This window comes from Porphyrobacter sp. TH134, assembly GCF_002855495.1.
Taxonomy (GTDB): domain Bacteria; phylum Pseudomonadota; class Alphaproteobacteria; order Sphingomonadales; family Sphingomonadaceae; genus Erythrobacter.
The window spans coordinates 1-46,722 of record NZ_PKRO01000024.1 but is presented as its reverse complement, the minus strand read 5'-3'; the positions used below and the strand labels follow the sequence as shown (position 1 = coordinate 46,722).

General features: G+C 64.0%; 43 protein-coding genes, 2 tRNA genes, 1 other RNA gene and 1 pseudogene. 18 read left to right on the top strand and 29 right to left on the bottom strand.

What is annotated here, in order from left to right:
• Positions 1-198 precede the first annotated feature (198 nt).
• The gene (locus C0V72_RS11085; RefSeq protein ID WP_233999906.1) at positions 199-858 is read left to right on the top strand and encodes a DUF6933 domain-containing protein; all 660 of its coding nucleotides are present in this window, start codon (positions 199-201) and stop codon (positions 856-858) included.
• Between the two features lie 65 nt (positions 859-923).
• Here C0V72_RS11085 and C0V72_RS11080 read toward each other — a convergent pair whose 3' ends face one another.
• Genes C0V72_RS11080 through C0V72_RS11065 form a run of 4 tightly spaced genes read right to left on the bottom strand, consistent with a single transcriptional unit; the run spans position 924 to position 7,333 of the window.
• Positions 924-1,658 (bottom strand): RES family NAD+ phosphorylase, encoded by a 735-nt coding sequence (locus C0V72_RS11080; protein ID WP_101794196.1) that lies wholly within the window; start codon positions 1,656-1,658, stop codon positions 924-926.
• A complete protein-coding gene (locus C0V72_RS11075; RefSeq protein ID WP_101794195.1) occupies positions 1,655-2,068 on the bottom strand; it encodes an MbcA/ParS/Xre antitoxin family protein in 414 nt (137 codons plus the stop codon). Before C0V72_RS11075 ends, C0V72_RS11080 begins: the two co-directional genes overlap by 4 nt.
• A gap of 53 nt (positions 2,069-2,121) precedes the next feature.
• Positions 2,122-6,363: a strawberry notch family protein gene (locus tag C0V72_RS11070; RefSeq protein ID WP_101794194.1), complete on the bottom strand. Its 4,242-nt coding sequence runs from the start codon at positions 6,361-6,363 to the stop codon at positions 2,122-2,124.
• Positions 6,364-6,403: 40 nt separating this feature from the next.
• The gene (locus C0V72_RS11065; protein WP_101794193.1) at positions 6,404-7,333 is read right to left on the bottom strand and encodes a DUF7146 domain-containing protein; all 930 of its coding nucleotides are present in this window, start codon (positions 7,331-7,333) and stop codon (positions 6,404-6,406) included.
• 172 nt (positions 7,334-7,505) lie between these two features.
• Between C0V72_RS11065 and C0V72_RS11060 the strand changes: the two genes are divergently transcribed.
• A complete protein-coding gene (locus tag C0V72_RS11060; protein WP_442792584.1) occupies positions 7,506-8,114 on the top strand; it encodes a lytic transglycosylase domain-containing protein in 609 nt (202 codons plus the stop codon).
• Positions 8,115-8,353: 239 nt separating this feature from the next.
• Here the strand turns inward: C0V72_RS11060 and C0V72_RS11055 are convergent, their stop codons facing one another.
• Together C0V72_RS11055 and C0V72_RS11050 are read right to left on the bottom strand one after the other, a co-directional pair.
• Positions 8,354-9,565: a tyrosine-type recombinase/integrase gene (locus tag C0V72_RS11055; RefSeq protein ID WP_101794191.1), complete on the bottom strand. Its 1,212-nt coding sequence runs from the start codon at positions 9,563-9,565 to the stop codon at positions 8,354-8,356.
• Positions 9,566-9,762: 197 nt separating this feature from the next.
• Positions 9,763-9,848: transfer RNA gene (locus tag C0V72_RS11050), tRNA-Tyr, on the bottom strand.
• 154 nt (positions 9,849-10,002) lie between these two features.
• Here C0V72_RS11050 and C0V72_RS11045 point away from each other — a divergent pair.
• Together C0V72_RS11045 and C0V72_RS11040 are read left to right on the top strand one after the other, a co-directional pair.
• On the top strand, positions 10,003-10,794 hold the full coding sequence (locus tag C0V72_RS11045) for a TrmH family RNA methyltransferase (protein ID WP_101794202.1): 792 nt from the start codon (positions 10,003-10,005) through the stop codon (positions 10,792-10,794).
• Between the two features lie 53 nt (positions 10,795-10,847).
• A complete protein-coding gene (locus C0V72_RS11040; RefSeq protein ID WP_101794190.1) occupies positions 10,848-11,747 on the top strand; it encodes a hypothetical protein in 900 nt (299 codons plus the stop codon).
• 83 nt (positions 11,748-11,830) lie between these two features.
• Here the strand turns inward: C0V72_RS11040 and C0V72_RS11035 are convergent, their stop codons facing one another.
• The 8 genes from C0V72_RS11035 to C0V72_RS11000 form a co-directional block, all read right to left on the bottom strand.
• Positions 11,831-12,103 (bottom strand): HU family DNA-binding protein, encoded by a 273-nt coding sequence (locus tag C0V72_RS11035; RefSeq protein ID WP_101794189.1) that lies wholly within the window; start codon positions 12,101-12,103, stop codon positions 11,831-11,833.
• Positions 12,104-12,346: 243 nt separating this feature from the next.
• Positions 12,347-14,755, bottom strand: a complete 2,409-nt coding sequence (lon, locus tag C0V72_RS11030; RefSeq protein ID WP_101794188.1) for an endopeptidase La — start codon at positions 14,753-14,755, stop codon at positions 12,347-12,349.
• 107 nt (positions 14,756-14,862) lie between these two features.
• The gene (locus tag C0V72_RS11025) at positions 14,863-15,204 is read right to left on the bottom strand and encodes a YbaB/EbfC family nucleoid-associated protein (protein ID WP_101794187.1); all 342 of its coding nucleotides are present in this window, start codon (positions 15,202-15,204) and stop codon (positions 14,863-14,865) included.
• Positions 15,205-15,217: 13 nt separating this feature from the next.
• Complete coding sequence (locus C0V72_RS11020) at positions 15,218-17,032, bottom strand: DNA polymerase III subunit gamma/tau (protein ID WP_101794186.1); 1,815 nt, start codon at positions 17,030-17,032, stop codon at positions 15,218-15,220.
• Between the two features lie 48 nt (positions 17,033-17,080).
• An RNA gene (gene ffs, locus C0V72_RS11015) (signal recognition particle sRNA small type) lies at positions 17,081-17,175 on the bottom strand.
• Between the two features lie 34 nt (positions 17,176-17,209).
• On the bottom strand, positions 17,210-17,488 hold the full coding sequence (locus C0V72_RS11010) for an ETC complex I subunit (RefSeq protein WP_101794185.1): 279 nt from the start codon (positions 17,486-17,488) through the stop codon (positions 17,210-17,212).
• A 15-nt stretch (positions 17,489-17,503) separates the two neighbouring features.
• Positions 17,504-19,975 carry an ATP-dependent helicase HrpB gene (gene hrpB / locus C0V72_RS11005; RefSeq protein ID WP_101794184.1) on the bottom strand — a complete coding sequence of 824 codons (2,472 nt, stop codon included), beginning with the start codon at positions 19,973-19,975 and terminating at the stop codon, positions 17,504-17,506.
• Between the two features lie 73 nt (positions 19,976-20,048).
• On the bottom strand, positions 20,049-21,059 hold the full coding sequence (locus tag C0V72_RS11000) for a polyprenyl synthetase family protein (protein WP_101794183.1): 1,011 nt from the start codon (positions 21,057-21,059) through the stop codon (positions 20,049-20,051).
• 69 nt (positions 21,060-21,128) lie between these two features.
• Between C0V72_RS11000 and C0V72_RS10995 the strand changes: the two genes are divergently transcribed.
• On the top strand, positions 21,129-21,437 hold the full coding sequence (locus tag C0V72_RS10995; RefSeq protein WP_101794182.1) for a chorismate mutase: 309 nt from the start codon (positions 21,129-21,131) through the stop codon (positions 21,435-21,437).
• On the opposite strand, the gene C0V72_RS10990 is transcribed toward C0V72_RS10995, so the two are convergent.
• The 7 genes from C0V72_RS10990 to C0V72_RS10960 all read right to left on the bottom strand — a co-directional run bounded on the left by C0V72_RS10990 (position 21,434) and on the right by C0V72_RS10960 (position 26,907).
• On the bottom strand, positions 21,434-21,808 hold the full coding sequence (locus C0V72_RS10990; protein ID WP_101794181.1) for a hypothetical protein: 375 nt from the start codon (positions 21,806-21,808) through the stop codon (positions 21,434-21,436). The genes C0V72_RS10995 and C0V72_RS10990 overlap by 4 nt on opposite strands.
• A gap of 87 nt (positions 21,809-21,895) precedes the next feature.
• Positions 21,896-22,825 carry a hypothetical protein gene (locus tag C0V72_RS10985; RefSeq protein ID WP_101794180.1) on the bottom strand — a complete coding sequence of 310 codons (930 nt, stop codon included), beginning with the start codon at positions 22,823-22,825 and terminating at the stop codon, positions 21,896-21,898.
• Entirely contained in the window at positions 22,822-23,439 is a 618-nt protein-coding gene (locus tag C0V72_RS10980; RefSeq protein ID WP_101794179.1) for a sigma-70 family RNA polymerase sigma factor, read from the bottom strand. Before C0V72_RS10980 ends, C0V72_RS10985 begins: the two co-directional genes overlap by 4 nt.
• A 90-nt stretch (positions 23,440-23,529) precedes the next feature.
• Positions 23,530-24,948 (bottom strand): sensor histidine kinase, encoded by a 1,419-nt coding sequence (locus C0V72_RS10975; protein WP_101794178.1) that lies wholly within the window; start codon positions 24,946-24,948, stop codon positions 23,530-23,532.
• 58 nt (positions 24,949-25,006) lie between these two features.
• The gene (locus C0V72_RS10970) at positions 25,007-25,684 is read right to left on the bottom strand and encodes a response regulator transcription factor (RefSeq protein ID WP_101794177.1); all 678 of its coding nucleotides are present in this window, start codon (positions 25,682-25,684) and stop codon (positions 25,007-25,009) included.
• A 122-nt stretch (positions 25,685-25,806) separates the two neighbouring features.
• Entirely contained in the window at positions 25,807-26,115 is a 309-nt protein-coding gene (locus tag C0V72_RS10965) for a PepSY domain-containing protein (protein WP_101794176.1), read from the bottom strand.
• A 48-nt stretch (positions 26,116-26,163) separates the two neighbouring features.
• Positions 26,164-26,907 carry an SIMPL domain-containing protein gene (locus tag C0V72_RS10960; RefSeq protein ID WP_101794201.1) on the bottom strand — a complete coding sequence of 248 codons (744 nt, stop codon included), beginning with the start codon at positions 26,905-26,907 and terminating at the stop codon, positions 26,164-26,166.
• A gap of 115 nt (positions 26,908-27,022) precedes the next feature.
• Here C0V72_RS10960 and C0V72_RS10955 point away from each other — a divergent pair, with 115 nt between their 5' ends.
• Positions 27,023-28,855 carry an ABC-F family ATP-binding cassette domain-containing protein gene (locus C0V72_RS10955; RefSeq protein ID WP_101794175.1) on the top strand — a complete coding sequence of 611 codons (1,833 nt, stop codon included), beginning with the start codon at positions 27,023-27,025 and terminating at the stop codon, positions 28,853-28,855.
• A 32-nt stretch (positions 28,856-28,887) separates the two neighbouring features.
• Here the strand turns inward: C0V72_RS10955 and C0V72_RS10950 are convergent, their stop codons facing one another.
• Positions 28,888-29,367 carry a DUF6456 domain-containing protein gene (locus C0V72_RS10950; RefSeq protein ID WP_101794174.1) on the bottom strand — a complete coding sequence of 160 codons (480 nt, stop codon included), beginning with the start codon at positions 29,365-29,367 and terminating at the stop codon, positions 28,888-28,890.
• A gap of 128 nt (positions 29,368-29,495) precedes the next feature.
• Here C0V72_RS10950 and C0V72_RS10945 point away from each other — a divergent pair, with 128 nt between their 5' ends.
• Complete coding sequence (locus C0V72_RS10945) at positions 29,496-30,074, top strand: helix-turn-helix transcriptional regulator (RefSeq protein WP_101794173.1); 579 nt, start codon at positions 29,496-29,498, stop codon at positions 30,072-30,074.
• A 25-nt stretch (positions 30,075-30,099) separates the two neighbouring features.
• Complete coding sequence (locus C0V72_RS10940; protein ID WP_101794172.1) at positions 30,100-31,278, top strand: glycosyltransferase; 1,179 nt, start codon at positions 30,100-30,102, stop codon at positions 31,276-31,278.
• 30 nt (positions 31,279-31,308) lie between these two features.
• Here C0V72_RS10940 and secF read toward each other — a convergent pair whose 3' ends face one another.
• From secF to yajC, 3 genes are all read right to left on the bottom strand, one after another.
• Complete coding sequence (secF, locus tag C0V72_RS10935) at positions 31,309-32,286, bottom strand: protein translocase subunit SecF (RefSeq protein ID WP_101794171.1); 978 nt, start codon at positions 32,284-32,286, stop codon at positions 31,309-31,311.
• Positions 32,287-32,300: 14 nt separating this feature from the next.
• Positions 32,301-33,899 (bottom strand): protein translocase subunit SecD, encoded by a 1,599-nt coding sequence (secD, locus tag C0V72_RS10930; RefSeq protein WP_101794170.1) that lies wholly within the window; start codon positions 33,897-33,899, stop codon positions 32,301-32,303.
• A gap of 69 nt (positions 33,900-33,968) precedes the next feature.
• Entirely contained in the window at positions 33,969-34,298 is a 330-nt protein-coding gene (gene yajC / locus C0V72_RS10925) for a preprotein translocase subunit YajC (RefSeq protein ID WP_101794169.1), read from the bottom strand.
• A 201-nt stretch (positions 34,299-34,499) separates the two neighbouring features.
• Here yajC and C0V72_RS10920 point away from each other — a divergent pair.
• Both C0V72_RS10920 and C0V72_RS10915 read left to right on the top strand, forming a co-directional pair.
• A tRNA-Pro gene (locus C0V72_RS10920) sits at positions 34,500-34,576 on the top strand.
• A gap of 107 nt (positions 34,577-34,683) precedes the next feature.
• Positions 34,684-35,688 (top strand): XdhC family protein, encoded by a 1,005-nt coding sequence (locus tag C0V72_RS10915; protein ID WP_101794168.1) that lies wholly within the window; start codon positions 34,684-34,686, stop codon positions 35,686-35,688.
• Positions 35,689-35,711: 23 nt separating this feature from the next.
• On the opposite strand, the pseudogene C0V72_RS16620 reads toward C0V72_RS10915, so the two are convergent.
• The 3 genes and pseudogenes from C0V72_RS16620 to C0V72_RS10900 all read right to left on the bottom strand — a co-directional run.
• A pseudogene (locus tag C0V72_RS16620) lies at positions 35,712-36,263 on the bottom strand (nucleotidyltransferase family protein); the annotation flags it as partial.
• Positions 36,196-38,463 carry a xanthine dehydrogenase family protein molybdopterin-binding subunit gene (locus C0V72_RS10905; RefSeq protein ID WP_101794200.1) on the bottom strand — a complete coding sequence of 756 codons (2,268 nt, stop codon included), beginning with the start codon at positions 38,461-38,463 and terminating at the stop codon, positions 36,196-36,198. The pseudogene C0V72_RS16620 and the gene C0V72_RS10905, both read right to left, overlap by 68 nt.
• Positions 38,463-38,975 (bottom strand): (2Fe-2S)-binding protein, encoded by a 513-nt coding sequence (locus C0V72_RS10900; protein ID WP_172438998.1) that lies wholly within the window; start codon positions 38,973-38,975, stop codon positions 38,463-38,465. The genes C0V72_RS10905 and C0V72_RS10900 overlap by 1 nt, the downstream gene beginning before the upstream one ends.
• A 132-nt stretch (positions 38,976-39,107) precedes the next feature.
• Here C0V72_RS10900 and C0V72_RS10895 point away from each other — a divergent pair, with 132 nt between their 5' ends.
• Both C0V72_RS10895 and C0V72_RS10890 read left to right on the top strand, forming a co-directional pair.
• The gene (locus C0V72_RS10895) at positions 39,108-40,025 is read left to right on the top strand and encodes an HpcH/HpaI aldolase/citrate lyase family protein (RefSeq protein ID WP_233999905.1); all 918 of its coding nucleotides are present in this window, start codon (positions 39,108-39,110) and stop codon (positions 40,023-40,025) included.
• Between the two features lie 69 nt (positions 40,026-40,094).
• Positions 40,095-40,508 (top strand): holin family protein, encoded by a 414-nt coding sequence (locus tag C0V72_RS10890; protein WP_101794166.1) that lies wholly within the window; start codon positions 40,095-40,097, stop codon positions 40,506-40,508.
• A gap of 371 nt (positions 40,509-40,879) precedes the next feature.
• Here the strand turns inward: C0V72_RS10890 and C0V72_RS16245 are convergent, their stop codons facing one another.
• Entirely contained in the window at positions 40,880-41,860 is a 981-nt protein-coding gene (locus C0V72_RS16245; protein ID WP_143704575.1) for a hypothetical protein, read from the bottom strand.
• A gap of 437 nt (positions 41,861-42,297) precedes the next feature.
• On the opposite strand from C0V72_RS16245, the gene C0V72_RS10875 reads away from it, so the two are divergent.
• From C0V72_RS10875 to copC, 6 genes are read left to right on the top strand one after another with little or no spacing between them, the layout of a single operon-like run.
• Positions 42,298-42,555, top strand: a complete 258-nt coding sequence (locus tag C0V72_RS10875) for a hypothetical protein (RefSeq protein ID WP_101794163.1) — start codon at positions 42,298-42,300, stop codon at positions 42,553-42,555.
• Positions 42,552-42,989 carry a periplasmic heavy metal sensor gene (locus tag C0V72_RS10870; protein WP_101794162.1) on the top strand — a complete coding sequence of 146 codons (438 nt, stop codon included), beginning with the start codon at positions 42,552-42,554 and terminating at the stop codon, positions 42,987-42,989. Before C0V72_RS10875 ends, C0V72_RS10870 begins: the two co-directional genes overlap by 4 nt.
• Positions 42,986-43,558, top strand: coding sequence for an RNA polymerase sigma factor (locus tag C0V72_RS10865; protein ID WP_101794161.1), 573 nt, complete (start codon positions 42,986-42,988; stop codon positions 43,556-43,558). The genes C0V72_RS10870 and C0V72_RS10865 overlap by 4 nt, the downstream gene beginning before the upstream one ends.
• 5 nt (positions 43,559-43,563) lie before the next feature.
• The gene (locus C0V72_RS10860; protein WP_101794160.1) at positions 43,564-45,282 is read left to right on the top strand and encodes a copper resistance system multicopper oxidase; all 1,719 of its coding nucleotides are present in this window, start codon (positions 43,564-43,566) and stop codon (positions 45,280-45,282) included.
• Positions 45,279-46,154: a copper resistance protein B gene (locus C0V72_RS10855; RefSeq protein ID WP_233999904.1), complete on the top strand. Its 876-nt coding sequence runs from the start codon at positions 45,279-45,281 to the stop codon at positions 46,152-46,154. Before C0V72_RS10860 ends, C0V72_RS10855 begins: the two co-directional genes overlap by 4 nt.
• A 23-nt stretch (positions 46,155-46,177) precedes the next feature.
• Positions 46,178-46,558 (top strand): copper homeostasis periplasmic binding protein CopC, encoded by a 381-nt coding sequence (gene copC, locus C0V72_RS10850; protein WP_101794159.1) that lies wholly within the window; start codon positions 46,178-46,180, stop codon positions 46,556-46,558.
• The last annotated feature ends 164 nt before the right edge of the window (positions 46,559-46,722 follow it).

Here is a 46,722-nt window from a genome sequence, read left to right as displayed (position 1 = left end):
CCGCTCGGGCTACGCCCTCCCAGCGCTCGCCAAGGCGCGGATCAAGTGGCCTGATTTTGCGCCGCCCAATGGCCGACTTTTACTCCGCCGTTGACAGCTGTTCTTTCCAGCACTTCGACGAGATGGCTGAAAGGCAGGTTTTACGCTCGGGTCTTGGTCGACTGGACGACCGAGATTGGGGCGCAAGAGCCAGCCGTGATGGCGACCGGAATGGCCGTTACGGCAACAGCCGACGTTCGCATCAACTACGCAGAGTGTCTTGAGCTGGTCGGCCCCTTCCATTCCAGCGGTCTGGCCGGTATCGTCAGTGGACGCGCTCGACAGCGAGCACTATCCCTCGCCACCATGTTCCACCTCCATTGCACTAAGAAGCTCCTTGATCGGATCAACCCCGAGATCTCTGTACCCGGGCAAAGCGACACCGTGCTGGGCAACTGGTACGCCACCGTCCTATTCTGGAAGCCGCAAGTCGCGTTACTGGTTTCGGAGCGCACGCTGCTTCCCGTCCTGATCCCGCTCGCCCCAGCGGACACCCTGGCTCGAAGATTTCCCGCACAATTGGCGCTGGTTCTGCAGGAGCACGGCGTTCCATCAGAGTTCATCGCTCAGGAAGTCTGGCGGATGGGCCAGGCCCAGTACGCAAAGACTGCGAACCGAAGCGTGGTGGGAATCCTCAATGAGTTTGTTCGACAGACCGAGTTCTGGCTGGCCGCCTATGCCTATGAAAAGGGCGATGATGACGACCTCTTGGCGATTTCGGTCAAGCTAGCAGAGACGCCATGTAGCCCGCTGTACAAGGGCCCGGTCTCGCCGGACAAAGCCCTTCATGAACTCGTGAAAGCTGGTACGAAGGCATGAGCCTTCTAGCCGTCACCTACGACCGGAGATCCTGCAGCACTCGGCTGGAAGCCCAGCCTAGGCGGTCAGACAGGATCGATGGGCAAGTCGACGACACGGAAAACAGCCCCGGATCCGGCATCGCGGACAAGGTCAACGCGCGCGCCATCCCAGTGGTAGTCGAGGTGTCGCCCCTGCAGGGGATTTGACGCGCAGTCCGGGTAGAAGAGCGCAACGCATTCCCCACCTGGATGCCGGACGCTCGGGTAGGCAATCCCGTTCGATCCCGCGCCCCTTAGGTGCCGTGCGAATGCTCGAGATGCGGCATAGCTGTCGGGATCGAGCTCCGGAGCCGGCTCCCCCGCGAGAGTTCGGAGATCATGCAGATCTGCATCGACTGACATGACGATTTCCCGGAACTGCGAGGTCCATCCCGGCGCTTCCCGGGTTCGCGCCATGAAACGGGTATGATGGTGGATTGTCTCGAACAGTGCTGTTTCGAACCGATCCCCGACGTAGAGAACGCCGTAGCTGCCATCGGTAAAGCGGCTTGGCCTGTCGGTGCTGACGTGGGTGAATGGCGCCATCAGGTAGGATGCGCCGCTGCCGCCGACGCGCCGGGCGACCGGGACCAGGTCGAGATTGCCAATCGTCGCCATGATGCGAGGATTGGTCTTCTGCTCTGCCGAAATCAGCAGCGGCCAGTCAGCTGGATCAGCGATATCTTCGAACAGGTCGATTGGCGGAAAGGCACTGCGGATGATCCGAACAGCGCCCTTCCACTCAACTCGGGAAACGGGGATATCCGCCGCTTCGCTCACCAGCCACCGCGCTCGGCGTCGAGGTAGCGACGCACCCGCATAATGTCGGTTAGCTCGCCTCCCAGCATCACGTCGAGCGCACTGGCTCCGCCGAACGCATCGTTGGCAGCTCTGATCCAAGAATACCCGCGGGTGGCCTCCGAGAAGATGATCCGAAGCGCCTTGTGAATGCCCATGAGGTTGGACAGACGCGCACGACCGTCACGCGAAACGCGTCCCGGCCCTTCCGCCTTCCAGCGGCGATAGGAGCGAACCGGCATGTCGAGCAGGGTTGCAGCCTGCTCGTCGGTCAGATCCCACTTGCTGAACAGATTGAGGACTGCCCGGAACATGGCAGCCGCCTCGTCCTGGGTAATCGGATCGGGACGGAAGGCGGTAACGGCAGTATCAACGGGTTGCAGGGCCAGCATGGCATTCCTCCATATGGCAGTATATGCGCGCAATAATGCCATTTGGCAAGTATCTATACCAATGATGCCAATTTGGCGATCACGCTCGCTGCGCCCTCGATCGGCACGAAAAGCCGGGTTTGGTAGCGGATGATCTCGGTAAAGCAGCCTTGCGCTTTGTACCAGTCGAGCCGAGCAGCACTCCATCCCGTGAGTTCAAGTCGCTGTGAGCCATTGACCAGGCTGCGTTTCACCATGAGCGTCTCGCGGCCCGCGAATTCCATGGCTCTGCCCGTAGCGAGGACGGACTGGATAACATCATCAGCAGAGAGCGTTTGATCGCGTTCCAGACCGAGCGCTCGGCACAGTTCGGTCACGCAGTGGACGGGAACCTCCCGGCCGAGGAGCGAGCGGCCATCCGCCGCCGAGATGCGACTGACCCTCACGAAATCCGATGGCAGCTTGTCCCAGACCGGAAGCAGGAGGCCCGTCGCAAGATACAGACGCTCGCGCTTGTGGCTGGTCCGCGCTTCCTCGACCTCGGCCGCCCAGACTTCGCGGAAAGCGTCAACGGCAATGTCCTCCCAGCTGCTCTCAGCCAGCTGATCCTCGGTTATGTGGCTGCGCGTCAAGGGCCGCAGCAATTCGAAGCGGGCAATCCGCGTTCCGTCATCGGCAAGAATACCGCGTGCTGGCACAAGCAGCGCGACCCGACCCGAGCGGGCGTTCCGAACGGGCCGCTGCCGCAGCCCCGTGAGGCCGTGGATCTCCTCGAGCCGCTTCAGCGTGAGCGGCTTCAGCGCTCTGGCGATTTCCAGTTCGAGCAGATGGGTGGTCGCGCCCGAGGCCGGATCGGTGCGCAGCAGCGTGTCCGACAAGACCGCGAAGTCCTCGACCGCAATGGTCTCAAGGCCGAGGTCGAGCGTGCCAGCCCGCCGGGCGGCATCGATGCGCGCCTCAACCAGCCCAATGAACTCGTCGAAGATCGCGTTCTGCAGGGCGATAGGCAGCGCGAGGATACGATTGAGCCACCGCTGGATGGAGGGCAGGTCATCGACCATTGACCCATCGGGCGCTTCGATCCTGAGGCCCGTCAGGTCCTGAAAGCGTTCGAGGTTGACCGCCTCAAGCTTGCCGCTGAACAACAGGCCGAACCACCGATGGAGCGCTTCTTTGGCGTAGATGCTCTCCAAATTGTCGGCCGGATCGAACAGGTTCTGCCCGCCGGTCTGGCGCTGTCCGCGCGTCAGAGCGCCAAGACTGTCGAGCCGCCGCGCGATGGTCGAGATGAACCGGCGTTCGCCGCGCACATCGGTGGTCACCGGTCTGAACAGCGGCGCAGAGGCCTGATTGGTGCGATTGGTCCGGCCAAGCCCCTGGATTGCGGCATCAGCCCGCCAGCCCGGCTCGAGCAGGAAATGAACGCGGCGGGCCTGGTTCTTGGATGCGAGATCGGCATGGTAGCTGCGCCCCGTTCCTCCGGCATCGGAGAACACGAGGATGCGCTTGGAGCCGTCCATGAATGCCTGGGTTTCAGCGACGTTGGCGCGTGGCGAACGGGATTGCAGCTTCTGGCGACCATCCCGGCCGTCGATAAGCCGTCGCGTACGGCCAGTCACCTCTGCAACCTGGTCAACGCCGAAGCGCTCAATGATAGCATCGAGCGCGGTAGCAATCGGCGGCAAGGCGCAGAGCTGTTCGATCATCCGGTCGCGCGCGGCGAGTGCCGATCGGCACAGTACTGGCGCGCCGAGCTCGTCGCTCATCGGCTCGGAGCGAGGATTGCCGTTTTCGTCGGTGAACACCGCCATCAGCCGGACAGGAAAGCTCTTGGTGAGATAGTCAATCACATATTCCCGCGGGGACAGGTCGATCTCCAGCGCTTCGCGCTCCTCGTCAGACAGGTCGGCAAGCCGGCGGTTGAGCATGGCTTCTGCCGTCGAGACCAGCTGGACGACCACAGCGTAACCATCGGAAATAGCCGTATCGATCGCAGGCAGCAGGCTGGGGAGCTTCATCGACAGAAGGAGCTGCGCGAAGAAGCGCTGCTTGGTTCCCTCGAAGATCGAAAGCGCTGCAGACTTGGCACCGGAGTTGAGCGTCCCGCCGGTTTCGCTGTCGACGATCCGCGTGGCTTCCAGCGCTTCGCGCAGGTTGGCGTGAATGATCGCCCAGGCTTCGGCATAGGCATCATAGACTGCGATCTGATCCTTGGTCAGGCAATGCTCGAGGATCTCATATTCGACACCGGCGAACGAAAGCGCACGCGCGGTGTAGAGGCCGAGCGATTTGAGATCCCGAGCCACCAGCTCCATGGCTGCGATGCCGCCGTCACGAATGTCGGCAACGAAGGCATCGCGATTGGCGAAGGCGGTCTCCGGACCCCAGAGCCCTAGGCGCGTCGCATAGGCCAGATTGTTGATGTCGGACGCACCGGTTGCCGAGGCATAGAGCACGCGCGCCCGGGGCAGGAGGTTCTGCAGGCGGACGCCAGCGACACCCTGTTCCGACCCCTTGACCTTGCCCCGCGACCCTTCGCCACCAGCAGCGTTAGCCATGGCGTGCGCTTCGTCGAACACGATCACGCCGTCGAAATCCTCACCAGCCCAGGCGATGATCTGGTCGAGCCGGGTTGCGTCGCTCCGACCCGAACGCAGCGTCGGATAGGTCACGAAAAGGATCCCGTCGCGCATCGCGATGGGGGTGCCGAGTTTCCAGGACGCCTGCGGCTGGATGTCGATTGGGAGACCGCCAAGGGCGGCCCAGTCGCGTCGGGCATCTTCGAGCAACGCCTCGTTCTTCGAAATCCAGATATGGCGGCGCTCACCACGCACCCATCGATCAAGGATGACGCTCGCAACCTGTCGGCCTTTCCCGGCACCCGTTCCGTCCCCGAGGAAATAGCCCAGCCGGTAGGTGTGGCCTTCTGCCGAGGCCTTGAGCGAACAGCCCTTGTCCTCGGGTTCGAACCGGCCGGGAAGGTCGCGCGCATGGGCACTTGCAGCATAGATCAGGGTCTCCGCCTGAGCAGCCGACAGCAGTCCCTTGGCAATCAGCCCGTCGGGAAGCTGCGGCACTGCGTCAGGCATCGGAGCAGCGATCGACCCCATGGCGACGGACTCTACAAGTGGCGTCGGATGCCCGGCCGCGCCATCGATTATGATCCTGCTCGGGCGATAGGGCAGATAGTGGCCGACCTGAGGGGCGACCGGCGCAGAGGTTTCGAGCGACTGGTAGGTGAGCGACCCGATGGCGGAGGCTGAAGGTGTGATCCTGGCTGGTGTAGGCAGCGGCCTGCGCGGCGCGGCCACCAGGCGGAACGGCGCACGAAGCGGGAGGCGCGATTGCTCGGGAACAGCCTCCAGGCTGGCGCGAGGCGGGAAAGCATCGACAAGATCGGTCAGCTGACGAAAGTCGTTTGTGCGGATCGCGACAGGCTCGTCGGAGCTTTCCACCTTATCGAGTACCAGCAGCCGCGTGGTGATCCCGGTGCCATTCTTGATGAAGGCACGTTCGACCGCGGCATTGAGCCGCAACGATACTGGCCCATTCACGCCGGCTAGAAACCTCCCGCAGTCGAACCATTCGGGCATGATCGCGACAAGTCGACCACCAGGGGCAAGCCGGTTCCACGCGGAGCGCAGATGCCTTGCCCCTGTGCGACCATCGTGGCCCCGCTCGATTCCTTGAGAATAGGGCGGGTTCATCAGCACGACGTTCGGGATGACGGCTACATCGAGCAGCTCATCGATCAATTCGGCGTCGTGTCCGGTCACACGGGCAGCCGAGAACTGGGCACTCAGGCAATCGCGACGCAGCGGCGAAATCTCGTTGAGGGCAAGGCGTGTGCCGGCTTTGGCAGCCCAGACCGCAAGCATCCCCGTCCCGGCCGACGGTTCCAGCACGAGCTCGCCGGTTGCCAGCGCGCAGGCGCGGGCAGCTAGCCAGGCAAAGTGCGGCGGCGTTGCGAACTGCTGCCATTCGATCTGCTCGTCGCTACGGTTGGTCTGGGTCGGAAGTCGTGCATCGAGGGAGCAGAAGAACTGTTCCGCCTCGTCGATCGGGGTTGAGAGCTGGATTTGATCGAACGCTTGCAGGTATTGAACCTGTGCGAGCTCAAGTGCTGCGTGAGCGTCACGAACGGACCAACGCCCGAGAGCATCGCTGCCCCCGAAGTGATCAGTCATGATACGCGTTACGTCGCTGCGTGACAGCGCGCGGCCTGCAGCAAGCTCAGAAGCCATGGCTTGAGCCGCCATCACAACGACGGGCGGTGATGGTTCATCGAATGCAAAGGCGAGGGAAGAATTTGACATGGGAACCTCCTGACGAGGTCCTGCGGCGGGCAGGCCTCAATCAGTCGAAGGCCCCCTCCCCTCTGCCCGATGGATCAGGTTTTCGGGCAAGCCGGGACTTAAGCTCATCGTTCCAGTCAAAACCGGGTGAGGCTGGCGCTCGTGAATGGATGACACGATTGGGCGCAGCGTAGGCCTTCAGCGCTCGCTGCTCCGCAAGAGCGCCCCCGGCGTCATTGTCGATAAACAAGTAGAGCTCGCGCACGCTCTCCGGGATCGCAACAAGACCGAACCGCTCGTTCCCAAGCGTTGCCCAGCAAGGGATCCCAAACAGCTGCATTGCGGAAAGTGCGCTCTCGATACCTTCGGCGAGCCCCAGACGCCCCTGCACTGGAGTCGCAATCCTGACAGCACCACAGCCAAGGCTGCCCAGCGCGCGCTTGGGCCGCTCGAAACCGGCCAGCTTGCCGTTCGGCAGGTCGAGAAATGTCCTGTGTATTGCGATAATGCCAATGTCAGTCGTGACCGCCGCCAACATCGCAGGGAGAAATTTGACCGCCCCGCGCGGCCCAAGCGGCGTACGTTCCAGGTAACGGACTTGGTCTGATGCGTGCTGGAGACCGCGCTGCACGAGGTATACTTCGGCAGGGCTGCCGGAGATCGCCGTCGCAGAGTGCCACAAACGTCGTGCATTGGAATTGAAGTCTCTTTTTTCCTGTGGATCAGCGGCCACCGCGCCAGAGCCATCGAAAAGGTCACGGCTGCGAACACCCTGACGGTCCAGTGCCACGATGACATCCTCGTTCGAGCATCCCGCGAAGCAATGAAACAGGATCGCCTTTCGGCCCAGCGTCACGCTCAACGAAGGAGTTCGGTCGTCATGCGCTGGGCAGCAACACATGCCTTTGCCATGACGCCATGTTCCGTTGAGGCGTTCGACAATTGTGCGGGCGCGGCGTTCGAGTTGATGAGCATTCTTTAGCTGGGGCATCGACCTACTCCGATAGAGGTGCCTTCCCCGTGCAGCCTCCGCTCTGCACCAGCGCCAAACCATTTTCCTACGCACTATGTTCTTTATATGTTCTCACTCGATTCGGCTATAGAAAGATCGAGAGATGATAAAAAGAGCTCTACTGTTGAGTGGCATTGCCATCGCATCAGTCATGCCTGCCAATGCTCAGGAATTGCCGATGCCAGTATTAGTTGACGTCCCCGCCAGCTATTCCGACGGCATCAGGATTGCCAAAGAATCAAACGGTTTCCAGCTGGTCGAGCATGGGCTCTGGCAATCCGTGCAGGTCGCCCAAGCACCGAGCGTGACCGTGGCAGACAATGGCCGGGTCAACCTGCCATCTGAATACGAGCGCAAGGAGAAGTCTGGCCCATCCGGCTTCCGACGGGCGAGCTACCTGCCCCACATATATGCGGCAGAAGCCAAGTATTCTTTACCCACTGGCCTGCTCGACGCACTCGTTTGGACCGAGTCCCGCTACAATCCGCTCGCAGTCAGCCCAGCAGGCGCGGTTGGCCTTGGTCAGCTGATGCCAGCAACGGCAAAAGAACTCGGTGTCTCCAATCGATTTGACCCCATGGCCAATATCTTCGGCGCGGCGCGGTATCTGAGGCAGATGCTCGACAGGTTCGGAGTGGTTCACCTCGCTTTGGCGGCCTATAATGCCGGTCCAGGTGCAGTCGAACGCGCGGGCGGTATACCTCGGAATGGCGAGACGCCCAGATATGTCCGCGATGTGCTTCGCCATTGGCGTTCTTAGCGATCGCTCCGAATTGCAGAGCGCACTTCACGATGAAAGTTCGCCTTTCATCCCAGTTGTCGCGCGGCAGCTAAGGTAAGCAGTTCTCACCCGGCCTTACGTGCCCATGCTTGCCGGACGGTTGTGACTGAGGGAATTGGAGCATCGAAAAGTAAATTCGATGCTCGTAAGCATCCCCGTGACAGGCAAATCTGAACTATGGCCCTTTCAGCCATTTTCCGGGCTAGCTGTACCCACCCTCACTCCGGCGGCGCAGTCTTGCCTGCATCAGCTGCCACGCCATTGCAGTAGCGCCCCCACGCTTCCATCAACTTCACCCGCATGCCCGGCTGGTCGGGCGTGCCGAGATAGGTTGTGCGGCGATAGGCGGCCTGCACTGCGTCGGGCGTCTTGTGCGCCAGTGCTGCCTCGACCACGGCATCGGGGAAGCCTTCGTTTGCGGCCCAATCGGTGAACGTGGAGCGGAAGCCATGGACATGGTAGGGTTCGCACATGTCGCGCATGACCTTGAGCAGCGTCATGTTCGACATCGCCTTGCCAGTCATGCCGGGGAAGACCACCTCGGCTCCTTCAAGGCGCATCGCATCCGCCTTCGCGAGTACCGCCAGAGCCGCGTCCGAGAGCGGCACGATTTGCGCCCTGTTGCGTTTCATATGTTCAGCTGGGATCGTCCAGAGGCGTTGCTCAAGATCGAATTCATCCCATGTCGCAAGCCGCACCTCTTGCGAGCGAACGCCCGTCAGAATGAGAAGATCGAGCGCCAGACGCGTGTAGGTCGGCTTGCGCCGCAAGGCGATCATGAAACCGGGTATCGCGACATAGGGCATGGCCTTGCGGTTGTCCGCCTGCTTCACCTGTCGCGGAAGGCCCCTGCCCGCTTTCAGGCTGCCATTGCCCGATGGGGCCTCGCGCGATCGCCAGCCCTTGGCATGGGAATAATCGAGCACGGTGCAGATCCGGTTGCGCACCTGGCGGGCGGTTTCGGGGATTTCCTGCCAGATCGGGGTCAACACGGTGATGATATCGGCGCTGGTGATGCTGCCAGTCGGCTTGTCTCCCAGTTTCGGGAACGCGTAGTTTTCCAGAGTGGCGAGCCACTGGCGCGCATAGACCGTGCTTTTCCAGCCCGCCTCATTCTCGGAGTGATACTGGAGCGCAGCCTGGCGGAAGGTGACCTTCGCGGCGGCATCGTCCTTCTTCTCGGCCAGAACATCGCGCTGATCGACCTTGATAGCTCGGCGCAGTTCGGCGGCTTTGTGACGTGCATCCGCCAGTGTCAGGAGCTTGGCGCTGCCGATTCCGATGTCCCGTCGCTTGCCATCCTGCTGGACTCGGAGATTCCAGTAGGCGCCGCCGCGCTTGTCGACCTTGAGAAACAGCCCTTCCCCGTCCTGATAGGTGCCGGGATTCGCCAAGGCTGCCTTGACCGCAACTGCTGTGAGTTTGCCCATAATCTACCCCCACATTCTTTACCCCCACACCGGGGTAGTCGAAGTGTGGGGGTAACCCATTTTACCCCCACATTACCCCCACACTAGGCTCCGGCTGCATGCAAACGGGAGCGGCTTTTTGCGGATGAGTAAGGGCAAAATACCCTAGGAAATCCTGGATTTCTATGGGGTTTTGCGGAAGCCTGCGGATAAGGGGTTGGTGGACAGGGCTGGATTCGAACCAGCGTACGCTTGCACGGGCAGATTTACAGTCTGCTGCCTTTAACCACTCGGCCACCTGTCCACACAGAGGCATTCTTGAGCACAAACAGCTCTAATCTTGCACGAGTCCCGCAGGGGCCCCGTTGCCGAGAGGCGCCCCTTTGGCGAAGCACTGCTTGCCTGTCAATGCCCCTGCTGGCAGGGGGCGCACATGAGCTTTCGAGCAAGGAGCAATGATGGCCAAGGTTGAACGCAAACGCGCCCTGCGGGGCCGTGCAGGACGCATGAAAGGCGGGCGCGGATCCGGACAGGGTAGCGCGGGACAGGTCCGTCTGTGGGGCCGTCACGCCGTCGAGGCCGCGCTCAAGAATCCCGAACGCCAGCACCGCAAATTGTGGGCGACACCGGAGGGGCTTGATAGCCTTGATGGTGAATTGCCGCCGCATTTCCCGATCGAACGCGCCCAAGCTGCTGATCTGGCGCGATTGGTGGCCAAAGATGCGCCCCATCAAGGCCTCGTGCTGGAATGCGCAAGCCTTGAGGATGTGTTTCTTGATGAGGTCGCTCTTGGCGAGGCGGACCGCCCGATTGTGGTGCTCGATCAGGTGACCGATCCCCACAACGTCGGTGCGATCCTGCGCTCGGCTGCCGCCTTTGGGGCAGCGGCGATTGTCACGCAGGACCGTCACGCCCCGCTTGAAGGCGGCGTGCTCGCCAAGGCGGCATCAGGTGCGCTGGAGACTGTGCCGTGGGTGCGGGTCGTCAACCTTGCCCGCGCGCTGGAAGAACTGGCCGAGGCCGGGTATTGGCGCATTGGATTGGCAGGCGAGGCCGAGGCCGTGCTCGCGGACATCATGCCCACTGGGCCGCTTGCCATAGTGCTGGGGGCTGAGGGCGTAGGGCTGCGCCAAAATATTGCTGCTCATTGTGATGTGCTCGCCAAGCTGCCGATTACGTCGGTCATCGAAAGCCTCAACGTCTCCAATGCAGCCGCAATCGCGCTTTATGCGGCGGCGACCAGAAGCTAGGCTTAAGGCAGGGATTGCGGCCGCCTGCGGGGCGTGGTCAGGGGGGGATTAACATGTCCAAGTTTTCCATGATGCGCCTGCGGGCGGCGGCTGTGCTGGCCGCAGGCGCGCTGGCGCTGAGCGGCTGCTTTATGTCACCGGGCAAGTTCACCGCCGAATTGGCGCTAACCGGACCTGACAGCTTTACCTTCAGCTACGACGGCGAAATATTCTTCGCCGGCCTTTCAAAGCTGGCGCAGATGGGGGCCACTGGCAGCGCGGCCTTTACCGCCAACTGCTATGACGAGGAAACCTACGAGAGCCGCGATTGCACCGCCGAAGAAGAAGCGGAACAACGCGATGCGTGGAATGCCGCTGAGGCCGAACGCGCCGCACAGGCCAAAAAGCAGGCCGAACAAATGGCAGTGATGATGGGCGGCATAGACCCGTCCGATCCCAAAGCTGCCGATGAGCTTGTGAAGCTGCTGCAACGCCACAGGGGCTGGGAACGCGTGGTGCACAAAGGCGGCGGCGTATTCGACGTCAGCTACCGCGTCACCGGCACAATGGGGCATGACTTCACCTTCCCGATGATCGAAGGCTTCCCGTCGGTTAATCCCTTCGTTCAGGTCTATTTGCGGAAAGGCGGGCAGATCCGCATCAACGCACCCGGGTTTAGCGCGCAAAACGACGATGCCGGCGGCGGCTTGGGCGCGATGATGGGAATGGGCTCGCTTGCGGGATTGGCGGCAATGGGCGCAAGCGAAGCGGGCAACTCCGCCGAAGCCGAGGCGCTGAAATCCATCCCTGCGATCGACGGGACCTTCACCGTGCGCAGCAGCCCGGGACTGCGCATTTTGGCCAATAACACCGATGAAGGCCCCATCGCTGGCACAGCGGGTGAAGTGCTGACGTGGCAGATCAATGCGCGGTCCAAGCAAATCCCGACAGCGCTGATCACTGCCGGACGCTGATCGCCTGAACCGCGCCCATGAAAAACCCCGCCAGCCGCAAGGCTGACGGGGAAACTCGGGCGCTCAGGCACCAATCCAAACGGTTAATTCACCGCGTCTTTCAGCCCCTTGCCCGCTTTGAACTTGGGCTGGTTTGAGGCCTTGATCTTCATTGGTTCGCCGGTGCGCGGGTTGCGTCCGGTCGACGCCTTGCGCTTGGCCACGGAGAAAGTGCCAAAGCCTACAAGCCGCACTTCATCACCCCCCGAAAGGGCCTTCGTGATGGCATCAAATACGCCTTCGACAGCGTTTGAGGCATCATTCTTCGAAAGACCGCTGGCGTCGGCGACCGCGCTGATAAGGTCGTTCTTGTTCATCTGGGAACCCCCTCGTGTCAGGATATCGTTTGATCTGTGAATCGCGTTTGTCGAAAGCGTGCAAACTGAGACGTTTTTACAAAGACTGTCAAAGCCAAATAGCCCAGTCGAACCGACCACGCGAAAAGCCATGCGAGCCCATGCGCCTGACATGGGTGGGGCACAGGCTCGCCTCGTCGATGCAAGCTTCCGGAAAAATACGACCCTGCCGCGAATCACGGCAAGTTCGCCGCTCTTAGCGTGTCAGTGCGCGGTTGGCACCTCTCCCGATCCAACACTTGAAGCCGAACTGGAAGCGGCCGGTTGGCTGGCCAGATCATCGGCCTCGGTCCACTCGATTGCCACCAACGGCTGGGTCAGCGCGCGGGCCAGCACTTCATCGACATGGGCCACCGGGACGATGTCCAATCCTGCCTTGGCATTGGCCGGGATTTCGGCGAGATCCTTGACGTTCTCCTCGGGGATGAGGACTGTCTTGATGCCCCCGCGCAGGGCTGCGAGCAGCTTTTCCTTCAGCCCGCCAATCGCCAGAACGCGGCCCCGAAGCGTCACTTCCCCGGTCATCGCAACATCAGGCCGCACCGGAATGCCCGTGAGGGTCGACACGATCGAGGTGACCATGCCGATCCCCGCGCTCGGCCCGTCCTTGGGGACCGCGCCTTCGGGCAGGTGGATATGAATGTTCTTGCGGCCAATCAGGCTCGGCTTGATCCCGTACGCAGGCGCGCGGGCCTTGACGAAGCTGAAGGCGGCAGAGACGCTTTCGTTCATCACCTGACCCAGCTTGCCGGTGGTCTTGACCTCGCCCTTGCCGGGCGTGGTGACGCTTTCGATGGTGAGCAGCTCGCCCCCCACCGATGTCCAGGCCAGCCCGGTCACTGCGCCGACCTGCGCCTCATCCTCCGAAACGCCGTGCTTGAACTTGCGCACGCCAGAGAAGTCACCAAGATTTTCGGGCGTGATCGTGACAGCGCTCACCTTCTTTTCAAGGATCTGGCGCAGGCTCTTGCGGGCGAGCTTTGCGATCTCGCGCTCCAGCGTGCGCACACCGGCCTCGCGGGTGTAATAACGGATCAGATCGCGCAGGGCTTCTTCTTCAAGGGTGAATTCACCCTTCTTCAGCCCGTGCGCCTCGACCTGCTTTTGAACCAGGTGGCGCTGTGCGATCTCGACCTTCTCGTCCTCGGTATAACCCTCCAGCCGGATGATCTCCATCCGGTCGAGCAGCGGCTGCGGCAGGTTGAGACTGTTTGCGGTGCACACGAACATGATGTCGCTCAGATCAAGATCGAGCTCCAGATAGTGGTCCTGGAACTTGGCGTTCTGTTCGGGATCGAGCACTTCGAGCAGCGCGGATGCCGGATCACCGCGGAAATCCTGACCCAGCTTGTCGATCTCGTCGAGCAGGAACAGCGGGTTCGACGTGCCGGCCTTCTTGAGATTGGCGACGATCTTGCCCGGCATCGAGCCGATATAGGTGCGCCGGTGGCCGCGGATCTCGGCCTCGTCCCGCACGCCGCCGAGTGACTGGCGCACGAATTCGCGCCCCGTCGCCTTGGCGATGGATTTGCCGAGGCTGGTCTTGCCGACGCCCGGAGGACCGACGAGGCACAGGATCGGCCCCTTCAGCTTGTTGGTGCGCGCCTGCACCGCGAGATATTCGACGATCCGGTCCTTGACCTTCTCCAGCGCATAGTGATCGGCATCAAGCACGGCCTGCGCCTGTGCGATGTCGCGTTTCAGCTTCGACTTCTTGCCCCACGGCAGGCCGAGCAGCACGTCGAGATAGTTGCGGATCACCGTCGCCTCGGCGCTCATCGGCTGCATGCCGCGAAGCTTCTTCAACTCGCTCAGCGCCTTGGCCTTGGCTTCCTTGGAAAGCTTGGTCTTTTCAATCTTCTCGGTCAGTTCGGCGATTTCATTGCCTTCGCCATCATCGCCGCCGCCAAGCTCGCTCTGGATCGCCTTCAGCTGTTCGTTGAGGTAATATTCGCGCTGGGTCTTTTCCATCTGGCGCTTCACGCGCCCGCGGATGCGGCGTTCGACCTGCAGCACCGACAGCTCGCCTTCCATGAAGGCCATCACGAGTTCGAGCCGCTTCAGGGGATTGCCCTCGGTCAGCAGCGCCTGCTTGTCCGACACTTTGGCGCTGATGGCGGCCGCGATGGTATCAGCAAGCTGCCCGGCATCGTCGACATCAGTGAGGTCAACGCCCGCGTCCTCGCCCATCTTCTTGTTGAGCTTCACATATTCGCCAAACTGCTCGGTCACCTGCCGCATCAGTGCAGTGACTTCGCTCCCCGCAACGGTTTCCGGCGCAATCTCGTCGACCGCAGCCAGCAGATGCGTGCCGACATCTTCCAGCGCCGAGAGCCGGGCACGGGTCTTGCCCTCCACCAGCACGCGAACGGTGCCATCGGGCAACTTGAGCAGCTGGAGCACCTGCGCAATTACACCGACGTCGTAAAGGTCATCGCCTTCGGGATCGTCACAGCCAGGATCGAGCTGCGCGAGCAGGACAATGTCCTTCGATGCCTCCATCGCTGCTTCGAGCGCAGCCACCGACTTGTCGCGTCCGACAAACAGGGGGACGACCATGCCGGGGAAGACAACGATGTCGCGCAAGGGGAGAAGAGGGTAAGTCTGTGTCATTGTTTTATGTCCGCGGCGGCCATGTGGGCCTGCCTTTGAAGGCAATATGGGTAGGGGTCAGGCGGGCCGCAATGGGGATGCAAGCGTGGCTGTGGACGCAGTGCGCCTCAGCCCAGCCCGGGCAGATTGAACCCCGGCGGCAAGCCCATCGAGCCCTGCATTTCCTTCATCTGCTGTTCCGATACTCGGTCGGCCCGGTCACGGGCGTCATTGAAGGCGGCGGTCACGAGGTCTTCGAGGATCTGCTTGTCATCGGGCACCATCAGGCTGTCATCAATGGCAACACCCAGAATGCGGCCCTTGGCGCTGGCGCGGACCTTGACCAGGCCCCCGCCCGCCTGTCCTTCGACCTCGATCGAATCCAGCTTTACCTGCATCTCGTTCATCTGCTTCTGGATGGTCTCGGCGGCCTTTTGGGCTGCGGCCATCATTTCTTCCATCGACTTCATCGGGGGTTACTCCTCAATTCCAAGGGGGGCTGCCCGCGCCAGCACTGGCAGCGGCAGGGTGCGGGGCACCGATCAATTCGGCACCGGGAAAGGCTTCAAAGGCGGCTTTGACCAGCGGGTCGGCACGAATGCGTGCATCCTCCGCAGCCGCTTCGGCTTCGGCAGTTTCCCGCAGCGAAGGCAAGGCCGAGCCTGCGCCGCGCTCGATAAGCCAACGCTTGCCGGTCACTTTGAACAGTGCCTCACGGATATCGGGCGCCGGATCATCGGGAAAATTGTCGGCCTGCTGATACACCAGTTTTTCTGGTGCAATCTCGATCACCCGTACCCGGTCACGCATCATCTGGGCGACGCGCAGCTGCCCCGACGCATCGACCGCTTCCACCAGCTTTGCCCAATCATGCGCAGCCGATGAGGTGGCCGGAGCGGGTGCGACAGGGTCGCCAGCCGCGGCCGGTGCAGCAGGGGCGGCGGCAAAACCGCCTGCGGCAAGTTCCTCGATCCGCCGCACAAGCTTGGCAGGATCAGGCATTTGCGCGGCGTGGAGAATGCGCAGCAGCGCCATCTGGAGCGAGACGAGCGGATCGGGTGCGGTGCGCACCTCGTCATGGCCTTTGATCAGCAATTGCCACAAGCGGTGCAGCTCTGCCGCTCCGAGACGGGCCGCAAAATCGGCAAGCGCAGCGCGCTCTTCCTCGGCAGGCGCGTCCGGTTCGCCGCCTGAAACCTGTGCCAGCGTCACGCGGTGCGTGAGATCCATGAGCGCCCGGATCAGCGCCAGCGGCTCGACACCAAGCGCATATTGTTCGTCAACAGCAGCCAGCAACGCCTTGGCATCGCCTGACAAAAGGTGACCGAGAACGCGGCGCTGTGCGCTTTTGTCAGCCAGCCCCAGCATGTCGCGCACCCGGACGGCAGAAACCTGCCCTTCCCCGTCCAGGTCAGCGTGTGCAATCGCCTGGTCGAGGATCGAAAGGCCATCGCGCACCGACCCTTCGGCCGCAGCGGCGATGATGCCGAGTGCTTCGGCTTCGGCATCGACCCCCTCCAACCGGCAGACCTTGGCAAAATGGTCGGCCAGCATCGGCGCCGGGATACGGCGAAGGTCAAAGCGCTGGGTGCGGCTCAGCACTGTTACGGGCAGCTTGTCGACCTCGGTGGTGGCAAACAGGAACTTCACATGCGCAGGCGGTTCCTCAAGTGTCTTCAGCAAGGCATTGAAAGCATTGCGCGACAACATGTGAACTTCGTCGATGATATAAATCTTGTAGCGCGCCGAAACGGCCGCGTAGCGCACCTGCTCGATGATTTCGCGCACATCATCCACGCCGGTATTGGATGCCGCGTCCATCTCGATCACATCGATGTGGCGCCCTTCGGCAATGGCCGTGCAGGCTTCGCACACGCCGCAAGGATCGATGGTCGGGCCGCCCTTGCCGTCAGGGCCGATGCAGTTGAGCGCCTTGGCAATCAGCCGCGCGGTCGAGGTCTTGCCGACCCCGCGAACCCCGGTCATCAGAAAGGCATGAGCCAAGCGCCCCCGGGCAATCGCGTTAGCAAGCGTGCGCACCATCGCCTCCTGCCCGATCAGTTCGGAGAAGGTTTGCGGGCGATACTTGCGTGCCAGCACCCGGTAAGGCTGCGCTGCGGCAGGGGGCGTCAACACCGCATCTGGCGCAGGCATGACCGGATCTGGATGGGTCAACGAAGTGGCAGGGCGTGGCGGCGCGGGGTCACCGAACAGCGCATTCTGACCGGCCGCTTCCAGCTCCGCCGCGGTTGGGGCAGCGTCATGATCATCTGGGAGATTGGGGTCGGAATCGCTCATCACGGCAAACTAGGCGCTTGGGCGCGGTTTGTCATTTGCGATCACTGCAAAAAAGGAGCCGGGCGACCCGCCGCAATCCACCTGAGCTGCTTCCTTCCGGACCTGACTCGGTGAGCGGACGCAAACGTCCACCCGACTCCCGCGCACCATATGGCGCGGCCGATCAGAAAAATCAACTCAGCGAAAATTATCCGCGTAGGCTTGCAGCTTGAGCCGCTTGGGCGGGGTTGCGTGGATACGGGCCGCGATGCCGTACTTTTCCGCATAGGCCTTGGCCGCATCCTTCGACGGGAAAGTCAGCTGCACCTGCGACTGCGTATCCGCGCTGCCCGTCCAGCCCATCAGCGGATCGGCAAAGCGCGCTTCGGATTGCTCAAACTCCAGCACCCACTCATCGGTGTGGGCCTTGCCGGACTGCATGGCGTGTTTGGTCTTTTGGAAAATTCTAGCGCTCATAGCCCGCCCTTTAGATCACGAATCGCTGCGGTTGAAGGCGTTTTTGGTCTTCATGCTCGGCTTTTCGAGCCACGGCTGATCCGGCCAGCGGTGCTTGGGATAGCGGCCCTTCATGTCCTTGACCACATCGCGCCAACTGCCGCGCCAGAAGCCGGGCAGGTCGCGGGTCGATTGCACCGGACGCCCACCGGGGCTGGTCAGTTTGAGCAACAGCGGGGTCGCCCCGATCATCGGGTGGCTATCCAGCCCGAACACCCCCTGCACCCGCACCTCGACACTCGGCGCATCGTCGCCCGCATAGTCGATGGCATGGCGGGTCTCGGCCGGCGAGGTGAAATGGGTCGGCGCAGCGCGGTCGAGCGCCTGACGCTCATTCCAGTCGAGCAGGCCCAGCGCGCTTTCCGCAAAGCGGTGCGGCGGCAGATCGAGATCGCGCCGCCCGGCGAGCAGCGGCGCGAGCCATTCGCCCGCCCGCTCGCGCAAGGCATCGTCGCACAGCGCCTCGATCCCGGCAAAGCGGGCCCGGGCCAGGAAGCCTGCGGGCAACACTGCCCCCAGCTTTTCCAGCGCTTTTTCCACAAGGATGCCCACACACAGCGCAGGATCGGGTGCAGGTTCGGGAATGCTCGCCAACACAATCGCGCCAAGCCGTCGTTCACGCCGGGCCTCGACACGTTCTTTATCGCTATTCCAGCGGGTTATGACGCGTTCCTGTAACTCCTTGGCAAACAGTTCGGCAATGCGGTCGGGAGCGATTTCTGCGCCGGCCGTGATGCGTGCGCCCTTCGCCTGCCCTTGCGCATCGCCGATCACGATCCACTCGGCCCGTGCCAAGGGGGAGGCCGGGTCGAGTTGATAACCGCGCCCGCCTGCGCTCATCCAGTGTTCGCCCGAAGGATCGCGGCGGCGCGCGACGAAATCGGGGCGCGCCAGCGCCAGCGCTTCGGCGGCATCTGTCGCCGGGCTTGCGCCGATGATGCTCGCCAGCTTGGCCGCCTGCCCCGCCCAGCCCTGCGCAATCCGCGCCGCCGCAGCGGCCCGCGGCGCCCGGTCACCGCGCCAGCGGGCCAGGCGTTGGAGCAGGTCTTCGCCGCGCCCGCCCAGCCCGCGTTCCTGCAACAACATCACCAGCCGCGCCGCATCCGCGCCGCAGCCCGCCTGCGTGCCATGGAGCACGGCGGCGGCCTGATCGGGTGACATGGGGAGGCTGGCAATGGCCTCGCCCAGCGGCGTGATCCGCCCGGCCTCGTCAAGCGCACCCAAGGCCTCCAACGCACCGCGCGCCGCCGCGACAGAGGCTTCGGGCGGCGGGTCGAGCCACGGCAGTGCCTGCGGGTTGCCCGTCCCCCACTTTGCCAGCCGCAGCAGCAGCGGGGCAAGGTCGGCCTGCAAAATCTCGGCGGGCGTGAATTCGGGGCGGCCCGCGTGGCCCGCTTCTTCCCACAAGCGATAGGCCACCCCCGGTCCCTGCCGCGCCGCACGCCCGGCGCGCTGCGCAGCCGAGGCTTGGCTGGCCCGCCGCGTAACGAGGTGCGTGGTGCCTGCCGCGCGGTCGAATTCGGCGAGACGGGCGAGGCCGGAGTCAACCACCACGCTCACCCCGTCCAGCGTCAGCGAGGTTTCGGCAATTGCCGTAGCCAGCACGATGCGGCGTCGCCCTTCAGGATCGCGGCGAATGGCAGCGCGCTGCGCGGCAGGTTCGATCTGGCCGTGGAGCGCGTGGATCGGCACATTGCTGAGGCGCGGCTCCAGCCGTTCACGCACGCGTTCGATCTCGCGCACGCCGGGGAGAAAGGCGAGGATGTCGCCAGCCTCCTCGCGCCACGCGGTCAGCACGGCGGCGGCCATCTGATCTTCGATAGATTGCGAAGACATGCCGCCAAGCCATTTTATTTGCTGTGGAAAGCTTCGGCCCTCGCTCGCAATGATCGCCGCATCCTCGCCCAGTAGCCGGGCAAAGCGCGCACCATCAATGGTGGCCGACATCACGAGCACCCGCAAATCCTCGCGCAGCACAGCGCGGGTTTCCAGCGCCAGCGCCAGGCCGAGATCGCTATCGAGGCTGCGTTCGTGGGCCTCGTCAAACAGCAACGCTGACACGCCGGGCAACTCGGGATCGTCCACCAGCCGGTTCACAAGGATCGCTTCGGTCACGACAAGGATACGGGTGCGTCCAGAAACCTTGCTGTCGAGCCGGGTCATGTAGCCCACGGTCTCCCCCGGCTTTTCGCCGAGCATCTCGGCCATGCGTTCCGCCGCTGCGCGAGCGGCGACGCGGCGGGGGGAGGTGAGGATGATCTGGCCGGTACACCACGGCTCGCCCAGCAGGTCAGGCGCAACCGCCGTGGTCTTGCCCGCGCCCGGCGGCGCGATCAGCACGCCTGAGCCCTGCTCTGCGAGCGCGGCGTGGATTTGCGGGAGGACCGATGTAATGGGCAGGTCGGGGTTCAAAGCTAAAGACCGTTCATGCTGAGCTTGTCGAAGCATCGTCCTGGCTTCGAGCGAGGTGGCATAAAGAAGAACGGCCCTTCGACAAGCTCAGGGCGAACGGAATCAGGGCCTAATGCCCCCGCGCGACCGCGAATTGTGCGGCTTCGGCCATCGCCGCGCGGGCTTTGCCATCGGGGAAAATCGAGATCGCGTCGATCGCACGGTGCGCAAAGTGGCGGGCGCGCTCGCGGGTGTCTTCCAGCGCGTTATGCTTGCCGATCAGCGCAATGGCGTGGGCAAGGTCGGCATCGGACGAGCGGTGCCCGATGATCGCGTCCTTCCAGAACTTGCGCTCTTCCTCGTTCCCGCGAGCATAGGCGAGAATCACCGGCAGGGTCATCTTGCCTTCGCGGAAATCGTCGCCCTGATCCTTGCCCATTTCAGCGGCATCGGAATCGTAATCAATCGCATCATCGACCAGCTGGAACGCCACGCCGAGATTGCGGCCATAGGATTCCAGCGCGCGTTCCTGTTCGTCCGAACATTCGGCCACGACCGCGCTGATCTGGCTGGCGGCGGCGAACAGCGCGGCGGTTTTGGCGCCGATGATGTGGAGGTATTGTTCTTCGCTGGTGTTGATCTGGCGCTGGGCGGAAAGCTGCGACACTTCGCCCTCGGCAATCACTGCACTGGCGCGTGACAGGATCGAGAGGACGCGCAAACTTCCATCCTCGGTCATCAGTTCAAACGCGCGGCTGAACAGGAAATCGCCGACCAGCACGGTCGCCGGATTGCCGAAGATGATATTGGCCGCGGCCTTCCCGCGCCGCAGCTCGCTGCCGTCCACCACGTCGTCATGCAGCAGCGTGGCGGTGTGGATGAACTCCACTGCCGCTGCCAGCTTGTGGTGGCGCGTGCCCTTGTACCCGACCAGTTCTGCCCCCGCTAGCGTCAGCATCGGGCGCAGCCGCTTGCCGCCGCCGGAAATCAGATGCCCGGCCAGACGCGGGATCAGCGGGATCTCACTCTGCATCCGGTCGAGGATCACGGCGTTGACAGAATTCATGCCCGCTGCTGTCAGCGACAGCATGGGATCGAGTGTCGGCGCCTTGCGCGGCAGGGGAAGGATGTCGGCACTCATACTAGGCACGGCTCTAGGGCGGCCCGCGCGTGCTTGGCAAGCGCAGAATTGCTGCTAGTTTCGCGGGCCATGTCCGACAACACGCAAACATCAGCCGCGCCCGATCCGGTCCTGGCCGCCTTCCGCAAAAGCATCGACAACATCGATGCCGCGCTGATCCACATTCTGGCCGAACGGTTCCGGATCACGCAGGCGGTCGGGGAATACAAGGCCAAGGCCACCCTGCCCCCGGCCGATCCCGACCGCGAGGCCCGCCAGATCGCGCGGTTGAGAAAGCTGTCGGAAGATGCCGACCTTGATCCGGAATTTTCCGAAAAGTTCCTGCGCTTCATCATCGAGGAAGTGATCCGCCACCACGAACGCGCAGCCGCTGGCTAGGGCTGATCGCTGCCGTCTTGTGCGATTGGCGGCGGCGGTGGAGCGGGCTGTGGCGGCAGATTGCGCTGCGCCTCCCGCAAGTCAGCCTGTTGGCGAAGCAACCGTGCCTGTACGCGGGTAAGGCGCACGGTCTCCCCATTGCTGAGGATGGCGGTCCGCCCGCGCCGCCCCCGAATGACCGCGCCGTTGAGACACGTGGCATCGCGCCCGAGATCCACCTCGCATTGCGGCCCCACCCCCGTGCGGTCGATCTCCGGAGCGGCGTAAGGATTGTGGAACACGGTGCGCCCGTATTCGAGCGAATCCGCCGAAGCGCAACCGCTCAGCACGGCTGCGGCGGCAATTATCATGCTTGAGCGGACCGCGATCATGCCAGTGCTTCTCCGGCTTTGTGGTTGCGTTTCAATCGCCTGCGCGGTGTGAACCGCAACTGAACTGCCCGCGCCTTGCGCGCTGCCCTAGTCTGCGGGAACGGCAGGGGTTTCGAATTGGGCCGGCGTTTCAGCCTCAACAGGCGTTTGCGGCACGCGCGGAGCATCCCCGGTGCGGCGCGTGCGATAGTTCTCGATCAGCGCGCGCCGTTCTTCGAGCGGAAGTTGGCGCAGAGCCTCGCGCCGCTGTTCCGGCGAGAGGCCCCGCCACTGCCGCAACCGCTCGCGCCGTTCCGGAGCGTCGGCATCCTCCGGCGCGGGGCGCACAATATCCTCGCGGGTCAGCGCCTCGCCGCTTTCAACCTTGCGTTGCAGGTCTTCGCGCCGGGCGGCGATACGATCATTGGCGAGCTGATCGCGCCGGGCCTGCGCGGCGGTGATTTTGGCGCGTAGCGCGGCTTCCTCCTCGGGTGTCAGCGCAGGCAAGCCGGCGGCCTGGCGGCGTTCGATCGCGCTTGCGATGCGCTGGTCGACGCGATCGCGGCGAACGGCCCGGCGGTGCTCGCGCACGTCATCGATCCGGCGGAAAGCTTCGCTGAGTTCCTCGGGGGTATCGATCGGGCCGGCGATCTTGGCCTGCGCAAGGCGCGCCGGCTGGGAGGGCGCAGACGGGCTGGCAACGGCCTCCGCAGCAGACTTGCCCGTAAGGCTCGCCCAGACCTTTTGGGCAGAGGGCACGGGGATTGCGAAGCGTTCGAGCATCCCCGTCGCTGCTGCCGCACTGGCAAGCGCGCCGAAGCTAACGACGCCAATGGCAATCCCCCGCCCCCACCGCCAGCCGCGCGTGCCGTGTTGCCGGCGCAGATCGGGGAGCGGCGCCGGGCGTGTTTCGGCGGCCGCGAGGACGCGGTCGGCAAAACCGGCGGAAAGGCCGGGCACTGCGTATTCGCCGAGCGCGCGGGCCAAGGGGCTGCCGGGCACGATGGGCGCGCCCTGATCCTGTTCATTCACGCTCATGACGCGCCTCCTTGCGCCGTCCACGCCTGGCGCAAGGCCGCGCGGGCGCGGTGCAGCAGGCTTTCGAAGGCCTTGATGTTCAGCTCCATCGCCTCGGCCGCTTCGGCATTGGACAACTCCTCGTAATAGGTCAGCACAATTGCCGCGCGTTGCCGTTCAGGCAGCGCGGCGATTAGCGCACGGGCGGTGTCATCGCGCTCTCCCGCCTCGAGCAATCGGTCGGCGAGCGGCGCTTCGTCCGCATGGTCGGGCACGTCGCCGTCCGCCAGCCGCCGGGCGCGGCGCAGGCGGTCGATGGCAAGGTTGGTAACCACCCGTTGCAGCCACGCGCCCAGCCGCAGCGCCGCCGCAGGCTGCCTGCCAAGAGGATGGCGCGCAGCGATTTTCGGCGCCTGATCCCACAATCGCAAGCAGGCTTCCTGCACAATATCTTCGGCCTCGTGCGCATCGCCGGTCATGCGGAAGGCTGTGCGGTGGAGCACGGCGGCATGGTGGGCGATCACTTCGCGTAGCGCCTCGGGATCACGCGCCGCCAGCCGCGCTGCCAACGCCGCATCATCGCCCGGCGGCGCAACGGGCAGAGCAGAGGTCGAAGGCTGGCCACTAGCGTTCATAGGTATGCGCAATAGGCCCCGTTTGCGTTAGGGTCTGACTGGATGATTGACCTTACAACGCCGACCTTGCAAAAACCCTTCGTGCAGGTGTCAATCTGCGCGCGGCAGGCGCAGTTCGACCAGCAGCCCGCCCAAATCCTCGCTTTCCGATAGGGTCACGCTGCCGCCGTAGATTTCTGCCACATCGCGCACAATCGCAAGGCCGAGGCCAGTTCCGGGCTTGTCCGTATCCAGCCGGACCCCGCGATCGAAGATGCGGGTGCGTTCCGCTTCGGGGATACCGTTGCCGTCATCCTCGACCCAGATCAGGCACATCTTGGGATCGCGCGGCACGGCGCTATCTTCGGGGTCGATCGTCACGAACACGCTGCCACCGCCATATTTGGCCGCGTTCTCGATCAGATTGCCCAGCAATTCGTCCAGATCCTGCCGTTCCAGCGCGACAGCGGCCTTGCGGCATCCGGCAATATCCAGCCGGCCCTGAGGGTAAAGCCGTTCGACCGCGCGCCGGACGGCTTCGGCGCTCTGCATGACATTGGTGCGCGCATGGCCGACCGCGCGGCGGCCGACGGCGCGGGCGCGGGCGAGGTGGTGATCGACATGGCGCTGCATCGTGCGGGTTTCGCGCATGACCGCATCGCCCAGATCGGGCGCGCGGGCGGTGGCAGCGTTAGTCAGCACGGTCAGCGGGGTCTTCAATGCATGGGCCAGATTGCCCGCATGGCGGCGGGCTTCCTCAGCCTGGCGCTCGGAATGTTCGAGCAGACCGTTCAGTTCTTCGACCAGCGGCTGCACTTCCAGCGGCAGCGGCTCGGTAATGCGGCCCGCCCCGGTGGTGCGCAGGTTCTGGATCGCCGCGCGCACGCGCCGCAGCGGCGACAGGCCATACCGGATTTGCAGCAGCGCCATCACCAGCAGGCCAAGGCCCAGCACCGCAAAGCTCCAGATCAGGATCAGCCGCACCCGCCCGATCTGGGTATCCATCTGCTCGGTCGCGCTGGCGACGGCAAAGGTCCAGCGCGTTTCGCTGCCGGGCAGGATCACCGTGCGTTCGGCAATGCGCAGCGGTTCGCCGCTGAATTGATCCGAATTGTAGAAATGGACCTCGCTGTCGAAAGTGTCGCCTTTGGCTGCCACGCCGTGCAACTTCAGGGTGCGGTCCCACAGGCTGCGCGATGGCCAGGGTTCGTAATTGCCGCCGCTGATTTGCCAGTACAGCCCGCTACCCGGTTCAAGGAAGCGCTGATCGCCAAGGGTGCGGTAGAAATAAACCTCGCCGCTGGCGTCGATTTCCGCCGACGCAATCATGGCGGTGAGGATGTAATCGAGCTGCTCGTCGAAATTGGATTCGACCTGCGTGGTCAGCGTGCGTTCCAGCGCGATCCCGCCGCCCAGCAGCAGAACGAAAATCCACGCCGCCGCGATCAGCCCCATGCGCCGCGCAAGGCTGGCGCGAGGCTGCTCTGCGATGACCGCGCCTATCCCAGCCGACGCTTCAGGCGCAGACATAGCCGCAGAGGCATGGCTGCCGCCTGCCCCAGCGTCGGGCCCAGCCTCAGGCGCGCCTTTAGGCGCGGGGCTGGTCGGCGGGATCGTCGAGGCTGTAACCGAGGCCACGGATAGTCGTAATCACGTCTGCGCCCAGCTTCTTGCGAATGCGGGTAACGAAGACTTCGATGGTGTTGGAATCGCGGTCGAAATCCTGATCGTAGATATGCTCGATCAGCTCGGTGCGGCTGACGACCTTGCCCTTGTGGTGCATCAGGTAGCTCAGCAGCTTGTATTCCTGCGCGGTGAGCTTGACCGGCTCACCGGCCAGCGTAACGCGGCCCGACCGGGTGTCCAGCCGCACGTCGCCCGCCGTCAGTTCGGACGAGGTGTTGCCCGAAGCGCGGCGGATCAGCGCGCGCAGGCGGGCGATCAGTTCTTCGGTCTGGAATGGCTTGGCGAGATAATCATCCGCGCCCGCATCGAGCCCGGCCACTTTGTCCGACCACGAATCGCGCGCGGTCAGCACCAGCACCGGGAAGGCCCGCCCTTCACGCCGCCACATGCCCAGCACGGTCAGCCCGTCAATCTCGGGCAAGCCCAGATCGAGCACCACCGCGTCATAATCCTCGGTCGAGCCCATGAAGTGCCCGTCCTCGCCATCGGTCGAAAGATCGACGGCATAGCCCTGCCCTTCCAGCGTAGACTTGAGCTGCGCGCCAAGGGTCGGTTCGTCTTCGACGATCAGAATGCGCATGATCCACCATTTTCCTGCAAATTACCGCGCCGGGTCGTGCGCTTTCGGGCGGCCAGCGTCAAGCAAACGCCGCCGGGCCATCGGGCGGCTTTCCCCCATTGATCGCGCATGCCGGTCAACCGTCAGCGTGACCGGCCGATGATCTTGCCCGTGCGGGCATCGACATCGAGATAGGTCACACGGCCATCCTTGATGAATTTGAGCCGGTAAGCCCGCGCGGTCGAATCGTAAGCAAAGCCGAGGTATTCGGCATCCCGCATCATCGGCAGAATCCGCGCCTCGATCTCGCCCGAGCGCATGATGTTGCCCGCCTGCGCCTCGCGCCGCGCCTCACCCTGATCGCCGCGCGCCTGATCCTGCGCCGCGGCAGGCGCGCCCGCCAGCATCGCAGCACCAAGCGCGCCAAGCAAAAGAGAGGAAAGCTTTGTCATCACACGGACATGCCTAGGCCCAGTCCATTGAACAAGCCGTGAATGGCCTCACCGCGCGGACGCAGCGCTGTTGCCGACCAGTTCATAGGTGACCGTGATGTTGATCCCCGCCGATACCATGCCAGGCTGCACCGGCGCAGCATCCGCTGCCATCGCGGCGACACCGCGGGCTTTGGCCATCTCGGGCATCGGGCCACCGCCTGTCATTCCCTCGGCAATCGCCAAGACTTTGGCGCCGCTGTAGCCGAGCATCGCGGCGTAGGCCTTGGCCTGCGCATTGGCCCGTTCGACCGCACGCTTGCGGGCTGCTTCCTTGGCGGCGGTGTCGTTATCAATGCTGAAGTTCGGTCCATTGAGATCATTCGCGCCCGCTTCGACCAGCGCATCCAGCACCCGGCCCGTATCGTCGATATCCCGCAGGATCACACTGACGCGGTTCGACGCCTGATAGCCGCGAAACAGCTGGCGTTGGGTCTGCTGGTCGTAATCATAGCGCGCGTTGAGATTGATGCCGGTGGTCTGGATATCCTTCTCGGCCACACCCAGCGCCTTGATCCGCGCGATGACCTTTTGCATCTCGGCCGAGTTCTGGCGCAGCGCCTCGGTCGCGCTGGGCGCTTCGGTGGTCACACCTGCACCAATCGTGGCCAGATCGGGGGCAACCTCGACACTTTCGTAGACATTCAGTTCGACGACCGGGCCGGTCGCGGCAATGTCAATCTGCGGCGCGGCGCCGGCCGCAGCGGGCACCGTCAATGCCGAGCCAGCGATCAGGATCAGAGCAGATTTCATCATCAGTAAGCCTCCAGTTCGCCGCGCTAGTGCAACGGCCCGGCTTTCGCAGGACTGAACCAAACCGCCGCGCGGGCTTGCCGCTTGCCCGCCCAGCCCCTAGGTGGCGCATCGCATGGCACAGCCCCCGATCTTGTCGCTTGAAGGCATCGCACTCCAGCAGGGAGGGCGCTGGCTGTTTGGCGGCCCCACTCCCACCACTGGCGCAGCGCCGATTGATCTTCACGTGCTGCCCGGTGATCGGCTGGCGCTGATCGGGCGCAATGGCGCGGGCAAGACAACGCTGCTGCGGCTGGTGATGGAGCGGATCGACGCAGACCGCGGCCAGCGCCGGGTCAAGCCGGGGACGCGGATCGTGTTTCTGGAGCAAGAGCCTGATTTTGCAGGCGCTGAAACGCTCATGGACTTCGCGATTGGCGGCGATGACGCACCGGCCTTGCACGAGGTCGAGGCAATCGCCGGCCAGCTTGGCATCGATATGACCCGCCCGGCCAACACCGCCAGCGGCGGGGAACGGCGCCGCGCCGCCATTGCCCGGGCGCTGGCGCAGGATCCCGATCTGATCCTGCTGGACGAGCCGACCAACCACCTGGATCTGGGCGCAATCGATTGGCTGGAAGACTGGCTCAGCCGGTATCGCGGGGCCTTCATCACCATCAGCCACGACCGGACCTTCCTCACCCGCCTGACGCGCGCGACCTTGTGGCTCGACCGCGGCACCCTGCGGCGCAAGGAAGTGGGCTTTGGCGGATACGAGGCGTGGGAAGAACAGGTCTACGCCGAAGAAGCCCGCGCAGCCGAACGGATGGACGCCAAGCTGAAGCTGGAAGCGCATTGGCTCGAACGCGGGGTGACCGCCCGGCGCAAGCGCAACCAAGGCCGGCTGGAGAAGCTGTATCAGATGCGCGCGGCGCGTGCTTCGATGATTGCGGGGGCCGGCACCGCCAAGCTGAAGCTCGCCAGCGATGATGATTTCAAGTCGAAATCGGTGATCGTTGCTGAAAATATTTCAAAGTCTTACGGTGACCGTGCGATCATAAAACCCTTCTCACTGCGGATCCAGAACGGGGATCGCATCGGGATTGTCGGATCGAACGGCGCGGGCAAGACGACGCTGCTGCGGCTGCTCACCAAGGAACTGGAGCCTGACACCGGCACCATAACCCACGCCCGCACGCTGACCGGCGTGATGATCGACCAGCAGCGCAAGCTGCTGGAGCCGGGCGCGACAGTGCGGCAAATCCTCGCTGAAGGGGGCGACTGGATTGATGTTCGCGGGGTGCGCAAACATGTTCAGGCGTATCTTAAGGACTTCCTGTTCGATCCCGCTCTGGTCGACACCAAGATCGGCATCCTGTCCGGCGGCGAGCGGTCGCGCCTGCTGCTGGCGCGCGAATTTGCCCGCACTGCCAACCTGCTGGTGCTGGACGAGCCGACCAATGATCTCGACCTCGAAACGCTTGATCTGCTTCAGGAAGTGATCGCCGATTTCGATGGCACCGTGCTGATTGTCAGCCACGACCGCGACTTTCTCGACCGCACGGTGACCATCACGCTTGGCCTCGACGGGTCGGGCAAGGTGGATATTGTGGCGGGCGGCTATGCCGATTGGGAAGCCAAGCGCAAAGCCCCGCAAACCGGGGCCAAGCCGGGGTCAAACCCTGCCTTGAACCGCGCAAACACCCCGCAAAACGCCCCTGAAAAACCGCCCGCAGTGGCGGCAAAATTGTCCTACAAGGACCAACGCGATTATGAAATCCTGCCCGCCCGGATCGCCGAACTGGACAGCGTGATCGCCAAAGGCGAAGCGCTGCTGAATGACCCGGCGCTCTATGCCAAGGATCCAGCGCGGTTTGCCACGATCAGCCAGGGCATCGCCAACGCGCGGGCCGAAAAGGATGCGGCCGAAGAACGCTGGCTGATGCTGGCCGAACAGGTTGAAGGATAGGCCGCGCCGAGCACTGCGGCCTTACTCCAGCCTCAGGTGATCCGGTAAAACTCGGCCACGCGTTCCAGCGCGATCTTCAGCACCAGCTTGCCGCTACGCACCGGCCAGCCCAGCGTCTTTTCGGCCTCGGGCAAGCCCTCGCCTGCGCACACCACGCGCCACAAGATATCATCCAGCCCCCGCCCCGCCGCGCGGATCGCGCCGTCAAAGCGCTGGCGGGCGGCCATCTGCTTTTCGCTCGGTGCCAGGCCCCGCTCGCCGGTGGATTTCACGCGCACCGGATCCCAGCGCATGGTGATGCTGGCGGAAAGCTGTGCGCGTTCGTAATCGCTGCGCAGCGCTTCGCCCGCATCATACAGCCTGTCGCACAAATGCCCGCGCGCGTGCAGCCAGGCCAGCGGGCTTTCGGCGAGGTTGACGGTCACGGATCGGCGCGGGTTTGCGCCGCGCTTGATTGCGCCACGGCGCGGGCCTTCGGGGGTGAGTTCGCGGTTCGCGAGTTGGCGTGGCATATCGGTTCCTCCGCTTGGATAGTGCGCCAGACTTGCCAAGCGCGCACATCTGTAGGAAAGCAAAAACCAATTCGGTTAATTGAGGCGCGTTCTTGTGCACCCGCCGCCTTGCTACACGAGGGCGTGACATGACCAATCGCATCCGCGACATCCGCAAGGCCAAGGGCCTGACACTGGCCGATCTGGCCGCGGCCTGCGATCCGCCCACGACCGCGCAAACCATCGGTCGGCTTGAGACGGGGATGCGCCAGCTGTCGCTCACCTGGATGAACCGGATCGCCGCCGCGCTGGCGGTGGAACCGGCCGCGCTGATGCGGGCCAAGGCCGCCGCGACAGCGCAGATCGTGGCCGAACTCGCCGCCGCCGGCCCCGAAGCGCTCACCGCCCCGCGCGAAGCCTTGCTGCCGAGCGATTTTGCCGCCGAGGAAGGCCCGGCCCCGCTGGTGCTGGCCGTGCGCGAAAGTGTGGGCGAATATCGTCCCGGCGATCTGTTGTGGTTGCGCCCGCTTGACCCGGCCGATGCAGCCAGCGCCATAAACCGCGACTGTCTGCTGCCCAAGCCCGGCGGGCGCTTTGCCTTTGGCCGATTGATCGACCGGCGCGGCAGCCTTGTCGGCCTGCTGCCACCCGGCGCAGGGCAGAAACAGGTGGTGGTCGACAACCCGCCCTGGATCGCGGTCGCCTTCATGCTGGTCAGGCCGCTTTAACCGGCGCGCAGATAGGAAGCTGCCCGTGAAACACGTCCTTGCCCTTTCCACGCTCTATCCCAATCCGGTCAATCCGCGCTTCGGCACATTCGTTGCGCGGTCGCTGGAGGCGCTGGCGCGGCGCGGCGATTGGCGCGTGACGCTGGTCAATCCGATCGGCTTGCCGCCGCTGGCTTTGGGGCGGTACCGGCCCTTGGCCGACCTGCCCGAGGTGAGCGAGGAAGGCGGCATCATCGTCCACCGCCCGCGCTTTACGCTGATCCCGCGCATCGGTGTGCGCCGCAATGCCGCGGCCATCGCGCGCGCGGCGCTGCCGCTGGTGCAGCGCATCCATGCCGAGACGCCGATCGATGTCATCGGTGCGCAGTTCTTCTTCCCCGATGGCCCTGCCGCTGCGCAGATTGCCGGGCCGCTGGGCCTGCCGCTGTCGATCAAGGCGCGGGGCAGCGATATCAGCTTTTGGGGCGAACAGGGCTTTGCGCGCGCGCAGATGCTGGACGCAGCCCGGGCCGCCACCGGCCTGCTTGCCGTCAGCCGTGATCTGGCAGGACAGATGGCAGCGATGGGGATGGATGCGGGCAAGATCACGGTGCATTACACCGGGCTGGATCGCGACCGGTTCCGACCCTTCGACCACCTGCAATTGCGCCGCCAGCTGAGCGAGGAACTGGGCTTTGCCATGCCCGACAATGCGCCGCTGCTGGCCTGTGTCGGCGCGCTGATTGAACGCAAGGGTCAGGGGATCGCCATCACCGCGCTGCGCGACCTTCCCGGCGCGCGGCTGGTGCTGATCGGCAAGGGCGAGGACGAAGGCCGCCTGCGCGCGCTGGCCGCCAGCGAAGGCGTGGCCGAACGGGTGCATTTTACCGGATCGCTCGATCATGATCTGATGCCGCTGATCCTGTCAGCGGCGGATGTGATGGTGTTGCCCACGGTCAGCGAAGGCCTTGCCAATGCCTGGGTCGAAGCGCTCGCCTGCGGCACTCCGGTGGTGACCTGCGATGTCGGCGGCGCGCGCGAGCTGATTGCCTGCGATACGGCCGGGCGGCTGGTGGAGCGCAACTGGCAGGCGGTGGCGGCCGGGATCAAGGCGGTTCTTGCCGATCCCCCCCCGCGCGCGGCCGTGGCGGCCCTCACCGACCATTTCAGCTGGGACGCCAATGCCGCGGCCCTGGCCGATCATTACGCCCAGCTTGCCGGCTAAGGCGCGCCAGCCTGCCGCGGTGCGGCGGGCTTACCCTTCTCCGCGCGCGAGCTTTTCCTGCCGGTCTGTCGGGCTTTCTGCTGGCACGAAGCTGTTTGATGTAACGCCCATCCAGATCAGCAACGGCCCAGCCATGTACACGCTCGAATAGGTGCCGATGAACAGGCCCACCGTGATGGCTGCAACCATGCCGAACAGGCTCGGCGGGCCGAAAATCAGCAGCGGGATCAGCGCCACGAACAGCGTCAGCGAGGTCATCACTGTGCGCGCCAGCGTTTCGTTCACCGACAGGTCGAGCAGTTCGAACATCGGCATCTTGCGGTATTTCTTCAGGTTCTCGCGGATGCGGTCATAGACGACGATGGTGTCATTGAGCGAATAGCCGATGATCGCAAGGATCGCCGCCACGATCTGCAAGCTGAACTCCATCTGGGTCAGCGCGAACAATCCCACGGTGACCGAGACGTCATGCACCAGCGCAAACATCGCGCCGACGCCGAACTGCCATTCGAACCGGATCCAGATGTAGAGCGAGACCGCTGCCATCGCTGCCAGCAAGGCGAGGATCGCCTGATTGCGGAATTCGCCCGCAACCTTGCCTGACACGGTGTCGTTGCCGTCCTTGCGCGCGTCGGGATATTCGGCGGTGATTGTGGCGATCACCTTGTCGCCGATGGCGGTGGCAGCGCCGGGGGTGTTCTCGGTCCCTTCGGGCAAGGCGACGCGGATCGAGACGGTTTGCGGCCCGCCAAACTCCTGCACCACCGGATCGCCATAGCCAAGGCCGCCCACCAGCTCGCGCAATTGCGGGATCGGGGCCGTCTCGCGCTGGGCAAAGGTCATGCGCACTTCCTGACCACCAGCAAAATCGACCCCGAAATTGAGACCGTTGACCAGCACCGCCGCCCAGCTCCCGAAGATCAGCACAAGGCTGAGCACGAAGAACGGAACGCGCAGTTTCAGGAACTTGATATTGGTGTTGTCAGGGACAAGCTTGAGCAGTTTCATGGCGGGCTTGCTCCTTAAATCGTGATGTCGTTGGGGCGCGCCTTGCGCAGCCACCCGGCGACAAACATGCGGGTCAGCGTCACCCCGGTGAACACCGAGGTGACAATGCCGATAACCAGCACCACAGCAAAACCTTTGACCGGCCCCGACCCGAAGGCGAACAACGCTACGCCCGAAATGACGTTGGTAAGGTTGGCGTCCCAGATCGCGCGGCTGGCTTCCTTGTAGCCGGTTTCGACCGAAGCGATAACCTTGCGGCCCCGCGCGCGTTCTTCCCGAATACGCTCGTTGATGAGCACGTTGGCATCAACCGCTGCGCCAATGGTGATGACGAAGCCCGCGATCCCCGGCAAGGTCAGCGTGAAACCGCCCAGCGCCATCAGCCCCAGCAGCATCAGCACGTTGAACACCAGCGCGACCGTCGCATAAATGCCAAAGCGGCCATAGGTTGCCACCATCAGCGCGATCACCGCAAGGCTGCCGATCCCCATCGCCAACAGACCCTTGCGGATCGAATCCGCGCCCAGATCAGGCCCGACCGTGCGTTCCTCGACAATCGCGAGCGGCACCGGCAGCGCGCCCGAACGCAGCGAAATTGCCAGATTATTTGCAGTTTCCGGCGTAAAACTACCCGAAATCTGCGCGCGCCCGCCGACAATCGGTTCGTCGATATTGGGCGCGGAAAGCACCTCGCCATCCAGAATGATTGCAAACGGCTTGCCGACGTTCTCCGTGGTCAGCTTGGCAAACTTGGCGCCGCCTTGCGCATCGAAGGCAATATTGACGACGCTGCGGTTGTTCTGCGGATCGACCCCGGCCTGCGCGCCGGTGAGATTGTCACCGCGAATACCGCCCAACCGCCGGACGGCAATCGCTGCGCCCTGTTCGGCCGTGCCGCCAGCGAAGGGGAAAATCTCGCTACCCGGGGGTGCAATGCCGGCCTGCACGTTAGACGGTAGCGCGTTGAGATCGACCAGCTTGAATTCGAGCTGCGCGGTCTGGCCCAGCAGGTCCTTCAGCGCATCGGGATCCTGCAAGCCGGGCACCTGCACCACGATGCGGGTATTGCCCTGGCGAATGATCGTCGGCTCGCGCGTGCCAAGTTCGTCGATCCGGCGGCGGACCACTTCGGTCGCGCTGTCCATCGCATCGTCAATGGCCTGTTCGATCCCGGCGTCGGTCTGGCTCAGCACCATGCGCTGGCCATCAACCACGTTCAGTTCCCACTCGCGCACTGTGGTCTGGCCTTGCATCACCGGCTCGATCAGCCCGCGCGCCCGGTCGATATCGCCGGCGCTTTCCAGCATGAAGGACAGCGATCCATCGGCCGTCGACACGTCGCCGATGCGAATGCGCGGGTTTGCATTGCGCATCAGTTGGCGGACGGTCTCCTCCATGTTTTCAAGCCGCTGGGCGCGCACATCGCCGGCCTTGGCTTCGAGCAAGAGGTGCGAGCCACCGGCCAAATCAAGCCCGAGATTGACCTGAGGGTTCGGGAGCGCAGCCGGCCAATCGAGGCCTGCCACATTGGCCAACGAAGGCAACGCCAGCAGCGAGGCCGCCAGCGTAACCGCCCACAGGCTGAGCTTTTTCCAGAGGGGAAAGTCAAGCATTGCGTCAAGGTCTCACACGCAAGGGGGAGAATGGCGGGCTAACCGGTCACAATCGGCGCGCCCGGACAATCAGTCGTTGGCCGGCTTGCCGCCCGGCGGAATGATATCGCCAAGCGTGGCCTTGATCGCCTTCACCCGTACGTTGGGGCCGAGTTCCAGTTCGACATAGGTTTCATCGACCTTGATGACCTTGCCGACAAGGCCGCCCGCTGTGACGATCTGATCGCCCTTCTTGACCCCAGCGATCTTGGCCTGATGTTCTTTCTGGCGGTTCATCTGCGGGCGGATGATCAGGAACCAGAAGATCGCGATCATGCCGATGATGGGCAGAAAGCTGATCCAGGCCGGCGGTTCGGCGGCAGCGCCCGCACCAGCGGCGGCGAGAAGGTCAAATGTCATAGGTAAAGCCCGTCAGGATCCCGTAAATGATTTGCAAGGGTCACGCCCTTGGCCGTTCAAGTGGGCGCGCCTAGCAGCATTGCAAGCGTGCGGCAATGATTGGGCCACCTATCGCTGGCGCAGCACGATCACAAAACAAACACGCCCAAACCCGCTTGCCAGCCCCAATCATGCACCCTATAGGCCCCGCTCCACTGGTGACGGGACGTAGCGCAGCCTGGTAGCGCATCACACTGGGGGTGTGGGGGTCGGAGGTTCGAATCCTCTCGTCCCGACCAGTGGTTTTCCCCCTTTTCCACCCCCCTCACCGCGCCGCGCCAGCAATTGCGCGCGGGGTGCGGGCGGGTTAGGCTGGTGGCCTTGCTGTCACGAAAGCCCTTTTTCCATGAGCCGCTGGCGTCTTGCCGCCCCCATTGACGATATTCGCGCTGCCTTACGAGCCGGCCCGAGCGTGCCCGAACGGTTTGCACTAGCAACGCTGGTGGAGGTGGACGGCTCGGCTCCGCGCGATGTGGGCGCGCAGATGCTCATCACCGAGGATTATGATTGGGGCTTCCTGTCGGGCGGCTGCATCGAGGCTGATGTGGCGCGGCATGGGCGCGAGGCGCTGGCGACAGGCGCGCCGCGGCTGCTGCGCTATGGCGAGGGCAGTCCGTGGATCGATATCAAACTCGCCTGCGGATCGGGGATCTCCGTGCTGGTTGAGCCGGTCGCGGCGGACGAACCGGCCGTCGCGGCCATGCTGGAAGGCTGGGATGCGCGGCGTCCGGTGCAATGGTCGAGCGATGGACGCGCGCGCTTTGCCGCCCCAAGCGACGAGGCGCCTTGCGATACCTGGGACGGGGCGCGTTACACCCGCCTCTACACCCCGCCCCTGCGGTTGGTGCTGGTGGGCGAGGATGGCGCGGCCTTAAGCGCGGCGGCCCTGGCGCTGGAGATGGGCTGGCAAGTGGCGCTGATCGCGCCCGGCGGACCGGCCGAGCCGCCGTTTGCCGGCATCGCCTATCGCCGCAATGACCCGGTGGCCGCGCTCACCGCGATTGGCGTCGATCGCTGGACGGCAGTCGCTGTGCTTTCGCACGACCGTGACGATGACGAGCGCGGTCTTGCGGCAGCCTTGCAGAGCGAGGCTTTTTATGTGGGCGCCATCGGCGCGCGCGCGCGGCTGGATGCGCGAAGGGCACGGGTGCGCGCGCATGGGGTGAGCGAGGCCGCGATTGCGCGCCTGCACTCACCCATCGGGCTTTACGGGTTTGGCAAGGCCCCGCGCGACGTGGCGCTGTCGCTGGTGGCAGAGGTCGCGCAGGCGTTCCACGCCCGTGTCGCGGCTGCAAGGTCGGCGGGCGTGTCGATGTCCAGCAGTGCGCCGCTGTCGGCCGTATCGAGATAGGCCACCACTTGGGGGCGCTGCTTCAACAGCGCGTTTGCGCCCTGATCGCCTTCTAGCGCCATCAGATCGGCAAAAGCGGCGCGGGTGAAGGCGACCGGGTGGGCAGGCTTGCCCTCATACCGCGGGCGGGCAGCGTAACCCGATTGTTCGGCGGCCATGATCAGCGCGGGGCAATCCGCCACCTGAACCAGCGGCATATCCCCCAGAAACACGCACACGCCATCAGCCCTTGGCGCAAGCGCACCGATACCGGCGCGCAGGGTGGCGGCCATGCCCTCGGCCCAATCCGGCGCATGGATGAAGCGCGCATCCATCCCAGCCAGTTCGGAGCGAACGCCTGCCTCGTCAGCGCCGGTCACGACCAAGACCTCGGCAAAGCCAGCCGCCGAGACTGCCGCCACCACGCGCCGGATGATCGGCACGCCGGCAAGGTTAGCGGTAAGCTTCCCCCCGCCAAAGCGCCGCCCTGCCCCGCCGGCAAGGATCAGCGCCGACCAGCCCTGCAATTTACGCCTTGGCCTGATCGACCAGCGGCAGATTTCGGATCCGTTTGCCGCTGGCAGCAGCGATGGCATTGGCCAGCGCGGGCGATGCGGGTGGCAGGCCCGGCTCACCAATCCCGCCGGTCTTCGCCCCGCTCTCGATGAAATGAACATCGACCTGCGGCGGCGCATCGGCGAGCTTGAGGATCGGGTAATCGCTGAAATTGCTCTGCATCACCGCGCCCTTGTCGAGCGTGATCTGTTCGCCCATCGCTGACGACAGGCCCATGATCAGGCCGCCCATGATCTGCGCCTCGGCATTGAGGGGGTTCACCGTGGTGCCGCAATCGACCACCGCGAAGGCTTTCAATATCCTGGGGGTGCCGTCGTCCTTCAGGCTCACCTCGATCACCTCGGCAACGATTGTGCCGAAGCTTTCGACGATCGCGATACCCCGGCCAACGCCGTCAGGCAGCGGGCTGTCCCAGTTCGAGCGCTTGGCCACTTCGTCAAGCACCGCGATATGGCGCGATCCGGGCGCGAGATGTTTGCGGCGAAAGCGATAGGGTTCCTCGCCTGCGGCAGCGGCCAGTTCGTCCATGAAGCTTTCGGTGTAAAAGCCCATCTGGGTCGCATTCACCGACCGCCACGGCCCGTCAATCTGGTTCGACTGATAGGCGAAATGGCGGCGCGAGGTTGCCGGGATGTTGTAGATGAACGGCACTTCGCCTTCGGCATTGCCGCTTTGCACGTAATCGCTGCGCCAGCCGGTAATCGCCCCGTCCTTGAGCGAGGCTTTCAGCCCTGCCGAAGATTGCGGGCGATAAGTGCCGGTGCGGACATCCTGTTCGCGGCTCCAAATCAGTTTGACCGGATAGGGCACCTGCTTGGCCAGCACCGCGACCTGATCGATGATCTCGACCAGATCGGGGAAGCGCCGGCCAAAGCCTCCGCCCATGATCATCGGGTTGAAGACGACCTTGTCGACATCAAGCCCCGCGGCTTTGGCGGCCTTGGTGCGGGTGCTGAGCGGGTCTTGCAGCCCGCCCCACAGGTGGAGCGTGCCGTCCTTGAAATGGCCGGTGAGCGCAAACGGCTCCATCATCGCATGGTGGAGGAAGGGGACGCGGTAATCCGCTTCGATCACCTTGGCGTCGGCTGCTCCGAAGGCCGCATCGACATCGCCATCGCCGCCCTGATTGTCAGGCTCCCCGCCCGCCTTGCGCAGCTTTTCCTGCGCAGCGTAAATCGCGGACGTGGAGACCGCCGCATGGCCGCCATCGGTGAACTTTGGCGACAGCGCGGCAAGGCCTTTTTGCGCCTGCCAATAGCCTTTGGCGACCACGATCACCGCGTCATCAAGCTTCACGACCTTTTCGACACCCTTGACCGCCAGCGCCGGAGCTTCGTCTACCGATTCCAGTTTACCGCCGCGCACGGGAGCCGATGCAATGGTGGCGACCCGCATATCGGGAAGCGTAAAGTCGATCCCGTAAACAGCGCTGCCGTCAACCTTGGCCGGAATGTCGCGCCGCGGCACGGGTTGGCCGATCAGCTTCCACTGGTCGCGGGTCTTGAGCACCGGATCGCTGCTGAGCGAGCGCGTGGCAGCGCCCGCCGCCAGCTCGCCATAGCGCAGGCTGCGGCCCGATTTGGCGTGAGTGACTTTGCTGTCCGCCGTGGTCAGCTCGTCCGCCGGAACACCGAGCCGGTCTGCCGCTTCCGCGATCAGCGCTGCGCGCACCGCGGCGCCGGTCTTGCGCATGCCGACTTCGCCAGTGAAGCGGATCGCGGATGAACCGCCGGTAATCATCAAAGGCATGGAACGCACCAGCATGCCGATGATGGCATCCGGCAACAATCCGGCAACCGCCTCGCCGACAATCTCGGGCAGGAAGCCTTTGCCCAGCGCAATATTGGCAAAGCTGAGATCAGCCGGGGCCTGTTCGATCTTTAACCGGGTCCAGTCGGCATCCAGTTCGTCTGCCAGCATCTGACCCAGCGCCGTGTGCGAGCCTTGGCCAAAATCGATATGCGGCGAGAACAGGGTGACCGTGTCGTCCTCGGCGATCTTCATCCATGTCTGAAAACCGTGCTCGCCCGGGCCGACGGTGAGTGCCTTGGCTTTGGCCTTGACGCTGCTGTCGGTCCACCAGACCCCAAAAATGCCGCCGCCTACCAGCAGCGCGCTGCCGGCGAGGAAGATCCGGCGCTTCACGCCTTTCTTCCGCGGCTTGGCCTCGGGCTGGATGGCTTCAGGAATATCGAGATCGGGCGTCGGATTATCAGCCATCATGCCTCTCCCGTCTGAGCGGCTGCGCCTGTCGCCGCGAGGATCGCGGTACGGATGCGCGGATAGGTGCCGCAGCGGCAGATATTGGTCATCGCCTCGTCGATCTGCGCATCGCTGGGCGAGCCGACCTGCTCGATCAGTGCCACCGCCGCCATGATCTGGCCCGACTGGCAGTAGCCGCATTGCGGCACCTGCGCATCGATCCACGCCTGCTGAACCCTATGGAGCGTCCCGTCGGCAGCCTTCAGCCCCTCGATCGTGGTCACAGATTTGCCCGCAACATCGCTGACCGGCACGCTGCATGACCGGGCGATCGCGCCATCGATATGCACCGAACAGGCCCCGCAAGCCGCGATCCCGCAGCCAAACTTGGTCCCGGTCATGCCGAGATCATCCCGTAAGGCCCACAAGAGCGGCGTATCGGCATCAGCCTCCACGCTCACCGGTTTGCCATTGACCGAAAATGCGATTGCCACGACTGGCTCTCCCGCTGGTTGATTTGCGTCTCGCATAGCAACCTGTAGGCGCGCCGCCTAACAGAAAGACGCGGGCGCGCCCGATCCCTGCCCTCCGGCAAATGACGCAGGCTTGCAGGCCGCAGCGGCCCTTCGTAAGCGAATGGCAACGACAAGAGGATGATCCCGATGGCCCACACCGCCCCCGCCCTGACCCGCCCAATCCTGCCCAAAATGCGGTCATGGCTGTTTGCGCCGGGCGACAGCGAGAAGAAGATGGGCAAGGCCATTGGCGGCGCGGCCGATATTGCGCTGCTTGATCTTGAAGATTCCGTGTCGCCCCAAAACAAGGCGGCGGCCCGCGCGATGGTGGCCGAGATGATCGCTTCCAGCGACAACCGCGCGCGGCTGTGGGTGCGGATCAACCCCGTTAGCACCGCCGATTGCATCGCCGATCTGGTCGCCGTGATCCCCGCGCAGCCCGGTGGCGTGTTCCTGCCCAAAGCGGAAGGTGCGCAGGACATTACCCGGCTGCACCACTATCTCACTGCGCTGGAGGCTGCGAACGGCATCCCGCAGGGCCGCACATTGATTGCAGCGCTGGTGACCGAGACGGCGGCGGCAATGTTCCGCACCGGGGACTATGCAGGCGATTATCCGGGCCGCGCCCGGCTGGTCGCCATGAGCTGGGGTGCAGAAGACTTGTCCTCGGCGCTGGGCGCGCGTGAACAGCGCGGGCCGGACGGCGAGTATGCCCATACCTACGAAATGGCGCGCAGCCTGTGCCTGATCGGCGCTTCGGCGGCAGGGGTAGCACCAATCGAGACCGTGCAGCCCGAATTCCGCGATCTTGAGGCCTTGGCGGCCCGCGCGCGGCGGGTGCGGGCGCAGGGCTTTGCCGGGATGCTGGCAATCCACCCGGCGCAGGTCGATCCGATCAACGCAGCCTTCACCCCGAGCGCTGAGGAGTTGGCCCATGCCCGCAACGTGGTGCAGGCCTTTGCCGATCACCCCGGCGCAGGTGTGGTGGCGCTGGACGGCGCGATGCTCGACCGGCCCCATCTGGCACTGGCGGAGCGGCTGCTGGCTGAGGCGGGCGAGGGTTAGGTTAAATGAGTTTCCTACTTTAACCTATGTGGTCATTTATGGCGCGACTCACGCAATCAGGAGCGCACTATGGCCCTTATTGATGCCCTCATTGGCCCCATCGCCTCGATCATCGACAAGATCATTCCGGACAAGGAGGCCCGGGCCAAGGCCAAGCTGGAACTGATCGCGCTCGAAGGCACGCAGGAAATGCGCATGATCGAGGCGCAACTTCAAGCCATCGTCGCCGAGGCCAATTCCGCCGACCCCTGGACGAGCCGCGCCCGGCCGAGCTTTCTGTATGTGATGTATATCCTGCTGCTCGCTGCCCTGCCGATGGGGGTGCTGAGCGCCCTCCACCCGATGGCCGCGCGCGACATTGCAGCAGGGATGAACGCCTATCTCGCCGGTCTGCCGGAGCCGCTTTATGCGCTGTTTGGCACTGGTTATCTGGGATATACGGCGGCGCGGCAGTGGGGGAAGGCCCGTGGAACCGACAGGTAGAGCTACATACTGTTGATTTTCAATGCCTTAAGATAGATCGCCGTGGTTCCGGTGAAGGTCAAGGGGGCGGAACGACGCCCTGCTCACATGTCCGCTTTTAGAAAATGACGCAAAAGTGCCCAATGACCGCAAGTGGGTGGTAAGGCGAATGTCTGCTTTGCGGCTTTCTTGATGCCAATCTACCGCTTGTAGATCAGACTTTCATCCCAGTCGGCTAAACCCTTTAGTGTAAGGTTATGGCGTGTGCCACCCAACGCGGGCACATCGAGGGGCGAGCAAATGATAGCGTGGCCCGGGTTCTGCCATCCGCATCTGGCGTGCTAAAGCGGATTGCGGCAAACGCGAATTCCTAAGCGGACGTGCCGGCGCGATCACTTGGGCAGGGCGCCGCATGTCAGGCGGATCTCACGCAGTTCGAAATCGTAGGTAATCTGTGAACAATGCGCGATCTGGTTCCGGCCAATGCTGGTATAAAAATCGGGCCGTCCGCGTCGCTTGCTATCCCAGACTATGATCTCGTTGGGATCGAAGGGCGGATCGTCGGGTCCTATCTCAGCCACTTTGTTGGTATTTCCCCAATCACGATACCGGACCGAGAAATGATCGATCAGTATATCGCCGAGCTTTAGCGGGCGGGCGAGCTTCATCATCCGTACCGGGCGCTTGATGTCGTAATCGATCGCCACTTCGCTATCGCTACCGGGAATGAAGCCGCCGCCGAAGCGCGAGGCGAGGAAGTTTGCTGATGGCGCGGTGACAAGATTGTTGGCCAATCTGTGCCCAAAGAACACTTTGAATTTTTCACCGTCTGCATCCAGTTCGGTACCGACGGTGTCGTTGAAGCGCCGACCAAACTGCTTCAAGGGGAGGCGCTGCACAGTCTGGTCCCCGATTGGAGGGCCCAGCGGGAAGGTCACCAGATTGTAGGGCAGATGGTGAATGCCAATCACCCCATCCGCCACGTCGGTAATTGGCTGGGTACTCCACATTACTAGTATCTTCTGCTTTTTGCCCTCGATATCGACTGTTCGGTAACGAGCGAGGAGGTAAAGGAAGTCGTTAATATTATGAACATAATGGGTGCCCGCAATTTGCGCCTTCCAATTGAGACGGACCGCAACTGCGGGATTGACATGCATAGGACCGTCGGCTTCCGCCGTGACGAGGAGGCGCATTGGCACGCCGTTTACCTTGACGCGGATGATGTGATCGGGAGGCAGCAACAGTTCATCTGCCTGAGTTGGGGCTAGAGAGGGACCATTCTGCGCCCCTGCCATGGCAGGCAACTCAGCCAGCAGCGCGGCGATTGCAAGACGGAATAACATGCCTTTACAACGCTTCACGCCTCTCATGCGTTCCCTTGGGTTCCGCTGTCGTCGAGCTTCGAATTGCGCTCACTCCGAGGCTTAGCGCGATGCATTTTTTCGGGCTTCGACTACTTCGGACAGCGCCTTTATTCAATAGATGCCGCCCGTCGCCGAGATCGTCATGCCGACAACAAATATTGCCCGACCTGCGAAAACATCAGTAATCTCAATTCAGGGCCGATGGGGGTGTCCGCTTCGGGGTCGCTTGCTGAACGGCAGGATTTTTCCAGAAGCGAAGCGGAGCCGACATGCCGCTTTCAGGATCGCGCGGGGGCCCGGCGCATGGCCGGTCATGGGTGGATAGGCGAATGGCCGCTCTAGGGCGGCGCAAGCCATCATCCGCTCGAACCATTGCTTTGTGCAGCAGAAGGGGTGAGGGGTTTCCTGCCGTCTTGCGTATTACACCTCGCAGGAGAAAAGTGATGGATCTCGACGACAATCTCGCGCGGCTGTCTGCGGTCCCGGTGCCCGGGCTCGCTGCAATCGACGGCGCTGCGCTGGCGACGCAGGCGCGGGTTGAGGCACTGCGGGCGCGCACCACGCTGGGTGTAGCCATGCTTGCGGCGCTTGGCATCGGAGTGGTCAGCGGCCTGTCCGGAGAGACACGAGCGGAAACTCCACTGGTTGCCTTTGGCCCCGCGCCATCGTTGACGCCGCTGATCGCGCTGGGGCAGCCATGAGCCTGCGCGCCCTTGTGATGGCTGCTGTTGCGGTGGTCGCACTGGCTCTGGTCGGGGTCTGGATCGGACGCATGATGCAGCCCCAAGCGCATCACAGCGGGGCAGAGCTCCACGCGCTGATGCATGAGGGGCTTGATCTTGACCCGGCACAGGAACGCGCGCTTGAGGCGCTGGAGCGGGATTTCGCCGCCAGACGCACAGTGCTAGAGACACGGCTCAAGGCCGATAATGCCCAGCTGGCAGAAGCGATTGCGGCCGAGCACCAGTATGGCCCGCGCGTCTCGGCAGCGGTCGATGCGACCCATGTGGCCATGGGCGAACTTCAGAAGGCGACGCTCGAACACATCTTTGCGATGCGGGCAATCCTGCGTGCCGACCAGCAGGCGAAGTTCGATGCGGCGGTCGCCGAAAGCCTTGCGCAAACGGGCCAGTGAGCAGCGACAATCCGGATGCGGCGCTGGTTCGCGGGGCACTGGCGGGCGAGGCGCAGGCTGCGCGTGCTCTGGTGGAGCGCCACCGCGAGGCAGTCTATCGCCTTGCGCGCAGCGCGACGGGCGATGCTGACGAGGCGTTCGACATCACGCAGGAGGCCTTTGTTGCAGCCTTCGGCGCGCTTTCGCGCTATGATCCGGCGCGACCGTTTCGCGGATGGATCGCCGCGATCACGCTGAACAAGTGCCGCGACCGGGCGCGGCGACGGGCGGTGCGTCGGTTCCTCGGCCTGCCCTTGCCCGAGCTTGCGGCCGACTGGATTGCCGATGATGCGCCCTCTCCCGAAGCGCGGGTCGCGAGCAGGGACGAACTGGTGGCCACCGCTCGCGCCATTGCCGAGCTGCCTTCCTCGTTGAAGGAGGTGCTGATCCTGCGCACGATCGAAGGCCTCAATCAGCAGGAGACCGCCGAGGCACTGGGGATCAGCGCCAAGGCGGTGGAGACCCGCCTCTATCGGGCGCGGCAGAAATTGTCGCAGCTGGTGAGGGGTGACCCGCACCCCCGCGTATAGGGGGCATGACCACTCCACCTGTTACCCGTCGCCGCCTGCTTGCCGGAGCGGGGGCCGCTTCGGCCTTTGCCGCGCTGCCTGCCTGGGCACAGGGGCATACCTTGGGCGGTTCGGGGCACAGCATGCAAGGCGGCGCGCCGATCCGCGTCGGCTTTGATGAAGTGTCGGGCATGGCGATCGACCTTGCGGTGGGCCACGGCCCGCGCGTGGTGCAGGGGCGCAAGGGGCACGGCATTGCCGTCAACGGCAGCGTTCCGGGCCCGCTGATCCGTCTGAAGGAGGGGCAGACCGTTCGCCTCAACGTCACCAACCATCTCGCCGAGGACACCTCGATCCACTGGCACGGACTGCTGGTGCCGTTCCACATGGACGGCGTGCCCGGGATCAGCTTTCCGGGGATCAGGCCGGGCCAGACCTTCACCTACGAATTCCCGGTGCGGCAGGCGGGCACCTACTGGTATCATTCGCATTCAGGCCTTCAGGAGCAGCAGGGGCATTATGGCCCGCTGATCATCGATCCGGCAGGCGCGGAGCCGGCGGAATTTGACCGCGATTATATTCTCCTCCTGAGCGAGTTCACCCCGCTCCACCCCCACAAGATCATGGACCGACTGCGGAAGGGGGAAGGCTATTTCAACTACCAGCAGACCGCCTGGACCGATGATTACCCGCTCTCCGCCGAGGATCGCCGGATGTGGGCCGAAATGCGCATGCCAGCGACCGATATCGCCGATGTGACCGGGTCGACCTACACCTACCTCGCCAACGGGCGCGGGCCGAAGGAGGGACTGGAATATCTCTTCAACCCGGGCGAGCGGGTGCGGCTGCGCGTCATCAACGGTTCGGCGATGACCTTCTTCAACCTGCGCATCCCCGGCCTCGCCATGACAGTGATCGCCGCTGACGGCCAGAACGTGAAACCGGTCGAGGTGGACGAGTTCCAAATCGGCACGGCGGAAACCTACGACGTGATCGTGGAACCGCGCGGCGAAGCCTACACGATCGTTGCCGAGAGCATGGATCGTTCCGGCATGGCGCTCGCCACGCTGGCAAGCCGCCCCGGCGCGCGTGCGCCCATTCCGCCGCCGCGCAAGCCGCCCCTGCTCGACATGGGCGACATGGGCATGAACCATGGCGATGGCGGGCACAGCATGGCGGGCATGAAAATGCGCGACACCTTGCTGCTGCCGCCCGATGTGAAGGTGGGGCCGGGGATCGACATGGTCTCCATGGCCCCGGTCGACAAGCTGGGCGATCCGGGGCTTGGCCTGCGCGATGTGGGGCACCGCGTGCTCACCTACCGGATGCTCTCGGCGCTGGAACCGAACCGCGATACGCGCACGCCCACCCGCCTGCTCGAATTGCACCTTACCGGCAATATGGAGCGCTACATGTGGTCGTTCGACGGGGAGATGTATTCCACCGTTCGCGACAGGCCGATCCGGTTCGCGTGGAACGAGCGGGTGCGGGTGAAGCTCGTCAACAACACCATGATGGCGCACCCGATCCACCTGCATGGGATGTTCTTCACGCTGGTCAATGGCGAGGATGCCGCCCACCAACCGAGGAAGAACATCGTCATCGTCCAGCCCGGGGCGAGCGCGCAGTTCGATCTCACCGCCAATGAACCGGGCGACTGGGCGTTTCACTGTCACCTGCTTTACCACATGCACGGCGGGATGATGCAGACCGTCACGGTTATGGGGCCCGAGGGGGGGCTGTGAAAACAGCTCTGTTCTCTGTCGTCCTGCTCGCCGCATCGCCGGTCGGCGCGCAAGACCCGCACGCAGGGCCCGATATGAGCGATATGGAAAAGCCAGCGTCCCCTGCGCCAGCATCCCCCGGCCCGACCATGGAAACCCCGCCCCCTACCGCCGCCGGCAGCGGCCCGCCGCGCGCTGCCGATGCCATCTGGGGCATCGAAGCCATGGCCGCCTCGCGCGAAGATTTGCGCCGCACCCACGGCGACTTCCCGGTATTATGGTTCCAGGGTGACCGGGCGGAGGCGCAGGTGCGCGATGGCGCGGCCATATACCTGTGGGACATTCAAGGCTATTACGGCGGCCCGACCGAGCGGCTGTGGTTCAAGAGCGAGGGCGAAGGTGCATTTGGCGAAAATCCCGAGGACGCCGAGGCCCAGGCGCTCTACGCCAAAGCCTTCGCGCCCTTCTGGGACGTGCAGGCAGGCGTTCGGCACGACATCGCCGGGCCAGACACGACCCATGCGGTGATCGGCGTGCAGGGCCTTGCGCCCTACATGTTCGAAGTCGACGCCGCGCTGTTCCTGAGCACCCGCGGCGACCTGACGGCACGCATCGAGGCCGAAATCGACCAGCGCATCACTCAGCGCCTCATCCTCCAGCCCCGCATCGAGGCGAACTTTTCGGCGCAAAACATTCCCCAACTCGGCATCGGCACCGGGCTTGACCAGATCGAGGTCGGCGCGCGGCTGCGCTACGAGATCGCCCGCGAATTCGCCCCCTATGTCGGCATCGAACAATCCTGGCACACTGGACGCAGCGCCGCTTTCGCCCGCGCGCGCGGCGAAGACCGATCCGCGACCAGCCTTCTGGTCGGCATCCGTTTCTGGTTCTGATCACATTGAAGGAGAGATCACCCATGCGCATCCCAGCCTTTTTCGCTGCCCTTGCCCTCTCGGCGCTCGCGCCTGCCGCGCTGCTGGCCCATGTTCAGCTGACGGCATCCACGCCCGCTGCGGGCGCTGAAGCCAAGGCGCCCAAGGCCATCACCCTGACCTTCAGCCAGCCCGTCGATCCGGCCACGGCGGCGGCCAGCATCGTCATGACCGCGATGCCGGGCATGGCGGACCATGGCGAAATGCCGATCCGCAATTTCACCGCAAGCTGGTCGGATGGGGGTAAGACCATGACCCTGACTCTCAGAAAGCCGCTGCCCGCCGGCACCTACGAAGTGCGCTGGCAGGCCGCCGCTGCGGACGGGCATGGGATGAACGGGACTGTGACCTTCAACGTGACGTGAGAGCAGCCACCACCCCGAAACTGTTCACTTCGAACAATCCTCAAGCCGCTCTGCCAATGACGGTTTCGGGGTCGGTGCACGAACCCGCTTCGCGGGAGGGGCGCTGGCGGCGAGGGTGATGTAGAACGACAGGCGTAGCGCCTGATCCGAGAGAGGCAGACGAT

Bases quoted from the DNA above. Each gene is read 5' to 3' on its own strand.
- hrpB (WP_101794184.1), bottom strand. From the start codon at position 19,975: ATGCTTCGACAAGCTCAGCATGAACGGTCTTTAGCTTTGAACCCCGAC.
- C0V72_RS10890 (WP_101794166.1), top strand. From the start codon at position 40,095: ATGGCCCTTATTGATGCCCTCATTGGCCCCATCGCCTCGATCATCGAC.
- yajC (WP_101794169.1), bottom strand. From the start codon at position 34,298: ATGACATTTGACCTTCTCGCCGCCGCTGGTGCGGGCGCTGCCGCCGAA.
- C0V72_RS11070 (WP_101794194.1), bottom strand. From the start codon at position 6,363: ATGTCAAATTCTTCCCTCGCCTTTGCATTCGATGAACCATCACCGCCC.
- copC (WP_101794159.1), top strand. From the start codon at position 46,178: ATGCGCATCCCAGCCTTTTTCGCTGCCCTTGCCCTCTCGGCGCTCGCG.
- C0V72_RS10960 (WP_101794201.1), bottom strand. From the start codon at position 26,907: ATGAAATCTGCTCTGATCCTGATCGCTGGCTCGGCATTGACGGTGCCC.
- C0V72_RS10970 (WP_101794177.1), bottom strand. From the start codon at position 25,684: ATGCGCATTCTGATCGTCGAAGACGAACCGACCCTTGGCGCGCAGCTC.
- C0V72_RS11060 (WP_442792584.1), top strand. From the start codon at position 7,506: ATGCCTGCCAATGCTCAGGAATTGCCGATGCCAGTATTAGTTGACGTC.
- C0V72_RS10915 (WP_101794168.1), top strand. From the start codon at position 34,684: ATGAGCCGCTGGCGTCTTGCCGCCCCCATTGACGATATTCGCGCTGCC.
- C0V72_RS10870 (WP_101794162.1), top strand. From the start codon at position 42,552: ATGAGCCTGCGCGCCCTTGTGATGGCTGCTGTTGCGGTGGTCGCACTG.
- C0V72_RS10950 (WP_101794174.1), bottom strand. From the start codon at position 29,367: ATGCCACGCCAACTCGCGAACCGCGAACTCACCCCCGAAGGCCCGCGC.
- secF (WP_101794171.1), bottom strand. From the start codon at position 32,286: ATGAAACTGCTCAAGCTTGTCCCTGACAACACCAATATCAAGTTCCTG.
- C0V72_RS10975 (WP_101794178.1), bottom strand. From the start codon at position 24,948: ATGTCTGCGCCTGAAGCGTCGGCTGGGATAGGCGCGGTCATCGCAGAG.
- C0V72_RS10965 (WP_101794176.1), bottom strand. From the start codon at position 26,115: ATGACAAAGCTTTCCTCTCTTTTGCTTGGCGCGCTTGGTGCTGCGATG.
- C0V72_RS11065 (WP_101794193.1), bottom strand. From the start codon at position 7,333: ATGCCCCAGCTAAAGAATGCTCATCAACTCGAACGCCGCGCCCGCACA.
- C0V72_RS10905 (WP_101794200.1), bottom strand. From the start codon at position 38,463: ATGGCTGATAATCCGACGCCCGATCTCGATATTCCTGAAGCCATCCAG.
- C0V72_RS11025 (WP_101794187.1), bottom strand. From the start codon at position 15,204: ATGAAGTCGATGGAAGAAATGATGGCCGCAGCCCAAAAGGCCGCCGAG.
- C0V72_RS10860 (WP_101794160.1), top strand. From the start codon at position 43,564: ATGACCACTCCACCTGTTACCCGTCGCCGCCTGCTTGCCGGAGCGGGG.
- C0V72_RS10900 (WP_172438998.1), bottom strand. From the start codon at position 38,975: ATGCGAGACGCAAATCAACCAGCGGGAGAGCCAGTCGTGGCAATCGCA.
- lon (WP_101794188.1), bottom strand. From the start codon at position 14,755: ATGACACAGACTTACCCTCTTCTCCCCTTGCGCGACATCGTTGTCTTC.
- C0V72_RS11045 (WP_101794202.1), top strand. From the start codon at position 10,003: ATGGCCAAGGTTGAACGCAAACGCGCCCTGCGGGGCCGTGCAGGACGC.
- C0V72_RS11020 (WP_101794186.1), bottom strand. From the start codon at position 17,032: ATGAGCGATTCCGACCCCAATCTCCCAGATGATCATGACGCTGCCCCA.
- C0V72_RS10895 (WP_233999905.1), top strand. From the start codon at position 39,108: ATGGCCCACACCGCCCCCGCCCTGACCCGCCCAATCCTGCCCAAAATG.
- C0V72_RS11040 (WP_101794190.1), top strand. From the start codon at position 10,848: ATGTCCAAGTTTTCCATGATGCGCCTGCGGGCGGCGGCTGTGCTGGCC.
- C0V72_RS11085 (WP_233999906.1), top strand. From the start codon at position 199: ATGGCGACCGGAATGGCCGTTACGGCAACAGCCGACGTTCGCATCAAC.
- C0V72_RS11055 (WP_101794191.1), bottom strand. From the start codon at position 9,565: ATGGGCAAACTCACAGCAGTTGCGGTCAAGGCAGCCTTGGCGAATCCC.
- C0V72_RS10985 (WP_101794180.1), bottom strand. From the start codon at position 22,825: ATGAGCGTGAATGAACAGGATCAGGGCGCGCCCATCGTGCCCGGCAGC.
- C0V72_RS16245 (WP_143704575.1), bottom strand. From the start codon at position 41,860: ATGAGAGGCGTGAAGCGTTGTAAAGGCATGTTATTCCGTCTTGCAATC.
- C0V72_RS11035 (WP_101794189.1), bottom strand. From the start codon at position 12,103: ATGAACAAGAACGACCTTATCAGCGCGGTCGCCGACGCCAGCGGTCTT.
- C0V72_RS10995 (WP_101794182.1), top strand. From the start codon at position 21,129: ATGTCCGACAACACGCAAACATCAGCCGCGCCCGATCCGGTCCTGGCC.
- C0V72_RS10875 (WP_101794163.1), top strand. From the start codon at position 42,298: ATGGATCTCGACGACAATCTCGCGCGGCTGTCTGCGGTCCCGGTGCCC.
- C0V72_RS10955 (WP_101794175.1), top strand. From the start codon at position 27,023: ATGGCACAGCCCCCGATCTTGTCGCTTGAAGGCATCGCACTCCAGCAG.
- C0V72_RS10980 (WP_101794179.1), bottom strand. From the start codon at position 23,439: ATGAACGCTAGTGGCCAGCCTTCGACCTCTGCTCTGCCCGTTGCGCCG.
- C0V72_RS11000 (WP_101794183.1), bottom strand. From the start codon at position 21,059: ATGAGTGCCGACATCCTTCCCCTGCCGCGCAAGGCGCCGACACTCGAT.
- C0V72_RS10945 (WP_101794173.1), top strand. From the start codon at position 29,496: ATGACCAATCGCATCCGCGACATCCGCAAGGCCAAGGGCCTGACACTG.
- C0V72_RS10990 (WP_101794181.1), bottom strand. From the start codon at position 21,808: ATGATCGCGGTCCGCTCAAGCATGATAATTGCCGCCGCAGCCGTGCTG.
- secD (WP_101794170.1), bottom strand. From the start codon at position 33,899: ATGCTTGACTTTCCCCTCTGGAAAAAGCTCAGCCTGTGGGCGGTTACG.
- C0V72_RS11075 (WP_101794195.1), bottom strand. From the start codon at position 2,068: ATGCTGGCCCTGCAACCCGTTGATACTGCCGTTACCGCCTTCCGTCCC.
- C0V72_RS11010 (WP_101794185.1), bottom strand. From the start codon at position 17,488: ATGAGCGCTAGAATTTTCCAAAAGACCAAACACGCCATGCAGTCCGGC.